The following is a 57,671-nucleotide window of genomic DNA, read 5'->3' on the forward strand; positions in this document are numbered from 1 at the left end:
CGCATATCCTCGGCATCTTCGAACACAAAACTGGAAGTTAAATATAATGGAGCCGAATGTTCCAAAAATTGCGAACGTTCTAACTGTGTTCTAATAGCTTCCGTTTCAAACTCATACTTTTTATTCATAATCACCCTTTTTCCGCGATTCTTAAAATATCCCCGAACACACCCCTTGCCGTTACCGCCGCACCTGCTCCTGCGCCTTGTATGACCAATGGATGTTCCCCATAGGATTCCGTGTATATTTCTATAATGGAATCCGAACCTTTTACCTGTCCTAAAGCACTTTCTTTTGGGACCGATATCAATTTCACTTCCAATGTACCTTTTTCCTTTGTTAAATCACCATGTAAATCACCAACATAGCGCAACACATGATCTGGTTTTTGATTTTTCTTCAACTCGTTGAAGGTTTCGTTCAACACGTTTAACTTACTTAAAAACGTATCAGCCGTTCCTGTTCGCAATTCCTCCGGAATAAGGTTTTGAATATGTATATCAGAAAACTCGTTCCTAAGATCCAACTCACGCGCAAGAATCAAAAGTTTACGACCTACATCATTACCAGAGAGATCCTCCCTAGGGTCGGGCTCAGTGAACCCTTTGTTCATGGCATCTTCAACTATGGTCGCAAATGAGGCGTCGGCTTCTGAGAAAGTATTGAAAATATAACTCAACGAGCCTGAAAAAACCCCTTTGATCCGTGTTATGTTCTCTCCCGATAAATGTAATAATTTAATGGTATCGATCAACGGTAGGCCAGCCCCTACATTCGTCTCATATAAATACTGTTTTTGGTTTTTATCCAATTCCTCTCTCAGCAATTGATAATAATCGAACCCAAGGGTATTTGCTATTTTGTTCGAGGAAACCAAATCGAATCCATTTTCCACCAAGTCAAAATAATGGGCGACAAAATCCTGGCTAGCGGTGTTGTCCACAGCAATTAAATTCTCTAAATGGTTCTTTTTGGCATACTCGAAAATATCCCCTATTTCATAGGGTACACCCTTGTCTTCCAAGGCCGCTAACCAATTCTTTGAAACGCCCTTTTTATTCAAAAGAACCTTTTTCGAATTTGCTACGGCAAAAACATTCAAATCGATGCCTTTACGTTTTTCTATGGTTTTCGAAGATTTAAGGATCTGATCTATTAACGTTCCACCAACATTACCATGCCCAAAAACAACGATGTTGACTTTTTTGCTAATTCCAAAAATCTGTCCGTGCATAACATTTAGCGCTTTGTTCAAATCAGTTTTTCGAACCACCAAACTTACGTTCTTACCCGATACCGTATTATTGAAAAGCAACGGCACTATTTGATTCTTTATTAAAGCGTTATACGGTTTATGGAAGGTACTTAGGTCTTGGCCCACAATTGAAATAACGGAAACATCTTCTGCAACTGTTATCTGATTAATGTCTTTCGACTGAAAGTCATGGGCAAACTCGTGCTGCAGGGCCAGCTTGGCCTTTTGTGCCTTATCCGCATTCACTACCAAACCGATCCCCCGTTCCGAAGAGCCTTGTGCCACAATGCTTACACTAATATTATTATCCCCCAAGGATCTGAATATTCGGGCATCTACACCTACTTTGCCCAATAAGCCCCTACCTTCAAGATTGATCAAAGCTACATTTTCTATGACCGATAAGGATTTTATTCCCTCTTTATTGGATTTGGCACTTATCAATGTTCCCTCATTATCGCTCTTGAACGTATTCAATATTCGTAAAGGAATATTTTTCTCAATCAAAGGGATAATGGTCTTTGCATGTAAAATGGTTGCCCCGAAATTTGCCAATTCATTGGCCTCACTATATGAAAGCTCCGAAATTCGTTTTGCCTCTGACACATAATCAGGGTTCGCTGTAAATATACCATCGACATGCGTATAGTTCTGAAGCTCTACCGCATCGAGGTAATTGGCCATCATGGCCGCGGAATAATTACTGCCGTTTCTTCCCAAGGTTGTTGTTTCATCATCTTCCGTAGATGCTATAAAACCAGTTATAATAGGAACAGTATCATGATCCAAACGTGAAAATTCGCGCAATACGTTTTCTTTGGAAAGAGCTTCGATTACGTGGGCATCGCCAAAAGTATTATCTGTTTTGATCAATCTACGCGAATCCATCAACTTTGCCTTAATCCCCCTTCCTATTAAAAGCTTGGTAACCAGTTTTGCGGAAATAAGCTCACCAAACGCCAAGACCTGATCCCTGATTTTAGGACTGTAATCCCCTAAAAGGGAAACACCTTCGAATAATTTGAACAATGCTTCATACTCCTTTTCCAGGTTCACGTTTTTAAAGGTATGCGTCTGGTAGTTTTCAAAAGCTGTGAAATCCTTTGAATAATCTTCTCCCCTTGCCGCTTTTTCCAGCATGGTCTCTAACTGGTCGGTAGCTTTCTCCCTGGCCGAAAGTACCACTGCAATGTTCTCCCCGTTTTCGACCTTATTGACAATAATATCCAAAACATGGCCCAAACCTTCCCCGTTGCTCAATGATTTTCCTCCGAATTTCAATATGGTAACCCGGTCGGTCTTTCCATCTGCATTAAAGATTCCGTTAAGGAGTTTTTGCATTTGTTCAAACTCGATCAGAAAGGCATCATGCCCATGTAACGATTGTACCTCACCATAGGTAACATTGCTTTTGGCCTGTGCCAATTGCTTAAACGTTTCCTTGTTTTCCTTTGCCGTGAAGAACAAATCGGAATCAACCCCGATGATGTGTATATTGGTATCACTGTTCTGAAGATCCACGAAGGCAGATTCCCCATTCCGAGTAATATCGATAGTTTTCAATAATTGGTTCATCAACTTATAAGCGGATAGTTGAAAACGGTCTTTCAACTTTTCCCCATGGTGCATTAACCAACTTTCCACATTAAAGACCTGTAACTCTTCATTGGTACTTCTCTTAAACCTTTCTTTGAAAGATTCTGGCGTTCTATAGCAAAGCATGGCATGCATACGGGCATCGTGTACCGGCTGTTTGGAGTTGACCAAGAACTGTTCTTGTATTTGGCAATTACCTATTAACCAATCGGTAGATTTCCAGTCAGAAGCAACCGGAATCAAATGGGTCGTTAAACTGGGGTCAATCGCAGCCATTTCCCAAGCAATACCCCCACCTAAGGAACCTCCCAATAAAGCAAAGAGTTTATCTATTTTCAATGCCTTCAATCCCGATAAAAAAATACGGGCAATATCACCTGCTACAAAATCCTTATAGTTTTCAATGACGAAACCGTCATAACCATTACCGGGTATATTGAAGGCCATTATCGTATACTTATTGGTATCGATACATTTTCCCTCCCCGATCAGGGCAGACCACCACCCGTCGGGCCCAGTTACATTGGAGTTTCCCGTAAGCGCATGATTGACCAAGACAATAGGTGCCTCATGAAGTGGTTTCCCAAAAAGCTGGTAAGACAGTGAAATATCCTGGGACACTCCGCTTATTGTCTTAAAATCTTTAATTTCTAATTGATGTAGCATTCTATAAGTTCTGTATTAATTTGAACACCTCCTAACCTAACTGTTGAAAAGTACTCTAAATTTAAGATAAATCCGATTATCCAATTGTCGAAAAAGCTTGTTCTAAATCAGCCTTAAGATCTTCTATATCTTCCAATCCCACAGATAAACGAATCAAATCCTGACCTACCCCTGCGGTTTCTTGTTGCTCTTCCGTCAATTGTTGGTGTGTTGTACTCGCAGGATGGATGATCAAAGATTTCGTATCACCGATATTGGCCAATAAAGAGAATATTTTAGTCGCATCGGTGACTTTTTTTGCAGCTTCGAACCCGCCTTTTACACCGAATGTCACCAAACCGCTTTGACCTTTTGGCAAATATTCCTGGGCCAAATCGTAGTACTTGCTACTTTTCAGACCTGGGTAATTTACCCACGCGACCTCTTCCCGTCCTTCTAACCATGTAGCCAACTCCAACGCATTCTCACTATGCTGCTTTATACGAACGGATAATGTTTCCAAACCTTGAATGATCTGAAAAGCGTTAAACGGACTAAGTGCACCTCCGAAATCGCGTAATCCTTCCAAAATCAATTTAAATGTAAATGCCGCTGCTCCTAAGGCTTCGCTATATACCAAACCGTGATAACCTGCAGAAGGTTCGGTGAATTCCGGATATTTGCCGTTTGCCCAATCAAATGTACCTGCATCGATTACAGCACCACCCAAAGAAGTTCCTTGGCCACCGATATATTTCGTCAGCGAATGGATCACAAGGTTCGCACCGTATTCAATAGGATTCAACAAAGCTGGCGATGCAACAGTATTATCGACAATGAAAGGCACTTGGGCTGTTTTGGCTTGTTCTGAAATAGATTTTAGATCCAACACATCTAATTTTGGATTTCCCAACGATTCCACAAAAATTGCCCTTGTATTATCTTGTACCGCTTTTCCGAAATTTGCAGGTTCTGAAGCATCGACGAACGTGGTCGTAATTCCCAACCTTGGTAAAGTAACGTTCAATAAATTAAAAGTACCCCCATATAAACTACTGGAAGCCACAATATGATCTCCCGCCTTTAACAATGTCAATAAAGTTGTGGAAATAGCGGAAGTCCCTGAAGCAAAGACCACAGCACCTACACCACCTTCTACAGCAGCCAACCTATTCTGTAAAATTTCATTGGTCGGGTTGTTCAACCTTGTATAGATAAAACCCAGCTCTGCCAACGAAAATAAGTTAGCGGCATGATCGGTATTATCGAATACATACGATGAAGTTTGATAAATAGGCACTGCTCGTGTTCCACCCGTTTTCGTGGTGTCATGACCGGCATGCAATGCGTTTGTTGTAAATTTTTGATTACCCATGATTTTAATTTGTTTATGTTGTTAATAAAATAAATCAAAACACTAGTACCTGTGCTGCGATTCGCAACTAGGAATAATCAAAAAGTTAAAAAGAAAGAGACAATTACAAAAATGTAATTCGTTTCGTTATCTATTCTTGCCTAAATTAAAGGATACTGAAAACATTCAGCCTCAAGATAGAATTTAGCACCTTCTTTGCACAGGAGGCAAAGGGTTGCTAAGGCTTCACAGGGTCTATTCCCTCCACCTTTCTTGATAACAATTCAATATGTGTTTGAACTTTTGAACGGCAAATATAAGGCCGTGTATTTGGTTTTTCCTAATCTTTTTAAAAAAAATCACATTTTAAATGCGGATTTTACCGCATCTACCATATCCAATTTTTCCCATGTGAACAACTCCACTTCTTTTTCAATCCTACCATTATAAGGGGATTCAAAAATCTTTGTTATTGTCTGGGGCTCTTTACCCATATGACCGTAAGCTGCGGTTTCCAAATAAATAGGGTTACGAAGCTTAAGTCTTTCTTCTATGGCAAAAGGACGCATATCGAACAATTGCGATACTATGGTCGCTATTTCCCCGTCTGAATATGAAATTTTAGACGTGCCGTAGGTGTTTACAAAAATCGATGTTGGCTCTACAACGCCTATGGCATAACTTACTTGTACCAATATTTCATCTGAAACGCCAGCAGCTACTAAATTTTTTGCAATATGGCGTGCCGCATAAGCTGCACTACGATCCACTTTACTAGGATCCTTACCACTGAAAGCACCACCACCATGTGCCCCTTTACCACCATAAGTATCCACAATGATCTTTCTTCCCGTAAGTCCCGTGTCACCGTGCGGACCTCCTATTACAAATTTCCCGGTCGGATTTATATGGTATTTTATTTGATCATCGAATAAAGCTTGGTCGCTTTCCGGTAATTGCTCAATTACCTTCGGCATTAAGATTGAAATAATATCTTCCTTGATCTTGGCAAGCATCTTATCATCATCAGCATCAAAAGCATCATGCTGTGTAGATACAACGATAGTATCGATACGCTGCGGAACATTATCGTCGGAGTACTCAATAGTTACTTGGGCCTTGGCATCTGGCCTTAAATATGAAATCTCGGTCCCTTCCCTTCTAATGGTTGCGAGGGTCTGCAATATCCTATGGGAAATATCCAAAGCCAAAGGCATATAATTTTCGGTTTCCTTGGTGGCATAACCGAACATCATTCCCTGATCCCCAGCTCCCTGCTCTTCTTTAGACCCACGGTCAACACCTTGGTTAATGTCTTGTGATTGTTCATGAATCAAAGAAATAACACCACATGAATCGCCACTGAATTGGTATTCCCCTTTCGTGTATCCTATTTTATTTACGACATCGCGTGCAATATTCTGAACATCTAAATACGTATCACTCCTAACTTCACCGGCCAGGACTACCTGCCCCGTAGTTACCAAGGTTTCACAAGCTACTTTACTTTCGGGATCGAAAGCCAAAAAACTATCCAATAATGCATCACTGATTTGATCGGCAACTTTGTCCGGATGCCCTTCACTAACAGATTCTGAGGTAAATAAATATGCCATTTTTATAAAAATAGATGGGAGGAAATAAAAAAAGATTGCGAAAAAGGCGAATAAACTGAATGAAATCAGTTATCACTGCTTTAGCATTTTTACAATACCGAACTTAGTCCAGTATCCAGTTCCCTTAAGAACCAGGCCCTAATTTAAATTTTAGGCTATGAGGTTGCAATCAGTCAAATCTTTCCTCTCAAGATTGGGGACAAAAGTATAAAAAATGTTTTTCTTATATAATATAAACCGATTGTATTTTATCAAAAAAACACCAAAATAATCAATTGTATTCGTAATCAATACCTCAGCGTACTATATATCATATTTAACCGTAAATAGCACATATCTCGGCTGCACAAAGTAAGATTGTGTGGTAAAGTACAAGTCGTTTGTACTATCCCTATTAAGGATACTGGTATTTAACAGGTTAGTCCCCTTAATTCCGAATTCCCATTTACTATCTTTCTGTTGGTAGGTTAAATCCGATTCCAAGAAGCTATACTTATTATCAATAGTACCTTCTTTATCGGTGTAATCGTAATAATCATAATCTACGGTCAAGATAAAGTTCTTAAGGAAAGCCGTATCGAACCTGGCATAAGGTCTTTTAGTGAAATAGGTTGTTTCCCGCCCGCCGTTGTCATAATTGTTCACACTATAGCGATACCCTACTTCAAGATTGGGTGCATTTTTAAAATTTGTAGACACAGCCCCCTGATAATTTTGGGTAAATGCATTGGAAGTGAGTTGTGCATTGTCTACCAGGTTATTGGTGGTCGACCATGCCAAACTACCTCGCACCGAACCCTTAATTTTACCAAAAGTACGCTCATAGCGCCCATTGGCCGAAAACGATTCATCTTCGAAGTTTGAATTGATCGTGGTACTGATACGGTTAATCCCCACAATTTCAGCACTGCTTTTCAGGGCGTCGATTCTTTTCGTATAAGTGACATTCCCGAAAATATTCGTGAAATTGAACATATTGAAACTGAAAAAATTCAATGAGAGATTATGGTTCAAGGCACTTTCCAGACCTCTATTCCCTTGATAAACAGAGTTGTAGTTATTAAGTACATACCCCTGTGCAAATTTATTGACATCAGTAAACGACCGGGTTACCCTATAATTAAACCTAAGGTTTTCCGATTTTTTCAATTGGGCATTAATATAAACATCTGGCAACAAGGAAGTAAGATCATCTTTTACCGTAGTTCCCAATTGTTCGTTCTTTACATTAAACTGATGCAAGGTAACCCCAGGGTTGAACGTGAAAATCCCGGATATAACCTTATAATGAAAACCTAAATAAAGATCAGAAACACTATAGGTCACATCGTTTTCATAGTCCGAGCCTTCAATATCCAAAATATTATCCCCGTCCAATATCTGATATATAGCGGAGTTGAAATTCTGATGGCTTTGTGTTGTCCCCAAAGTAAAGTTCAAATTACTTTTGTCTCCCAACACATAGTAATAGTCGACCTTCGCATCAACCTTATTGGTTACCGTATTCTTTATTTGATTCAAATTATAAATTTCTTGATCTTCATCTACCGGAAAAATTTCGGTAAAAGCGAATTCACTTCGAATAGCCTCATAAAATGGATCCTCATCTTGATACAGATACTGGGCCTCCACAGCAAAAATATTCCTGTCGTTCAAGGTGTAATACAAGTTGGCATTTTGGTTTATGGATAATGGTTTCTGCCGTTTTTCTTCTGAGATCTCATCTGTAATATCCGATATGGACAATACACCAACCACCTCATTATCATTGGATTGCTTTAATAACACATCATAATCTACCTGAAGATCGACACTAGGCTTATACCTTGCACTTAATTTCGCAAGCCCCAATTGCACCGTTTGATCGGTATTGGTTGTTGCATTCTCAATATCGTTACTGGCAATATAGGTAGTAGTGCTTTGTGACTTCATCAAGGTGCCTGTGTAAGAATAAATTCCAAAACCGCTTAAATCCAATGATTTGGTCGGGGCATAACTAAAATTAACCGCGGCAAATTTGGTATCAATATCGTTCGCCCTATTATTTTGGGCCGTAGTAAGACCCAGACCATCTGATCCAATATCAATTGAGCTACCTCCGCGTACATTTATACTCCGAAATCCTCCTGTGAAATTCCTATAATCACTACGGGTGAAGGGTACCTCACCCAAATTATTTAAATCGGTTATGATATTTATACTATATTCAGGACTATAGTAAAACAGTTTTGGATGTGCCAGATAACGATCATCAGGCCCATAACCCGCTGTTAGCTCCCCGAACCAAAATTTCTTTTTACCTTCTTTTAATCGAATATTCAAGGCTACATTGTCATCATCATTGGTGAGACCTTTCATTTGTGAAACCTCGTTGTAATTTTTAAGTACCTCTACCTTACTTAAAGCATTGGCGGGAATATTCTCAACGGCAATTTTGGAATCCCCATCGAAAAAGTCCTTTCCTTCGACCATTACCTTGGTCACGGTCTTCCCTTCAACTTCTATTTTTCCGTCGTCATCGATTTCTATTCCCGGAAGGTTTTCGAGCACATCCTTCAATTTTTTCTCTGTCCCCGAAACAAAGGAATCGGTATCATAAACGATCGTATCCCCCTTGACCGAAACGGGCATTTCATAGGTAACCTCAACCTCATCTAACTGATTGGCCTGTTCCTCCATTACAATATCCTTTACGGCATCCGTTTGCTGTGCGGTAAATGTAAAAGACTCGGTCTTTAGGCCTAAATAACTAACCTTGACCGTATATTGACTCCCGGTTTTTAAATTTAATTTGTATTGCCCGGAGTGATTGGTGATACCATAAGACTCCAAACCTTTTGTAGCCGTATTTATGGCAATCACATTGGCCATATCAACACCTGTTCCCGTGCTATCTTTAACCGTTCCCGTTAATGTAATCTCTTGGGCCGAAACAAAAAATCCCAAGGCCAAAAAGACCAGCATATTCAACGTAATTTTCATCTAAATATATTTTTTAGGGAAGAAATAATGGATTCTGTCAATTGTCTGCACTAAAATCTTGCACCTCCACGTCCGCCTCCGCCACTTCGATTGTTACGAAAGTTCTCCCTCATTTCTATCATTTTCTCGCGAGATATCTCATCGTATTCGGCTTGTGTGACCTTCTTTCCTTTTTTTGGAGCTTTGATTTCAATTTTATCCTTAGGGTTCAAGGTGATCTTGGAACAAATTATGGTAGTAACATCATCACTAACGGCCAAAATAAGTCCTGGTAATCCCCAATATTCAGAAGGACCATGATTTATAGGGACTTCCGGTGTATACCATGCTTCTACGACAACCTCCTTCTCTATAAATTCGGGCTCGTTATTTTCTTTTTCCTTATTATCGGCGTTATCATTATCCCTTCTTCTACCACGGAACAATGCCTGCATATTGGGGCGTTTAACCGTTTTAACCGCAGTAGCTTTATATGCCGTGTAATTACCTATTTGTTTAGTATCGCTACCCAATTGCCAATTTAATCTTTCAAGAGTATCGTCTATTAAAAAAATCTTGCCAAAAAGTTCATTCTTAATAAGGTACTTTTCTTCTTTAATATTTTTATATAAATCACCTCCTGCTGATCCCATAGCCCCAAAGCGCATTCTTCTTGGCCCTGAATTACCGGGTTGTTCCAATTTTTCAACTTCTTCATATATTGATTCCGTGGCATTGAAAGAAAGTTCAAATGTCTTTTCATTTGCCTTCTTCATCCGTTCCATGATTTCCTTCTTTCGGTCTTCGGGAATTTGCCTATTACCAAAATCTATATTCACTTGGGTCTTACTCTCATATGTGGCCTTTCCCTGAAAGTCCTGTGCAAAACCAGCATGCATACCAATGACCATTACAAGAATGAATAAAATATTATTCCTTATTTGTTGGACAATTGTATCTTTAAAAGAATTTCTGCATCCAGGTCGATGTACTGAACTATGGTTTATTTTGGTCATGGTGAAATGTAAATCGAATTATATAGTGTAGGACTATAGGATAGGCATAAGGTTTAATCTGTAATTCAAAAAAAAAACACCTTTCAACTATTTTTTTTTCGATATTAACATAAAGGTTTTTTCATCCTGTAGTTATCTTGTATATTGTACTCCCCTAAACTCAATTGAAAAACACAAATCTGAATACCCTATGCATATTGCCGTTGCAGGAAATATTGGCGCCGGAAAGACCACTTTAACTAGACTATTGGCAAAACACTATAAGTGGGAAGCCCATTTTGAAGACGTTGTTGACAACCCGTATTTGGATGATTTTTACAACCAAATGGAACGGTGGAGCTTTAACCTTCAAATCTATTTCTTAAACCATCGATATCGTCAAGTACTCAGCTTCAGGGAAAGCGGCAAAGACATTATTCAGGATAGGACCATTTATGAGGATGCTTATATCTTTGCACCTAACCTCCACGCTATGGGACTGATGACCAATAGGGATTTCAATAACTATTCGAGTCTTTTTGAACTAATGGAAAGCTTGGTGCAACCCCCGGATCTTTTGATCTATTTAAGAAGCACTATACCTAATCTGGTATCCCAAATACATAAACGTGGCCGGGATTATGAAAACACCATTTCCATTGACTACCTAAGTCGGTTGAACGAGCGTTACGAAGCTTGGATCTATGGATATGAAAAAGGCAAACTCCTGATTATTGATGTCGACAACCTGGATTTCGTGGATAATCCTGAGGACCTTGGTGAAATTCTGAACAAGATAGATGCAGAGATCAACGGTCTGTTCTAAAAAAGGTCGACTATGGTAAACTGCCTGCTTGCCAGTACATCTACAATATTCGGAAGTACTTATTTGGATTATTTGTTCGATAGCTTAGAACAATTATTTCAGAATACGGATGAAGTAGTTTTCATTCCGTATGCAAGACCGGGTGGCATATCACATGATGAATACACTAAAATCGCCAAAAAAGGATTCAAGAATATAAATAAGTCAATCGTTGGCCTTAACACTTTTGAAAACCCTATTGAAGCAATAAAAAAAGCCAAGGGTATATTTACAGGTGGCGGAAATTCGTTTGTACTGGTCAACGGTCTTTATCAAAACGGGGTCATTCCAATTTTAAAGGATAAAATTAATTCCGGAACGCCTTATTTGGGCACCAGTGCCGGAAGTAATATTGCCGGCCCTACCATTAAAACCACCAATGACATGCCCATTGTCTATCCACCAAGTTTTGATAGTTTGGGAATAATACCATTTAATATCAACCCACATTACCTTGACCCGGATCCAAATTCAACCCATAAAGGGGAAACGCGGGAAACACGTATCAAAGAATTTCATGAATTCAACAACACTCCGGTTATCGGTTTAAGAGAAGGCAGTTGGATCCGAGTTCAAAACGAAGAAACAACACTTCAAGGTAGTCAGCTTAATGCCCGGATTTTCGAGAAAGGAAAAGATGCTTACGAAATACCGGAAGGTACATCCCTGAAATTTCTAAGATAAAGGAGAAGTCCATTGGTTTTATTCCTACATAAAAGGAGGTAATACCACTTTTAACAAACACGTTACTCTTTCAAAGGTATATTTCACTCAATAGAATAGACCCTTCACTCAAAATTGATTTGGGGAACACCGAATAAGATGTAGATTCATTCAAAACATTCGTCAAGCCTAGAAACCGATTATATCAATTCCGGACACCGATATAGTAGACTTGTAACCATTGTATAACCGCTCCTTTCAATGGAAGGACCTAAAATTTTGAATGATGAAACCAAAAAAATATCCCCAGAGGGATTTAAACAAGAACAGCGGACTTTATTTTGTAATAGGACTAATCATGGTCATGGTACTGACCTATGTAGCTTTTGAATGGAAAACCTACGACAAACCCCATTACTTCACCGAAGCCATTAACAATCCTGATGAACTGCCTGGAGAATTACCGCCAATCATTACGTTGAATATACCGCCTCCACCTCCCGCTCCGGTAATTCCGGAAATAATCCAGGTTGCGGAAAACGATGACCCAGTAATTGAAACTGTAATAGAATCTTTGGAAAGCGACACGGAAAAAGAAATTCTGGATGTCAACGATATTGATGTCATCGACGACCCTGTTGATTTGCCTCCCGTTCCTTTTTCTGTAATAGAGGATGTGCCTGTTTTTCCAGGATGTGAAAATGCAACCGATAAACGGGCTTGCTTTCAAGAACAGATGAACAAACACATTCGAAAAAACTTTAAATATCCCGATATTCCTTTGGAAATGGGAATCCAGGGCAAGGTTTACATGCAATTTATTATTGAGATCGACGGTAGTATCGGACACATTCAAAAAAGGGGACCGGATAAATATCTAGAAGCTGAAGCCGTACGCATCATTGAACTATTACCAAAAATGCAGCCCGGCAAACAAAGGGGAACAGCCGTAAAGGTTCCTTTCAGTATTCCTATTAATTTTAAACTTCAATAAATCAATAAAAAAACAAACCCTGACAACTTTTATCAGGGTTTGTTTTTATTTATATAAAGAACTTGGGTTATTATTTATTTATAACCTCTTCAACTTCTTTCTTTACTTTGATACTTATATCGGAATCAGCTCCTTTATAAGCCTCTATTTTAGCTTTTACATCTTCCTCACTACCTGTGAACACTTCTTTAGAAACAGTCTTTTCACCGTTTAAGGTTTCAGCAGTAGTTACAGTTGCATTTACCGTTCCGTCATCATTCTTTTTCATTTCTACCCTGACCTCTTTCCGAACTTCCTGTGCCACCATTTCGGTAACCGCTTTCTGTTCATTATAGGCCGTCAAAGTATCTGCCGATATAGCTATACTAGGTGCGATCACCAATGCAACGACTGACATTAATTTCAAAAGAATGTTCAATGAAGGTCCTGAAGTATCTTTAAATGGATCACCAACGGTATCACCTACAACAGCCGCTTTATGTGCATCCGAACCTTTTCTACCATCCGATTCGATCATCTTTTTGGCATTATCCCATGCACCACCTGCATTGGATTGGAAAATTGCCATGAGCACCCCACAGGTAGTAACCCCGGCAAGTAGTCCTCCTAACATTTCCGCACCTCCTATAAAACCAACTGCTACAGGAACGGCAATTGCCAACAAGCCAGGCAATACCATCTCTTTAATCGATGCTTGTGTGGAGATGGCCACACATTTATCATACTCGGCCAAACCATCAGCTTCATCAAAAATAGCCCTTTGTTCTGGAGTTGCTTTTGTCATATCGGAATCAACGGCCCTCATGACTTCCAAAGCAGCTTTCAATTGTGGTATATCCCTAAATTGACGTCTTACTTCTTCTATCATTGCCATAGCGGCACGCCCAACGGCATTCATTGATAGGGCCGAAAATACGAATGGCAACATACCCCCAACCAAAAGTCCGGCCATCACAGTCGGTTTAGAAACATCGATAGCAGAAACATTTGCGACTTTCATAAATGCTGAGAATAAGGCTAAAGCTGTCAAAGCTGCCGAAGCAATTGCGAATCCTTTCCCAATTGCGGCGGTTGTATTACCTACAGCATCCAATTTATCGGTACGTTCACGAACTTCGCTTGGCAATTCGGCCATTTCCGCAATACCACCGGCATTATCGGATATAGGTCCGTAAGCATCTACGGCCAATTGAATTCCAGTATTGGCCAACATACCAACGGCGGCGATGGCGATACCATATAAACCGGCAAAATGGAACGAAACCACAATCGCGATCGCGATCAATAATATAGGAATCATTGTAGACATCATACCTACTCCTAAACCAGCGATAATATTAGTCGCTGCCCCAGTTTCTGATTGTCGCACAATAGAGTTTACGGGTTTTGTACCTGTACCAGTATAATATTCAGTTATTTTACCTACGCCCAAACCGGCTATCAATCCGGCCAAAGTAGCCCAGAAAATACCCATAGCCCCACTTGGCAAACCGTCAACTGATTCAGGAATCATTGTGGTAATAATAAAATAGGATGCCACGACCATTAAACCGGCCGAACCAAATTCCCCGATATTCAAAGCTGTTTGAGGGTTACCCCCATCTTTAACCCGAACGAAGAATGTTCCTATAATCGACATAACTATACCTACTGCAGCTAGTACCAATGGCAAATAAACCGCTCCTAAACCAGCGAAATCAGGAGTAATGATAAAAGCCCCCAAGACCATTGTACCAATGATAGAACCAACATAAGACTCGAATAAATCGGCCCCCATCCCGGCAACATCACCAACATTATCACCCACATTATCGGCAATAGTAGCTGGATTCAATGGGTGATCTTCAGGAATTCCCGCTTCTACCTTACCTACCAAATCAGCACCGACATCAGCAGCTTTGGTATAAATACCGCCACCAACTCTTGCGAACAAGGCGATGGAAGATGCCCCAAGTGAAAATCCTGATAGCACATTCAACACCAATCCCAGATTGTCTGCACCAGGCCAAATATTCTGATAAATTATAAATAAACCACTTAATCCTAATACCCCAAGGCCTACGACCCCAAGACCCATAACAGCACCCCCGGCAAAAGCAACTTCAAGGGCTTTGCCCAATGAGGTTCTAGCCGCCTGTGTAGTTCTAACATTTGCCTTTGTAGCCACTTTCATGCCTATAAAACCGGCTAATGCGGAGCAAATGGCCCCAACAACGAAAGAAATTGCCACCATTCCATGGGATCCGGTTTCATTACTTCCTTTAAAGTAGAGGAGAATCGCCACTGCGATTACGAAAATTGACAATATTTTGTATTCAGCTTTTAAAAATGACATTGCACCATCAGCAATATTCTTGGCAATTCTTGCCATTTTTGCATCACCAACTTCTTGTTTTGAAACCCACATGTTCTTGATAAACACGAACATAAGAGCCAAAACTCCAAAGGCCGGTAAAAATTTCACTATTAAATCCATTTTTCAGTTATTTAGGTTTTTAAAATACGCGCTAAAGTAAGAAAATCAAATAGATAAAAAAAGTGGCTTTTCAATATTGAAAAGCCACTTTTGATACCTTTAAATTCAGATTTAAATAGTGAACGTACGTTTTTTCTTATGCTCACTGTTCTCATAACGCTCAACGCATTCATGATAAATTTGAACAGCTTCTTTGGAATCTCCCCATCCGCCAACATCTACTTTCTTCTCTTCCAAATCTTTATATACTTGGAAAAAATGTTCTATTTCTTTTAATCTATGTGGGTTCACGTCCATTATATCATTTCTTTTACTCCATATAGGATCGGAGATGGGCACACATATTATTTTTTCATCCGGTCCCTTCTCATCTGTCATATGAAAAACCCCTATAGGTTTTACCTCTACCACCACCATAGGAAAGGTAGGTTCCGTACACAACACCAAAACATCCAAGGGATCTTTGTCCAAGGCCAAGGTTTCTGGAATAAACCCATAATCACCCGGGTACATCATTGACGAGAACAAGGTTCGGTCGAATCGGATCTTATTCAATGTAAAATCGTATTCATATTTATTTCTACTTCCCTTAGGTATTTCAATAAGTACATCAAAAGTGAGGCTTGGTTTTTTACTCATAATTTATTTTTTTTTGTATTACAAAGATATTGAAAAGATTGAATTAGCTTTTCCTGTTTCCCCAAAATCCCTTTAAAAATGGAATCCGAATTCCCCGGTAACGCTAAAACGTCTGGCATCGGGATTCTCAAAATAATTCCCCCTGAAATTAAAGTCAATCCTGAAAAACTTCAAGATATTACCCACACCTACCGAATATTCATAATAAATCTTCTTATTCGGGGCTTGTAATGGAATATTGGTCGGGGCACTCAATGCCATATTTTCTTGGGACAATTCTCCCCAAACACCTCTTAACCCAACAAATTCCCGTAAGTTCAATTTTCGAATCAATGGTATTCTGGAAAACAGCCTACCGTTAAAGTTGTGCTCTAAATGCAAGGAGGTATAGGTGTCCGTAACGAACTCATAAAAATCAAGATTAGGAAAAGTATTATAAATCGTGAACAAGGTCTGGTTTCCTGGAACCACATTCAAAAGACTTAAGGGCACTTCACCAAAGGTCTTACCTACCTCAACCGTACTCATTAATCGCCCAAAACCTCCCAATTGCCAGGGTTGACTATAGGAAAACTGTAGTTTACTATAATCAAAATCACTTTCAAGAAACCCCTCGAAACCCCTTGTATAGTTCAACAACAAGGTACTATAAGTATCGTTTATACTTCTTCTTTCGACTCCATACCCAATGGTTCTTTTACCGGGAGTATAAACGATCATAGTACTAACATCGAACTGTTTTACTTCTGAGGAAATACCTGTTGGGGATTCCGGATCAATGTAGTTAAGGTTAAATGCTTCCGGCAATGCAGAACTTAACGTTCGCAAAGAACTCCCCACCCGAACCCGGAAATTGGTCAAGGGCTCAACCTCCAAATTAAAGGTACTTAAATTAATATTCGTTAATCTATCATTGGAACCCACGGTCAATACCGAAGATGAGGCTATGCTACGACCAAGTACATCATTCGTCGAGGTTAAACTTAAGCCCAATTGCTCCACATCCCGTCGATTGCCACCGGAGATGATCAATCTACTTTTTTTATCTAACAGCCACTTAGCGGAAAAGCCGTGTTTCACTTTTTTATCCATGAAACCGTAGGCCATATAACCTTCCAAACGCCACGGGTCATTTTGGCCAAAATAAGTCCTCGCCCCTCCTCGAAGCCGAACACCCTCGGCATCATTATAGCCGAATACGCTATAGATATCCCCAAGATCAACGTTCCATTTGTCAATTTCAACATATCCTGAACCCAAAATACTGACAATATTATAGAACGATTTAAATTTAGGGACTGTTTTAAGGGTATCTAACAACTGATAAACACCCTTTTCGTCCTTATTCAATGCTTCCAACCTATTATTCTGCCAAAAAATGCTGTCCCTATTCAACACTAAAGGATCATATTCATTACTCTTGACCCTGTAAAACTCCTTGGGTTTAGGTATATTGAATCGATAATCATTATAAACCGTTGTTCGTTTACCGTAAACCCCTTTGGACTCCTCTTTTTTCCTCAAACTGAAGTCGGTCAACATATAATCTCTCTTCAGCAAGAAGACCGAATCGCTAACGACCTCAAAATCCTGTTCTATATATATTTCCTTGACCCAGTTGATATTGGCACTTTTGGTAACTTCAAGGTTTATGTTCTTAATGGCGTAGGTAGAATCGTTCACCCAAAAATCGCCCTTAAAGGTCAATTCATTTTTACGCCTTGGATAATAGGTAATATTATAACACCACTTATTATCTATAAAAGCACTGTCTCGAAGTACATAATTATAAGTATCTATCCCTGTTTTTGAAAGCGGACTTGTAAAACTTTTATCGAAGAATTTCAGGTAATTATCGTATACATCGTAATCTTGATACAAATCCTCAACAAAAGCAATAATCGCTTGATTGTTTTCAAAACCCGAATTCTTATTACCTAGTAAATCTTCCTTTTCAACATTTGTGGTATTGTCACCATAAACCTTTGAGAAAGTTTCGTTCAAGAAAATAGGGAGGTAGGTCTTACCCGTAATACGGGAAGTATCAAGATCTTGAAAAACAAATTCCAACCCTTTGAAAATCTTCTTTTTCATTAGGGCACTATCAATAGTATTAAGATCGAACTCTACTTTTTCGTATTTATCATATTGGTATTGTTTAAACTTACGTAAACCATTTTCCCTCTTCTTGGACCATATTTTTCGAAGAATATCTATCGCCGGATTGTTCTTTTTGGGTTGTTTTCCTCCAAAAACCACAACCTCACCCAATTGCTGGCTAGACTCTAGCAACTCTACCCGCATTTTATAGTTCACCCGGTTGGGCAATTCGATTTCTTTGGTTTCATATCCCATAAAGGAAACCACCAAAACTTCATACGTAGTATCCGATTCAAGATAAAAGCTACCGTTTTCATCTGTTATGGTTCCCTCGGTAGAATTCTTGAAGAGCACATCGGCAAACGGAACAGGCTCACCGAATTCATCCACAACAGCACCCCCGACCTTGGTTTGCGAAAGGGCCACAACACAGAAAAACATAAAAAAAAGAAATAGGAATCTATTCATTTGCAACCAATATTCTATCTACCCCTAAAGTAGGGTATTGCTCAATTAAAAAAGCTTCGCCAACACTTGGTCGGAGAAGCTAAATTTCCTTTACAATTATGTACTCCTTTATTTATAAAGAACCTTTTTAACAGCGTTGATAACATCGTCTTTATTCGGCAACCACTCAGCCAGTAAAACAGGTGAATATGGTGCTGGGGTATCGGCGGTGTTTATTTTTTGGATAGGAGCATCCAAATAATCAAATGCATTATTTTGAACATGGAAAGTAATTTCTGTTGCCACATTTCCAAAAGGCCAAGCTTCTTCCAAAATAACCAAGCGATTTGTTTTCTTTACTGAGTTCAAAATGGCATCATAATCCATAGGCCTAACCGTACGTAAATCTATGATTTCACAGCTAATACCTTCTTTAGCCAATTCATCTGCAGCTTTATCAGCTTCCTTTATGATCTTTCCAAACGATACAATAGTAACATCGGCACCTTCCCTTCTAATATCGGCAACACCCAAAGGAATGGTATAATCACCTTCTGGAACTTCACCTTTATCACCGTACATCTGCTCAGATTCCATAAATATTACAGGGTCGTTATCCCTGATAGCTGACTTTAACAAGCCTTTGGCGTCGGCCGGATTTGATGGAACAACTACCTTTAATCCGGGACAATTCGCAAACCAGCTCTCTAAAGCCTGGGAATGCGTGGCCCCCAATTGACCTGCAGAACCAGTAGGTCCACGAAAAACAATAGGACAACTAAATTGTCCGCCGGACATTTGCCTGATTTTCGCAGCGTTACTTATAATTTGATCAATCCCGACCAATGAAAAGTTAAAGGTCATGAATTCGATAATCGGCCGATTACCGGTTAACGTAGAACCTACGCCAATTCCGGAAAAGCCTAATTCAGAAATAGGGGTGTCGATAACACGATCAGGACCAAACTCGTCCAACATGCCTTTAGAAGCCTTATAAGCGCCATTGTACTCTGCGACTTCCTCACCCATTAAATATATGGACTCGTCTCTTCTCATTTCCTCTGACATAGCCTCTGCTATGGCTTGCCTAAACTGTAATGTCTTCATCTAATGCTTTTATATTAATGTTATCCGTTCGGATAAAAACGAAAGCAAAAATAGCAAATTATATATCAATTTAAAGACTCATGGAATTAAAAAAATAACAAATTTTACTATGCGTGCATAGTATTTTTGAAAAAGATTACCTATCTTAGCTCGATTCTTTTAAAGACTTGAAAACATTACATTTATGAAGATATTAGTTTGTATAAGCAACGTTCCGGACACAACCTCCAAGATAAATTTTACCGATGGAGATACTAAATTTGACACTAATGGTGTTCAATTTGTGATTAATCCAAACGATGAATTCGGGCTTACACGAGCCATGTGGTTCAAAGAAAAACAAGGGGCAACGGTTCATGTTGCATCCGTTGGGGGTCCCAGTGCCGAACCCACAATAAGGAAAGCCTTGGCAATCGGCGCAGACGAGGCCATTCGTGTGAATGCAGAACCGACCGATGGTTTCTTTGTAGCCCAACAGCTGGCCGAGGTCGTGAAAAATGGTAGTTACGACCTTATTATTGCAGGTAGGGAATCTATAGACTATAATGGTGGTATGGTTCCCGGCATGTTAGCTACCTTATTGAACATGAACTTCGTCAACACCTGCATAAACCTTGAAATTGACGGCAACGATGTTACTGCGGTACGAGAAATAGATGGTGGAAAAGAGAAAATCGGCACCACCCTACCTTTGGTCATCGGAGGCCAAAAAGGCCTCGTTGAAGAAAGTGACCTACGAATACCCAATATGCGGGGAATCATGATGGCCAGAAAAAAGGTATTGACCGTGGTAGAACCTATTGAGGCAACAATCGCTACCACTGATGTGAAATTTGAACAACCCGCACCTAAAGGAGCAGTAAAACTTGTAGATGCGGACAATGTAGGTGAGTTGGTAAACCTCTTACATAATGAAGCCAAAGTGATTTAGGCCTTTCTCAAATGCTTCGGGCCACAACACCCGAAAAACTAACCCAATAACAAATTCCCGAAAAAAATTCAGGAAAAAAATCAAAGATAAATTTATGTCAGTATTAGTATATACAGAATCAGATAATGGCAAATTCAAAAAGAACGCCTTTGAAGTTGCCTCATATGCCAGTGAAGTCGCAAGGCAGATGGGAACAACAGCCACAGCAATTTCCATTAATGCAAACGATAATGAAAGTTTAGGTCTATACGGCATTTCAAAAGTATTGAATGTCGCTAACGACCAACTGAATGTGTTCAACGCCAAAGCATATGCCCATACGATAGCGCAGGCCTCTAATAAGGAAGAAGCCAAGGTCATTATCATAAGCTCTAGCTCGGACACCAAGTTCCTTGCTCCTATCTTGGCGGCAAAATTGGAAGCGGGCTATATTGCCAATGTGGTCGCAGCACCCGAAAGCACAAGTCCTTTCATCGTTAAAAGAACGGTGTTCAGTAATAAAGGATTTGCCCATTCGCAAATCAATACAGAAATAAAGGTAATCGGAGTATCAAATAACTCATTCGGACTGGTCGAAAACAATACATCGGCCAATATCGAAGATTTTTCACCTTCCCTTGATGATACTGCATTCTCTATAAAATCACTTGAAATAGACAAAGTGGTCGGTAAAGCGACCATTGCGGACTCCGAAATAGTCGTATCCGGTGGGCGAGGTCTTAAAGGCCCGGAAAACTGGGGCATGATCGAGGAACTTGCCGAAGTACTCGGAGCTGCAACAGCATGCTCAAAACCCGTATCGGATATGGGGTGGAGACCACATAGTGAGCACGTTGGGCAAACTGGAAAGCCAGTAGCCAGTAATCTTTACATCGCCATTGGTATTTCCGGAGCCATACAGCATTTGGCAGGGGTCAGCTCCTCTAAAACCAAAGTGGTCATCAATACCGATCCTGAAGCACCCTTTTTCAAAGCCGCGGACTATGGAATTGTGGGCGACGCCTTTGAAGTAGTACCTAAACTCATCGAAAAATTAAAAGAATTTAAAGCGCAAAACGCTTAATTTTTGTTAATTTGCGCCTCTAAGGGCTGTTCAATCTATTGGCCATGCCTTTTGATTTGAACAGCCCGTTGTGGTTTATTACAGCCTATGAGTTTAGTACGATTAAAAATTAAGGGGATTTCCTATAGCCAAACCCAAAATGGTGCATATGCCCTTATATTGAACGAGGTTGACGGTGATCGCAAGCTTCCTATAGTCATTGGGGCCTTTGAGGCCCAATCTATCGCCATAGCCCTTGAAAAGGAAATAAAACCTCCTAGACCTTTAACGCATGACCTATTCAAGAATTTTGCGGACAGGTACGATATAGTCATCAAACAGGTTATCATTCATAAATTAGTCGATGGCGTGTTTTATTCCAGTATTATCTGTGAACGTGATAATATAGAAGAAATAATTGACGCCAGGACAAGCGATGCCATAGCGTTGGCACTTCGATTCAATGCTCCTATATTCACTTATAAGACCATACTTGACAAAGCCGGTATATTCCTGAAATTTACATCGAAAGAAACAGATGAAGATAAAAATGACGAAAGTATCATGGTAGATGAGATTTTGCAAGAGGGCGATACCGTGGAGATTGATCAAGGAGCGAGCGATGCCTTTACCGAATTGACCATTGATGAGCTGAACAAGGAATTGGAAAAAGCCGTTGCCAACGAAGACTACGAAAAAGCGGCCAAATTAAGAGATGAAATTTCAAAACGAAATTAAACTAAAAGAGCATTCTACCTATGAAAACTAATTACTGGATGCTTTTTTTGCTTCTGCTAATATCCTCTACATCATTCGCCCAAATAAATGCAGTACAAGACACTTTGGTCTCGGTCACCGAAACCATTGCATTACATTCAACCGATGCCAAACAAGTCACTGAGATAATCCCGAATGCAGGATTTTCGATCAATAGTCTATGGCGGGGCATATTAGGCATGATTTCCCTTATTCTGATTTCATTCCTTTTTAGTGCCAACAGAAAGGCTATTAATTGGAAGACCGTAGGTATGGGCCTAGGTATACAGGTTTTGTTGGCCATTGGAATTCTACAGGTTCCTTTTATTAGAAGGATCTTTGAATTCTTGGGAATGATTTTCAACGAATTATTGAATTTCACTTTGGCAGGTAGTGAGTTCATTCTAGGTAACCTTCTTAATCTTGACAATCCGAACATCGGCTATATTTTTGCCTTTCAAATTCTGCCAACCATAATATTCTTCTCGGCATTGACCTCGGTTTTATTCTATTTGGGAATTATCCAAAAAATAGTAAAAGGATTGGCATGGTTACTCACCAAATCCTTAGGCATCTCAGGGCCCGAAAGCCTCTCTGTTGCCGGCAATATATTCTTGGGCCAAACCGAATCACCACTCATGATCAAAGCTTATCTCGAAAAAATGAATAAGTCGGAAATTCTTTTGGTAATGATCGGAGGCATGGCTACGGTAGCTGGAGGGGTTTTAGCAGCATATATTGGTTTTTTAGGAGGAAATGACCAGCAATTAAGACTGGAATTCGCCAGACACCTTATTGCGGCTTCCGTTATGGCAGCACCCGGGGCAATCGTGATTTCAAAAATATTATACCCACAAACAGAAGAGGTAAATACCGATGTATCCGTTTCCTCGGAAAAAATCGGGGCAAATCTTCTTGATGCTATAGCCAATGGTACATCAGAAGGACTAAGATTGGCCGTTAACGTAGGCGCAATGTTATTGGTTTTCGTAGCTTTTATCGCCATGATAAACGGTATCTTGGGCTGGGTCGGGGACATGACCACACTGAATGACTGGATTGCCGCAAATTCTTCTTACCAAGCATTTTCCCTGGAATCTATTCTAGGGACCATCTTTGCACCACTAATGTGGTTAACGGGCGTACAATCAGAAGATATAATGCAGATGGGACAGTTACTGGGCATTAAATTGGCCGCAAGTGAATTTGTAGGATATATTCAATTGGCTGAATTAAAAGATGTTGCCAATGCCACCCACTTTACTTATAACAAATCAGTTATTATGGCTACCTATATGTTATGCGGATTTGCAAATTTCGCATCTATAGGTATTCAAATAGGCGGTATTGGATCGTTGGCACCCGGCCAACGGAAAACGCTGTCCGAATTTGGAATGCGAGCCGTTCTTGGAGGCTCCATTGCTTCTTTACTTTCTGCTACGATTGCAGGAATGATATTGGGCTAATCGTCTATCGTTGATAAAATTTCATAAGAATAACCCTTACGTTCGTAAAAGTAGATGGCCATTTCATTATTTTTAGCCGATTAACAAATAACTTTTGAAAACCCATATTCGGGTCAGCGGTTCATATGAAACAATATCACGATTTACTAAAGCAAGTTTTGGAAAATGGTTGCCAAAAAGGCGACCGAACAGGAACAGGGACCTTGAGTGTTTTCGGTCACCAAATGCGTTTTGACCTAAGTGAAGGTTTTCCCATGGTAACCACCAAAAAATTACATTTAAAATCGATTATTCACGAATTATTATGGTTCTTGAAAGGTGACACGAACATTGCATACCTTCAGGAAAACGGAGTGCGAATTTGGAACGAATGGGCAGATGACAACGGTGATTTAGGCCCTGTTTACGGACACCAGTGGCGTAATTGGAACAGTGAGGACATAGACCAGATAAAAGAGGTTGTCCACAGCCTTAAACACAATTCGAACAGTAGAAGGATGCTGGTATCCGCTTGGAATCCCAGTGTACTGCCGGACACTTCCAAATCATTCGCCGAGAATGTCGCCAATGGTAAGGCCGCACTTCCGCCATGCCACGCTTTCTTCCAATTTTATGTTGCAGATGGCAAATTATCATGTCAATTGTACCAACGTAGTGCAGATATCTTTTTAGGAGTCCCTTTCAATATTGCATCTTATGCCTTGTTCACTTTGATGATGGCACAAGTCTGTGGCTACCAACCCGGGGAATTCATCCACACCTTTGGGGATGCCCACATTTATAACAATCACATGGAACAGGTTGAACTTCAATTAAGCAGGGAACCTAGACCATTACCTAAAATGCTGATCAATCCTGACATCAAGGACATATTCGATTTCAAATTTGAAGATTTCACGTTGGTAGATTACAACCCCCACCCACATATAAAAGGGGTCGTGGCGATATGACCAAAAAAAGTAACCCAAAATAAAAAGGCCCAAAAGTGTATTCTTTTGGGCCTTTTTATTTTCTTTATTTTCTATTCTCAAACATCAAGAACCGCATTCTCAGCTCCTGCATAATCATTCCATTGGTAACGATCAGCTTCCGCCTCGTTCACATAATTTCCATCTACCAAATACCTGAATTCATAGGTGTTCTCTTTAGGAAGGTCTAACGTACCCTTGAAAGTCCCGTTCTTTAATTTTTTCAATGAGCTCCCTTTAGGGTTCCAATTGTTGAAATCACCAACAACGGCAACTTTCTTAGCTTCTTCAGCCGGAACTGTAAACGTAACTTTACAAACTGGCTTTGATTTTAAATATTTTTTTACAATTCCCATAACATGAACAATTTAAATTTAGTACAAAATTAAAGCATTAAACATCTCATTACCAATGATTAATGTCATTTTTATCATTTTAACAATATATAGGGTACATTTGGCATTGCTTCTTAAAAACCATACATCCAAATTCCTAACTAAGTAATAAGAACACGCTACTTTTAAAGCACTTACTATGTTATTTATAGCATTTATGGTTTCTTCGGCTTTATAAGGATGAAATCCCAACCGATTTGCTTCCCTCCTTTGCGAACAGATTATTGTATTGATCATTACATATTCAACCCATAAATCACCTCCTAATCAATTAGATATAAATATGATTATGGTCATTTCATAAAGCAATAGAACTTACGTATATCATCCCAGAAGAAGCTGCATTGGCATATAAAAATTCTTTATAATCCGCGAATATTTATGACAACCATTCATTCATCTAAATAATCAATAAAGGCCAAATAACGTATCTTTGTATCTTAAAGAAAGTCATTCGTATGTTTAATAAGGATAAAAAGCAAACGGAATTAAATTTAGAACAACACGACTTAATGGAGTCTGCCCAAACTCGTATAAAGCAAAAGAAAAGACTTTATGAGCATTTTGTCATATTCCTTGTCGGAAGTGTTTTTCTTGTGTTGATAAATAAAATATTGAAATTCGGCGAAGCGTATGATTGGTTTATTTGGGCCATTACTTTCTGGGCTTTTTTATTCGCAATACATGTTTTCAATGTTTTTATAACGCAAAAATTCATGGGAAAGGAATGGGAAAGGAATCAACGCGAGAAGTTGGTCATAAAACAAAAACAGCGAATAGCGGAAATACAAAAAGAAATTGAAACGGAATTTCCCCTTTCGAAAATCAACAAAAAAATCGATTGAGATCCTGCCTCCCAATTTCTTTCAAATTTTCGGCTTTATGATGATCGGTCTATTTTTTGTTACTATTTAACTAAAACAAAAATAAAACAACAGTGCAGACCATCACCATCATAGCGGCTGTAGGCGAAAACAACGCCTTAGGAAAAGATAATGACTTGCTTTGGCATTTACCCGATGACTTTAAACGATTTAAAAAATTAACGACCGGACATTTTATTATAATGGGAAGAAAAACCTTTGAGAGTTTTCCCAAACCTTTGCCCAATAGAACCCATATTATCGTAACCAGGGACAAAAACTACACGACCGATCATGACCAATGCTTGGTGGTACATTCCTTGGAAGATGCCATAAAACTAACACATAAAGATAACTCCCCTTTTATCATTGGAGGCGGGGAAATTTATAAGCAAGGTGAGAAATTTGCCGAAAAATTGGAAATCACCAGGGTTCATTCAGAATTCAAAGCCGATACTTTCTTTCCGGAAATCGATGAAACGATTTGGCAATTAACGGAATCCGAATTTCATCCCATCGACCAAAAACATAAATATGCGTTCACTTATTTAACGTATCACAGAAAATAGATTTTTAAAAATCTAGGCATGACAATTTAAGAGAAGGACCGTATCCTTGTAAAAAACTTTCGAGAATATTCACATTGGCATTTGATATAAATTGGAAAGTGGTTTTCTTACCGGCATTGCACAATAGATCATTCTTTTCCAAAACGGCTTTTGTTTGCCGAGCAACCGCCTCTCCAGAATCTATTATATTGATATGGGCCGGCAACATATCTTTTATGACAGGAAGCAAATACGGATAATGGGTACACCCCAGAACCAAATGATCTATTCCTGCAGCTACCATTGGATTCAGGTATTTTTCCAATAAAGCTTTTGTTTCCGGAGCGTTTATTTTATTACTCTCTATCAATGGTACCAAACCGGTCCCTACTTGTTCATAAATGTGTATTCCGGCAGCATGGTTCTCCGTTGTACTATGAAATAAAGAGCTGGATAACGTCCCTTGCGTGGCCAATACCCCGACCTTTTTCGATTTTGATCGTAATGCAGCTGGCTTAATGGCCGGTTCAATACCGATAAAAGGTACAGTATAATGTTTGCGTAAATAATCTATGGCATTGGTCGTTGCGGTATTACATGCTACCACGACAAGCTTACAACCTTTAGCCAATAACAATTCGGTGTTCTTAATGCACAACTGAATTATTTCATCCTTGGATTTCTCCCCATAAGGAGCATTTTTGCTATCGGCCAAATATATGGTACTCTCATTAGGAAGTAATGAATTTATTTCTTTCCATATAGATGTACCACCAATTCCTGAATCAAAAATACCTATAGGGTGATCATTCATACATTTCCTGTAATAGAATTACTCCAACACTTTTGATATCGGCATACCGATGTCCCCACTGGGAAAGGCAATACCCAATAATGCGGATATGGTCGGTGCCACATCCGAAATTTCGGTACGAGCAGTGGTGCTCCCCTTTTTAATGCCCTTACCGTAAAAAAGCAGCGGTACGTGCGTATCGTATATCTGGGGGGAACCGTGGGTAGAACCTGTCATGGAATAGCTTATTGTCCCTGGCTTCAAGACCATTAGAATATCACCGGAACGCTTTTGATTGTAACCATTCTGTAAAATATAAGGAATACCTTGGGTATAATCATTCTCCCACATTTGATGCGCCGTGTACACCCTATCGAAATCCTCATAGTTCAACAACTCCATCGCAATATCTTCCTGTACCTCTTTCAACTTCAAATCAAGGTTTTTAATAATGTCATGATCCAAAAACATTTGATTGTTCGAAATATTCTTTACTATATCGGTAGTACCGAACTTGTATTTTAGATATTCGTTAAACCTCGTTTTAAGATTATCCCCGTTCACATAACCTGCAGGTATTTTCAAGTCCCTCAAATACGCTGGTACATGTATGGCCGCATGGTCGGCCGTTAAAAAAACGGTATAATCATGTTCTCCGACTTTATTGTCCAATGCCTTGAATAAACGGGCCAAATCCTCGTCCAGTCGAATGTAAGTGTCCTCTATTTCTTTTGAATTTACACCGAATTTATGCCCTACATAGTCGGTACTTGAAAAACTGACTGCTAAAAAATCAGTAATTGTATCGCTTCCTAAATTCTCTCCTGCCAAAGCAGCAATGGCAAAATCAGCCGTTATACTGTTGCCAAATGGCGTGGCTTTTATCATATCGAATTCCCCATTAGTGTCCCACAATGAAGGTAAATCATGAGGGAAAACCGGAGCACTCTCCCCTTCGAACAAACCTTCATAACTATTATTGTCAGAACCACTCTCAAGATAAGTATTGATGTCTTTTATTGTCGACCATTGTTTTTTATAACTTTCTGCCACATTGGAGACATTGAAATCCATGACCCATTGTGGCAATTCATCCATATAAAATGAACTTGTTATCCATTTGCCCTCATTTTTGCCTTGAAACCAATAAGCTCCATTGGCCAAATGCCCTCCGGGCAGTACCGCACCCCTATCTTTCAAAGCAATTGCAATGGTCTTGCCCCTTAATTGGGTATGCAAGCGCAATTGATCGGTTACAGTGGTAACCAGCATACGGTGTGGCGACATTTTACCGGCGTCCGAGGTGGTTCCCACCGAATTATAAGAATCATCGGCCGCACAATAGACAGATTTATCCAATTCCTTATCATACCAATCATTTGCTATAATACCATGTGAAGCAGGTGTTGTACCGGTATAAACCGAAGCGTGTCCCGGGCCTGTATAGGTAGGTGCATAATTAAAATGATTGTTCTTGCAATTAAAGCCATCATTGACCAATCTTTTGAACCCACCGTCACCAAATTGCCCCCAAAAACGGGTAATATAATCGTATCGCATTTGATCCACGACTATACCTACGACCAATTTAGGCGTAGTTCGCAATTGGGCCGTATTTTCAATGTTAATTTTGTTCTTGGATTTTTTTTGACCCGATGCGTCAAAAGAGTTGAAGATTACTAAAAAAAAGAGTAAAACTAAGGGAAATCTATTCTTGCACATTTAATGAAAATTGATGCTACAAAAATATATAAATAAACCCTTAAAAGATTAAATCAAGGTTAAAAGACATTCTTAATTCCTATTTTTACAGTCATAAGTCTATACCATTCTATGAATTACCTAGCATCAATCGGAAGTTATGCAATAATGATTAAAGAGGTTTTTAGGAAACCTACAAAATGGCGCATAATGAAATCATTGATACTCAAAGAGATAGATGAACTCATTTATGGTTCATTGGGTATTTTAATTTTTATTTCCTTTTTTATCGGAGGCGTCGTAGCCATACAGACCGCACTGAATATCACCAGTGAACTTATACCCAAAAATTTAGTGGGCTTCGCAACACGGCAATCTATCATTTTGGAATTCGCCCCTACTTTCTGCTCTATCATCATGGCAGGAAAAGTAGGTTCTTACATTACCAGTAGTATCGGCACTATGAGGGTTACCGAACAGATTGATGCTTTGGAGGTGATGGGGGTCAACGCACTTAATTATTTGGTATTCCCCAAAATAATCGCACTATTATTATATCCTTTCATAATAGCGATATCAATGTACGTGGGAATTTTTGGAGGATGGGTCGCAGGTGTTTTTGGAGGCTTTAGTACAAGCGCGGATTTTATCGAAGGTGTTCAACTCGATTTTATCCCTTTTCATGTCACCTATGCATTTTTAAAAACACTGGTATTCGCCTTTGTTTTGGCCACCATACCTTCTTATCATGGTTTTTACATGAAAGGTGGGGCACTTGAAGTGGGCAAGGCCGCAACGACCTCTTTTGTTTGGACAAGTGTAGTGATCATTATTTTGAACTATATACTAACACAACTTTTATTGGGCTAATGATAGAGGTAAACGACATACATAAATCTTTTGGTGATACCCATATATTAAAGGGTATCAGCACCGTTCTTGAAAAAGGCAAGACCAACTTGATCATTGGACAGAGTGGCTCAGGAAAAACAGTGTTCATTAAATGCCTTTTGGGACTTTTTACGCCTGACAAAGGAACAATAAGTTTAGACGGTAAAATATATTCTCAATTATCGGCCCGTGAACAACGTAATCTAAGGCAGGACATGGGTATGGTATTTCAAGGAAGTGCCTTGTTCGATTCTATGACCGTGGAAGGTAATGTCATGTTTCCTTTGGAGATGTTCACCAATCAATCCCGATCGGAAATGCAAGATCGTGCCAATATCGTATTGGAAAGAGTGAATCTTGTCGATGCCCATAAGAAATACCCTTCTGAAATTTCCGGTGGTATGCAGAAACGAGTTGCGATTGCCAGGGCCATTGTCATGAACCCAAAATATCTCTTTTGCGATGAACCTAATTCGGGGTTAGACCCAAGAACCGCAATAATCATTGACAACCTTATTCAGGAAATCACCAAGGAATTCGATATCACTACGGTAATCAACACCCATGACATGAACTCGGTGATGGAGATCGGTGAAAAAATCGTTTTCCTTAAACATGGAATCAAAGAATGGGAAGGCACCAAGGACGAAATATTCAAGACCGACAATGAGGCGGTAACGAATTTCGTTTATTCTTCCGAATTATTTAAAAAAGTAAGACAAATGTATATTGAAGAACGTAATTAATCCTGAATCACTTCTTTCAATTGAATCGTTGTGTCCTTTAACCTGAGCTTTAACCAAGCATGTAGTTTCTTGGTATCCTCGATCGTTTGCGCCCTTTTGGCATCCCTTTTCCATTTAACCTCAAAAATGGGGATGGTATCCATCTTTTTAAAATCTGTCTGTATGGTCGGTGAAAAACCAAGGGATTCCAAGTTCGTATAATTGGTTTTCGCCTCAACACTAACATCTGCAAAAGGAATGGACATTTTTCCCAATTTACCCAACTCTTCTTCCAATAGTTTAATTCGGGTATCCTTATCCTCTATTTGCGTTTTTTGCGTTTCATATAATTGATCTACATATTTCAGCTGGTCTACTTGCTCATTTTTGGCTCCTTGTATTATATGTAGTTCCGTATTCTTCAATCGATCAAAACTTGCCTCATCTTCCTTTTGTTTGTTCCAAGTGGCAATCACATTATCCGGCACGGTCTCATTACCCATAAACACCAACTCTATATATGGATTTTCACCTTTATTGAATTCGATATCAGTAAAGTCATCCATAAACCTACCTGATCCCTCAAATTGATAAGGGGCTATTTTTTCTTCTACAAAACGTTGCGCTTGCTTTCTAAATAAGGATTCTTGAAGGGCATCCCAAAAGGTCATTCCTGCCGGAATCATGACCAAAATGGCAAAAAGTGAAGCTACCCTACCGATAAGCCTTCGCTTTTGCGAATTTACATATCGCACCATGGGAAAACGAAGCAATTTCAATACTAGAAAAGTTGCCAATGCAATAAATATGGTATTGATACTGAACAAGTACATAGCACCCGTTGCATAATCGTAATTACCTATGGCCAATCCAAAACCTACTGTACATAAAGGCGGCATCAATGCAGTGGCAATGGCCACACCAAAAATAACGGATGCTATGGTACCTTTTTTGGCCCTGGCTATCACGAGGGCGAGACCACCAAAAAATGCGATCAATACATCCCTGATATCAGGTGCAGTACGGGCCAATAGCTCCGAAGACTCATCCCGCAAAGGAAATATGGCAAAAAACAAATAGGCCGTTAAAACACTGAGTACGACCATTACCGTAAAGTTTTTTAAAGACCTACGCAAGGTATCCACATCATTCACAGCCAATGAGAGCCCAATACCTAAAATCGGGCCCATTAATGGGGAAATTAACATGGCGCCGATTACAACAGCAGTTGAATTGGCATTCAGTCCGATCGAAGCTATAAAGATAGAACAGATCAAAATCCATGACGTATGCCCCTTAAAAGGAATATCTGCGATAATCGCTTCCTTTGTGGCTTCTTGATCGGTATTACTTCGGATGTCCAAAAGCTCTAAAAGAAACTTTTTTGTGCTTCCGAGCAAACCTTGAATATCTTTCTTTACCTCTTCCCCACTATTGGAATTGTTAGGCGGAACCGCGTGATTATCGTTCTTATTCTCTTCCATATTTAAGCGTACTTATCACCATACTTGTCTTTTACCTTGGCCAACACTTGTTTTATATCCTGTTCTTTGGATTTTGGGTAAATCAAAAGCACTTCTTCCTTGTCTACAATGATATAATCCTCGAGGCTGTCAACAACCACGATTTTGCCTTTTGGGGATCTGATCATGTTGCCATGGGCATCTTGACTCAAAACCTTGCTATTGACCACCGCATTGTTATCCGAATCCTTTTCCAATTTATCGTACAAGGACCCCCAAGTTCCCAGATCGTTCCAATCAAAGGTGGCCGGACGCACATAAATGGATTTGGATTGTTCTAAGATAGCATAATCTATCGAAATATTTTCTGCCTTAGGGTAGTTCTCCTTAATGAATTTACTTTCACTGGAGGTATTATAATCATCCATACCGGAACAAAACAACTCGTATTGGGAAGGTTGATAATTCTTAAAAGCTTTGACTATAGTATTTACACTCCACATAAAGATTCCGGCATTCCAAAGAAAATTGCCTTGGGCCACAAACTCCTTAGCGGTTTCATAATCTGGCTTTTCCCTAAATTGGTTGACTTTCTTCAACGTTGAATCGTTCTCTTTCTCGAATTCAATATAGCCAAAACCTGTATTGGGAAATGTGGGTACAATACCCAAGGTACATAAAACCTCTTCTTTTTCACACTTATCAAAACACTCAATGACATCACTTGCAAAAGCATTCTCATCTTCGATCCAGTGGTCACTTGGAGCTACGATCATAACACCATTGGGATTCATTTTCTGGATTTTCAATGCTGCATACAGAATACATGGTGCCGTATTACGCATTGCAGGTTCCAAAACAACCTGTTCTTGCTTAACCAAAGGTAATTGCTCCAAGACCAAATCATTATAACGCTCATTGGTAAGGATCAATATATTCTCGGTAGGCACGAATTTGTTCAGACGTTGAAAAGTCTTCTGGATCAGGCTTTGCCCAGCACCTAACATATCGTGGAACTGCTTTGGGTTTTCTGTTGTACTGATCGGCCAAAAACGGGAACCTACCCCTCCGGCCATTAAGACTGCATAATAATTTTTATTCATTTTTTTAATCTTTTATTAATTCCACTTCGGCATTCGGTTGAAACAAATATAGTTTACCCGAAGATAGTTCTACACATTCGTAACGTTTTATACGTTTATTCCCTTTTTTAAATAGTTTACCATTATATATACGAAATACACTTCCTAAAGGTAATTCGAAAACGTAGGTTTTATCAAGATGTTGTGAATCATATTGTTTTAAAGCAAGCGATAATACAGCATCGGTATCACTGCTCGCCTTAGGATTTTTAAAATGTTTGGCAAGGACCGGAAGAAGTTTTGAAGGGAAAATTTCCGGTCTTATAAAGGGTAACATGAGGTATTGAAAAGTCTTCTTCCATTCCAACCCATGGGGCTTTATATGTCTACCATATTTTTCAAATGCCGCCAAATGGGCAATTTCATGAACTAAGGTTATTAAAAAACGATACTTGTTCAACGTCGCATTGATGGTAATTTGGTGCATCCCATTCGGCAATCGGCGATAATCGCCATGTCGTGTAACCCGCTTATTAACTATTTTTAAATTTACGCCCGTAGATTTTATAAGTTGTAAACAGGGTTCAACAGCCCTTTCCGGTAAATATTTTAGAAGAATGCCATCCATCTGGACAAAAATAGGATTTTTAGGAATCCATATTTATTAACTGTCCAGATTCTCCAAAAATTAATCCAAAATATACTAATTTGGTCTTTAAAAGTGAGTTATCACCCATTGAATAGACAAGAAGATGCCTAAAACCGTTTACCGAGTTTATGTTATTGAACTATCTAAAAGGGTTTTTACGGATAATTACAAGTTCAGGGCGGCCAACCCGCAATTCAATGGTGTGCTTCAATGCCTTTATGTTGGTATGAGCAGTAAATCTCCCAAAGAGCGTTTCGACCAGCATAAAAATGGGTTCGTAAATAAAAAAGGACATAAACTATCTTCCAGAATCGTCGAAAAATACGGCATGTACCTTAGACCTAGTCTTTATAACCATATTGCTCCTTTATATTCCCGTGCCGAAGCCCTTAAAATGGAAGAAACCCTTGCTTTGGAATTACGAAGACAACGGTATGCCGTATGGTTCAATTAGCTGAACATCAACGTTTTCATTTTGTTTTTTCGTTATTTTGATGTAATTTTAATCCTACACAACCTGTCAACCACTAATTCTTAGAACAATGATAAAAAACATGGGGCTTTCCGATAGAATGGTACGGCTCGTTTTAGCGATGATTATTACAGGGCTTTACTTTACAAACAATTTACCGCAATCCGAAGGGCTGGTATTTTTAGCAATAGCCGGTATTTTCATGTTCACCAGCTGCATTAGTTTTTGCCCTATTTATGGTCCCTTTGGGCTCGATACCACTAAAAAGAAGAACAAACAATCCCGGTAGGGAATTTAGTCGCTTTAACGAAAGGTCCCTGCCATTATCGTAACTTTTCCAAATAGCTGTTTTTTCGTAGGAACCCTGCTATTAAACTATGGTGTACTATTACTTACCTGTAGTAATTTGCCATTGAACATTTGATGTCCTTTAAGGGCAAAATCCTTTATATAATTTGCCATTTCAAAGGCAGTAATAGGTGCTTGATAACCTGGAAAAGCTTCTTCCAACATTTCGGTCTGAACAGCCCCCAATGCCAAAACATTGAATGACGGACCTGTTTCCTTGAACTCCTCGGCCCAAAGCTCGGTCAACGTAATCACGGCCCCTTTACTAGAACTATAAGCGGATAATCCCGGAAATTTCATACTCCCTTGAACCCCACCCATAGAACTTATAGTAACAACATGACCCTTTTCCGACATTTTAGGAACTACCAATTTCGTAAGGTTGGCAACACCAAAAACATTAACCTTATATACAGCCTCGAATTCCTGCGGTTCTATCTCCAAAAATGGTTTGTTCAATAACCGACCTGCATTATTGATCAATACATCAACCGTTTCCCAGTGCTCATCCAAATAGGCACCAACCTTTTCCAAATCATCTTTTTTAGTGATATCAAAAGGAATGGTCTTTATATTAACAATCTTCAAAGAATCTAAAGTTTCAGTATTCCGTGATAAGGCCAAAACCTTGTGACCCTCCTTGGCGAAGAGCTTCGCCAACTCAAAACCTATTCCACGACTGGTACCTGTTATGATTATATTTGCCATTAATTGTACTTGATTTCTTGAACTTCTGAATTGGTTATCCCTGTTATGACGGGTATGAATGAATTTATTAGTTTGGCCATATGCTCAAAATCCATTTCTGAAACTTCATCCCCTACTTTATGATAGTGATCAAAATTGGTGAAATCAAAAGTCGAGAATGTTTGGGACGGTACATTGAATTCTTGGTGAAACGGAAAATTATCAGAACGCATGAACAAATTGAATTCTTTTGCAGAAGGAAGGAACCCAACAAGCTTTTCCGTAGCATACCCATTACAGATGTCTGCCAAATTAGACTCTCCGAACCCTGTCAAATAAGCATCATAATCCTTAGCTATCATCGGCACACCGACCATTTCAAAATTCAACATAGTATATAGATTGAATTCTTCTTCTTTTAGTCGTTTGGCCAAATGTTTGGAACCGAGCAAACCTTTTTCCTCTGCTGTGAAAAAAGCAAAAACCAAACTTCGTTTATTAGCATGGGTCATTCCGAAATATCGAAGTAGCTCCAATACTACGGTTGTCCCTGAAGCATTATCATTGGCCCCATTGGCAATGGCATCACCGTTAACCGGTCTTTTGGTCCCAATATGATCATAATGGGCCCCTATCAAAACAAATTCATTCTTCAACTCAGGATCGGTACCTTCTAAAACTCCAACAATATTATAAGCTGGCTTTCCAAAGTCAGTAAGTGTATCCTTATAGGTTTTAAAATATGGACGAATCTTATTCTCCTCCAAAATATCTTCAATATATTGGGCGGCCTTTTCTATGCCCGGACTTCCCGTATCCCTTCCGTTTAAATCATCAGAAGCCAAAAAACCCATAAGTTGGGCAACTTTGTCACTCTTGGTAAACCCATAACCTAAAGTCCCGTTTAAAGAACCAACTACCTTAGCATCAACCTCCTCATTAGAAACCGTACTACCTTTTAACCCCTCAGGGCCACCCGGAACACCTGGATAATCAGTAGATTTTGATTGAGTTGCACCACAACCAAGTAGTAATAACAATAAAACGGATTGAATGATTTTTTTCATGGAGTTCGGATTACGATTTAAAGATAAAAAAACATCCGCCATAGGCGGATGCTTTAATTCAATAATATTTTACCGACAAACTTATGCCAGCATGGTTACAGGGTTTTCCAAATAAGCCCTTAGTGTCTGTAAAAATTGTGCTCCTGTTGCACCATCAACCGTTCTATGATCACAAGCCAAAGAAAGTTTCATGGTATTACCAACAACTATCTGACCATTTTTTACCACAGGTTTTTCTATGATCGCCCCTACGGATAAAATAGCCGAATTAGGTTGATTGATAATAGACGTGAATTCTTGAATACCGAACATACCCAAATTGGAAACCGTAAAGGTACTACCGTCCATTTCTGCAGGGGTCAATTTTTTGTTTTTGGCCCTACCTGCCAAGTCTTTTACCGATGCTCCTATTTGAGTTAGGCTCATTTGATCGGTGAACTTAAGCACTGGCACTACCAATCCGTCTTCAACGGCAACGGCAACACCAACATGAATATGGTGGTTATATTTCGTTGTATCGCCTTTCCAAGATGTATTAACTTGCGGATGTTTTTTAAGAGCCATCGCACAAGCCTTAACGACCATATCGTTAAACGACACCTTAATATCAGGCAAACTGTTAATCTGAACTCGTGAAGCGATCGCATTATCCATATCTACTTCTATACCCAAATAATAATGGGGAGCAGTGAATTTGGATTCTGATAGTCTTTTCGCAATAGTCTTACGCATTTGCGAATTTTTCGTTTCTTCAGAACTTTCCTCTCCTACAGGCAAATTAACCGGTGCTACAGGGGCACTGGAAGCAACTGCCGATGCAGTTGAGGCTGGTTGAGCTGCTTTTTGGGCGGGTACGAAATTCTCTATATCTTTCTTAACTATCCTACCGTGTTCTCCGGAACCTTTGACTTCATTCAAGGAAATTCCTTTTTCCTTGGCGATTTTCTTGGCCAATGGAGAAGCGAAGATTCGCTGACCATCATTACTTGTTGTACTAGCAGCTTCCTGAGTGGTTGCGGCAACCTTTTCTTCCTTAACCGGTTCTGGGGAAGCTTCTTGGGCTTTACCTGCAGTCGAACCTGCATTCAAAACAGCATCAACATCTGTGCCTTCTGGTCCTATAACGGCCAAAACAGCATCTACTGGTGATGACTCTCCCTCTTGGATACCTATATATAATAAAGTCCCGGAATAAAAAGACTCGAATTCCATAGTGGCCTTGTCAGTTTCTATCTCGGCAAGGATATCCCCTTCTTCGACAGTATCACCAACTTTCTTTAACCAAGAAGCAACGGTACCTTCCTCCATGGTATCGCTCAAACGCGGCATTTTCACGATTTCAACACCTTCTGGAATCTCTGCCATACCCGTATTGCTTGGGGCAGGGCCTTCAGTTGCTGCCTCTTCTACTGGTTCGGATGTGGCATCACTTGTTACAGTACCACCATTCAACAATCCTGAAATATCCTCACCCTCTTCACCTACAATGGCCAAAAGTGAGTCTACCGGCGCACCTTCTCCTTCAGGAATGCCTATATGCAACAAAGTACCTTCATGAAAGGACTCAAATTCCATCGTTGCCTTATCAGTTTCAATCTCGGCCAAAATATCTCCCTCTTCAACCTTGTCTCCAACTTGTTTAAGCCATTTTGCCACGGTACCTTCTTCCATGGTATCGCTCAAACGCGGCATATTAATCACTTCTGCCATCTAATTATTATTTATGTTGTACAAATGGGTAGTCTTCTTGATCATAGACTACATCATATAATTGATTTATTGGAGGATAATCAGATTCCTCAGCGAATTTCTCACACTCGGAAACCCGTTTTTTAACCCGACCATCTATTTCCTTTATTTCATCTTCAGATGCATATTTCTTATCCAAAATCACTTCTTTCACCTGTGTTATTGGATCGATTTTCTTATACTCTTCCACCTCATCCTTGGTTCTGTAGTGTTGCGCATCTGACATGGAATGACCTCTATAACGATACGTTTTCATTTCCAAGAAAGTTGGACCACCACCACTTCTGGCACGTTCGATAGCCTTACTCATTTCTTTGGCTACGGTCACAGGATCCATACCATCGACAGGACCACATGGCATTTCGTAGCCCAATCCCAATTTCCAGATATCAGTGGAATGTGATGTTCGTGCTACCGATGTTCCCATTGCATAACCATTGTTCTCACAAACGAAAACCACTGGTAATTGCCAAAGCATGGCTAAGTTGAAACTTTCGTGAAGGGAACCTTGACGAACGGCACCATCACCCATATAACACAAGGTTACAGAATCCCTTTTAAAATACTTATCGGCAAATGCCAAACCGGCACCCAAAGGAATTTGCCCCCCAACGATACCGTGACCACCATAAAAACGGTGTTCTTTAGAGAAAATATGCATAGAACCCCCCATACCTTTAGAGGTACCTGTGACCTTACCATATAGTTCGGCCATCACATTTTTCGGATCCACTCCCATACCTATAGGCTGAACGTGGTTCCTGTATGCGGTTATCATTCTATCTTTTGTAAGATCCATGGCATGTAATGCCCCTGCCAAAACGGCTTCCTGACCATTATACAAATGAAGGAATCCCCTAACTTTTTGCTGTATATAAACCGCAGCCAATTTGTCTTCGAACTTCCTCCAGAATAACATATCCTCGTACCACTTCAGATAGGTTTCTTTGGTGATTTTTTCCATTAATCGTTGTTTAATTAAAATTTATTTCTTCATGAAGCCACTAAAATCGGACTTTAAAGCTCCGAAAAACAGCGGAACAAAAATACACATATTAATCAATCAGTAAAAAAATAAAGATAAAAGCTTCTCACAAAAAATATAGCGTTAATCCAAAGAATAACAAAACCGACACATTTAATGATATTTGAAACCACTCATTTTAATACTCGCCTCCTATAAATAGGTGTTATTGAATCCTAACGGAAGAATATCTGCGAGAGACTTACATTTAATCACCTCCCCTTTTTCTCCCATCATAAGAATGGGAATAGGCGCTTTCTGCCTAAACTCATACTCTGAAATGGCCTGCCTACAATTGCCACAAGGAGCGGCCGGAGTATCTACCAAGTGATTTTTGGACATTGCGGTTATCGCAATTGCCTTTATGACGACACCGGGAAATTTTGCCCCGGCATGGAAAACGGCAACCCGTTCCGCACATAGACCCGAAGGATAGGACGCATTTTCCTGATTACTACCGATAACCACTTCCCCATTTTCGAGTAACACGGCTGCCCCCACCAAAAAATTGGAATAGGGTGCATAAGCATCTTTTCTTGCCTTTATGGCAGCTTGCATCAATTCTTGATCTTGTGAACCTAATTCCTCTACAGACCCATAAACTTGGTATTCAAAGGAAATCGTTTGTTTTTTCATAGCTAAAGACCATATGTAATCGTCTAAAATAACAAAACCTGCACAATGGCAGGTTTATTTTTCATTTTTAATTTTGTTTAATCATTATAAAACTCTTCCCCTAAACTGAAAGTCAAGGAAAAGCGGAGTGTATTTTCTAAAGGGTTCTTAACTTGGGATGTGGAGAATAGATAAGAAAGATCAATCTGTGCGGCCTTGAATTTGAATCCGGCCCCATGGTGAAAAACTTTCTAGAGCCCTTATCCTCACTTTCATTGAAATACCCCGTTCGGAGCATAAAGGCATCTTGATAGGTATATTCGGCTCCTAAGGCCCAAGTAAACTCTTTTAATTCTTCACCGAAACCATCGGGTGCATCACCGAAAGATTTAAAAACCCCACTAAGAAATCCTACCTGTTGGTACTCATCATTGTCTTCAGAGTCTATATCCCCATCTTCGTCGAAATCTTGAGGGGTCGGCACTAAAAGTTTATTTAATTCCGAAGTAATCCCTATCACATTATCTTGATCAAGAATAAAATCGAATCCGGCTCCGAACGACAGATTGGTCGGCAAAAAGTTTTCCTGCCCACCTTCATCATAGGTCATTTTTCCTCCGAGGTTAGATATATTGAATCCGGCCCTCCATCTTCCATCGAAATTGTCATATGCGATTTCCCTAGAACGGTAATACCCCGCGATATCTACCGCGAACGAACTTGCCGCCTGAGAATCCTCACTGCCATTTTGTGGCAATTTTAAATTTGATCGTATAAACCTACCCCCTACGGCCATGGAAAAGGTAGGGCTAAGCTTTAAAGAATACGACCCATCAAATGCCAATTCATTGGGCTTGGCCAATGTACCAGGGTCATTGGCGAACTGCCGAAGTTCTATTTCACCCAAAGTGAAATACCTTAGACTAAGGGCAAACGCACTACGCTCGTCTAATTTATTGTAAAAACTAGCGTTCAATAATGATATATCGGTAATTAAACTTTCTAAATAAGGGGTGTAACTAACCCCAATACCCATTTTTCGTTCCGCGAAAGCAAATTTGGCAGGATTCCATTGTTGTGAAAATGCATCGGTCGAGGTTGCAACCCCCATATCCCCCATACCGGCGGACCTAGCATCAGCCGCAATGGTCAAAAAGGGTACTGCCGTGGTAATAACCCTATCATCTTGGGCCGACATTTTCGCAACAAAGGCCAATAATAGCAAAAATGGAATCTTCTTCATCGGTATTGGTCTTATTTTCATTAGATTTAATGTATTAGTAATTCTCCGAAAAGAATTTAGGCTTATTGTATGGTAAACGGGCTTTTTAAAAATATCTTATACCGTTTATCGAAAATATTAAAAAGGTTATAAGTACCCTTACCTCTTTTTTCTTTCTAAATCTACATTCATATTTTCATCGACTATCCTTTAGTAACAAAAACAAATAGGACAAAAGAATTGTTCTGATCCATACTATAATGGCAAATACGCCGTTATCAATTTTAAAGAAACGCTTTTTGGCATCAATTAAAATGGCAAACACATAAAATTTTTTTAGCAATAAAATATTATGGCCAAAACATCGTTTAATATGCCGAAAGTGACACCAAATTAATCAGAATAAGAATTTCAAACTACGTAAAAGGTAGTTTAAATATTTGAACTCAAGTCCTAATTATGAAAAAACAGTTTATCAAAATTGTACTTTCTTGTGCAGTAATAGCGGGAGGTTGCAGTGTTACAAGTTGTAGCAAAAAAACCTCATCTTCCAAAAATGTATCAAGAGCTACAGGTTGGAAAATCAATGCTAAAGAAGGTGGTTTCCAATATAACACTGACTTTAAAGAGCAAGAAACGGCTCCAGGTCTTGTTTTTGTTGAAGGCGGAACGTTTACCAAAGGTAAAGTGCAAGATGATGTAATGCACGACTGGAACAACACTCCTACTTCACAACACGTTCAGTCATTCTATATGGATGAAACGGAAGTCACGAACGTAATGTACTTAGAATACTTGGATTATTTAAAGAGTGTTTATCCTCCCGAAAATCCTAAATACGCAAATATTTACAAAGGGGCTTTACCCGACACCTTGGTATGGAGAAACCGATTAGGCTTCAACGAGACCATGACCAACAACTATTTAAGACATCCTGCATATGCAGAATATCCGGTAGTTGGTGTTAACTGGATACAAGCTACGCAGTTTGCCGAGTGGAGGACAGACCGAGTAAACGAAGTAATGCTGGAAAGGGAAGGCTATTTGGCTAAAGATGCCAAATACCAAGCTGCTACGGGCGAAGTTGCAGGTACGTTCAGTACTGAAGCGTATCTAAATAGACCAGAATCAGTTTACAACGGACAAATAGATTCCCTACAAGGGAAAATGAAAAAGGACAGTGTCAGCACTTTCGCAAAAAGAAGTAGTGGTGTAATAATGCCAGAATATAGATTACCAACCGAGACCGAATGGGAATATGCTGCCCAGGCCCAAGTTGGCTCTAGGGAATACAATAACTATAGAGGTAGAAAAAAATATCCTTGGGAAGGTGATTACACAAGAAATGGCCAACGAGTTGGTCGTGGAGACCAATTAGCCAACTTTAAACAAGGTAAAGGTGACTATGGCGGAATCGCAGGTTGGTCAGATGACGGTGCCGATATCACTGCACAGGTAATGTCTTACAAACCAAACGATCTAGGTCTTTATGACATGGCTGGAAATGTTGCCGAATGGGTATCTGATGTTTATAGACCTATAGTTGATGACGAAATCAGTGACTTTAACTACTATAGAGGAAACATTTACTTAAAGACAGCTATTGGCGAGGACGGTAAAGTTAATATATTGAGAGATTCAGTTGTTTACGACACCCTTCCTAACGGTAAAGTTGTTGCAGTAAACCTACCAGGCGAAATTAAAATGGTACCTGTTGATGAAGAAGAAACATATTTAAGAACAAACTTCTCATCTAGTGATAATAGGGGCTATAGGGATGGAGAACCAAGTTCTTCTAGGTTCTTTGACAGGTTCTCTGATGAAGAAGACCAGGCAGATGCCAAGAAAATGTATGATTCTCCCAAACATAAAGTAGAAAGGGATTCATTAGGAAACTTGATTAGACAATATGACCATTCCAACAACAGAACCACTTTGATCAATGATGAAGTAAGGGTTTATAAAGGAGGGTCTTGGAAAGACAGAGCCTATTGGCTAGATCCCGCACAGCGTAGATACCTACCACAATATATGTCAACTGATTATATTGGATTCAGATGTGCAATGTCTAGGGTTGGTTCTAAATCCAAAACAAAGAACAAAACGGTAAGAGGCAAAAAAGCCAAATAAATTTACCTACGTAATAATTAAAGCCTCGACCATATGGTCGGGGCTTTTTTTTATCTTTGATTTATGAGTATAGCGAAATTGCACCAAATCTTTTTAGAGTTCCCCGTTGTTTGTACCGACACTCGCAAAATAACGGAAAACTGTATTTTTTTCGCCCTGAAAGGCGAGAATTTCAATGGTAACGATTATGCCGTGGCAGCCTTGAAAAAAGGGGCCTCTTATGCGGTTGTTGATGAAGATAAATACGCTGGAGTTCAAAATATCCTTGTAGTCGATGATGTTTTGACTACACTTCAAATGTTGGCCAATTACCACAGAAAACAATGCGACGCGAAGATAATTGCCTTAACAGGAAGCAATGGCAAGACCACTACCAAAGAACTTATAAACGCTGTACTCTCCCAAAAATACAAAACCGTTGCAACCATTGGCAACCTTAACAACCATATCGGGGTGCCCCTTACCCTATTGTCGATAAAACGGGAAACCGAAATTGCCATTATTGAGATGGGAGCCAACCATCTAAAGGAAATCGAGTTCCTCTGTTCCCTTGCCGAGCCCGATTATGGTTATATCACAAATTTCGGAAAGGCCCATTTAGAAGGATTTGGCGGTGTCGAAGGTGTAATAAAAGGAAAGAGTGAACTTTATGAGTACCTAACCAAACATAAAGCCATAATCTTTATAAATGCAGACGACCCCATTCAACTGGAAAAAACCGGGACGTACATTAAAAAATATGGCTTTACACAGGGTAAAAAAGAGTTTTATAAGATTGAATTTATAAAAGCTTCCCCTTATGTATCCTTGCAGTTTGAAGATACAACCGTACAATCAAACCTTATCGGAAGTTATAACTTTACCAATTGCTGTGCAGCGATACTCATGGGCAAGTATTTCAATGTCCCTGCAAACCTTATTAAGGAAGCCATCGAAAGTTATGTTCCACAAAATAACAGGTCACAGATTATTGAAAAAAATAGCAGACAGATTATCCTCGATGCCTATAATGCCAATCCTTCGAGTATGAAGGTCGCGTTGGAGAATTTCAGTAATTTAGAAGGAGGGCCTAAAATAGCATTTTTGGGTGATATGTTCGAACTGGGATCCTCTGCACCTGATGAGCATCAGAAAATAGCTGATTTGTCCGCCCAATTAAATATCCAAAAAGTTGTTTTATTGGGTGAGAATTTCATAAAGACAAATAGTTCTGTAACGAAGTTCAAAAACTTTGAGGACATTGCCCGGAATTTCAAGGACATTGAGTTGCCCACTACAGGTAAAATCTTGATAAAAGGATCTAGGGGCATGGCCTTGGAACGCCTGCTCGACTTACTTTAACTATTTATTTTGGTTTTGGAACGGAAAGAAGTGGGATATACTGGATTCGAACCAGTGACCTCTGCCCTGTCAAGGCAGCGCTCTAAACCAACTGAGCTAATATCCCAAAGAATTTTCAGGGCGCTAAGGTATGACTAATTTTTTATTCCCGAAACATCATTGTTAAGAATGATTATCGTTTTTGAAAATATGTTAATCGGTCTCGAATGGAAAAAAAGGTTACGTCTTTTATTGACTTTGCCCCTTTAAACTATCCATTTCCTTTCTGAACCTAAGAATCATAAGACTATCGAATTGTCGCTCTATGCTATCTCGCATATACCTCCAGTTCGAAGGATTCATCTTCAAATTATAATTTCTTATTTTATTGAAACGCTCAAGATTGAAACGATTTGCCTGCCACGCGGCCTCGGTACTCTCTTGATGTTTAAGATCTTGAAGGTATATACCTATACCAAAGCCCATGACCACAACAACCAATACAAGCATCCAAAATTTTGAATTTGTCTTCATAACATTTTGTGATTTAAAGCATTACATCGAACGGCATATTTGGAGGAATCTATCACAATTAGAAGAATAAAGTTACCTTTTTACTCCTTTACTTCAAAAAATATCTACCAATCTCTATATAATACGGACAAAATGCCACTTTGGTTCAGAGTTTTTTTTTAAAATAAAACGGCCCTTTGATAGTTACGCAATGCGAAAACATTTTAAAACAAACCAAATCCGTGTTTTTTATGAGATTAAACTGGTATATAACAATTTTAGCGGCTCAAATTTATCAATTCAATAAATAAATGTCCATTTACAACGAAAATTTACGAAAGGCCTTTCGAAAAAACAACGAAACACAATACATCAATTCAACTTGCTCTATATCTGATATTTACAATAAATATTTTATTCAAACACAATTCCGAGCAATAACGCCTAACCAGGTTGATTGTGTTAAAAAATAAGCTATAAAGCCGCTTAAGCATACATTTGATAGGTAGATTAATAAGATTAGTACCCTTAAATCATAAACCAAGCCTAACCACTAGTACAAATTACCCTTTTTATACCATTAAAAACAATTATCAAAAACCTAGAATATGAAATTTTTTATTGATACCGCGAACTTAGATCAAATTAAAGAAGCCCAAGCATTAGGTGTTTTGGATGGAGTAACAACAAATCCATCTTTAATGGCCAAAGAGGGCATTACCGGAAAAGCGAACATATTAAAACATTATGAAGCCATCTGCGAATGTGTAGATGGAGACGTTTCTGCCGAGGTTATAGCGACCGATTTCGAAGGAATGGTAAAAGAGGGAGAGGAATTAGCCGCTCTAAACCCACAGATTGTAGTAAAATTACCGATGATAGCCGATGGTGTCAAAGCGTGTAAATACTTTGCAGACAAAGGCATCAGAACCAACGTTACCTTGGTTTTTTCAGCAGGCCAGGCATTGCTTGCGGCAAAGGCGGGTGCCACATATGTATCCCCTTTCTTAGGAAGATTGGACGATATTTCAACTGACGGACTTAATCTTATTGAAGAAATAAGGCAGATTTATGACAATTACGATTTCAATACCCAAATTTTAGCTGCCTCAATTAGGCACACGATGCATGTGATCAATTGTGCCAAAATAGGATCCGATGTAATGACCGGTCCCCTTTCTTCCATTGAAGGTCTATTAAAGCACCCCTTGACCGACTCTGGATTGGCCAAGTTTCTTGAAGATGCAAAATCTTTTGATTTGTAAATTCACTGCCAAAAAAGCATAGATATAAATACATATTATACCTATAAGAACACTTTCCTTTTCATTCATAAATAAGGGAAGTGTTCTTTTTTTGTTTTGATGATTCTATTATTCCGGTAATTTACCCACCTTCTTTCTACTTAAAACCGTATTCCCCGAACGAAATAAGGTTATTTCACCAATCCCAAATACAAAGTTGCCCGATTGCCAAGTTTTACTTAAATCAGGATTCTTTTTTTAATATCAAGTCCACAATTTGGTAAATATTTAAAATGGAACAAAAGATCCATAAAATCGGTTATTCAATATTCAATCAGAATATCAGATTAAAATAACAAACGAACAGTCCAGTTCTATTCCTTCCTTACTCATTTGGGAAAAACACCTTCACAAAATCGTCCTAAAAGCCCTTAAAAAAGGAGAATGCAACAAATGTTTTACAGTTTGCTTCAATACTAATACCCTTTAATTGTAAGTAAAAATACCTTTAGAAATTCAAAACAACTACTAATAATAGCTGTTCATTACACTTTGTTTTTCCTATAAATTAATTGAGCCGAACTAAATAATTTTCAATTATGACCATGACATATAAAATTCGTTTATTACTTATCGTTTTCGTTTTTGGCATCAGCGCTTGCCAAACCAAGAACAAGGAAACTAAAAAAGATAATTCGAAATCCGAAATTTCTTTAAAGGATCATTTTAAAGGGAGCTTTTTAATAGGGGCCGCAATAAACGATGGCCATATTGACAGGTCAGATTCTCTTGGCATTCAACTCCTAGAAAAGGAGTTCAATTCCATAACCGCTGAAAATATAATGAAATGGATGTATGTTCATCCTGAAAAGGATTCTTATTTCTTTGACACTACAGATAAATTCGTTGCTCTCGGACAGGAGAATGGGATGTATATCGTAGGTCATAATTTGGTATGGCACAGTCAGCTGGCCGAATGGGTCAACCCTATCAAAGACAGCCTCGAAATGGCCACTCTACTAAAGAATCATATTAATACTATTGTTAGTAGATATAAAGGGAAAATCGATGCCTGGGACGTTGTCAACGAAGCCTTGAATGAGGATGGAACATTAAGGGAATCTGTTTTTTCCAATACAATGGGCGATAGTTTCTTGGAAGTGGCCTTTAAAGAAGCTGCCAAAACCGATCCGGATGCAGAACTTATATACAACGACTATAACCTTTGGAAACCCGAAAAAAGGGACGGGGTTGTTCGATTAGTGAAAAAATTACAGGAAAAGGGCGCTAAAATCGATGGTGTCGGTATACAGGCGCATTGGAGTCTCGAAGGCCCTTCCATAGAGGATATTGAAAATAGCATTATTGCTTTTTCAGAACTTGGGGTAAAGGTCTCGTTCACAGAATTGGACGTTACGGTTTTACCAAACCCATGGGACTTGGACGGTGCTGCGGTTAATCAGAACTACAACGAATTTGAAGGTGACCCAACAATGAACCCTTATCCTAACGGATTACCGGATTCAGTTAAACTTCAACTCAGTAATCGATACCAAGACATTTTCAATCTTTTCACTAAACACAAGGACAAGATAAACAGGGTTACCTTCTGGGGGGTTCAAGACGGACAATCATGGCTTAATAATTGGCCTATAAACGGCCGTACGAACTATCCGTTGTTTTTTGATAGGAATTATCAACCTAAGAAAGTGTACACGGATATTATCAGTGCTAAAAACAACTAATTGTTTAAATTTTATACGACCTACTAAATGGAAGATTTGAGTAATGAAAAATTATCGATTAAAGAAAAAATAGGGTATTCCTTAGGTGATCTTGCTGCCAACTTGGTATTTCAAACCTTAGTAACCTACCTATCTTACTTTTATACTGATATTTATGGGCTAAAACCCGAACATGCCGCCATGGTAACCCTAGTGGTAGGCTTAATCGCTGCATTTGCCTTTAACCCGATTGTTGGTGCCTTGGCAGATAGAACCAACTCTAAATGGGGGAAATTCAGGCCGTGGATACTATGGACCGCCATTCCTTTGGGTATTGCTTCCTTACTCGCCTTTAGCACTCCAAATTTTGATTATCAAGGCAAGGTAATTTATGCGGTTGTGACATATACCCTATTATTGCTACTCTATGCTTCCAACAATTTACCGTACTCTGCATTAAGCGGTGTGATAACCGGCAATATGAAAGAACGAAACAGCATTTCTGCCTATAGATTCGTTGCCGTTATGTTTGCTCAGTTCTTTGTACAGGTATTTATGTACGACCTTATCTTAAAAGCTGGTGGAGGTGACAAAGCCATGGGTATGGAAAAAGTCATGACGTTCCTCGCCGTAATCGGTACGGTTATGCTCTTGATCACCTTCTTTACCACTAAAGAAAGGGTAATCCCAAAAATTGAACAAAAATCCAGCTTAAAAGAAGATTTAAGCGATTTATTCAAAAACAAGCCTTGGATCATTATGCTGGTCACCACGACCTTAGTGTTCGTAACCCTGGCCCTGAAAGGTGGCGCATATGTATATTACTTTGAAAACTACGTGGACAATGCCCAATTAAAATTGTTTTTAGACCCATTAAGGCCTTATCTACCGACTTTCGAAAACGAAACTTCCTTTGGTTTAGGCATCTTCAACGGAGGTGGTATTCTCTTTGGTTTGATAGGTATTATGCTATCTAAAAGATTCGCCGACAAATACGGTAAGAGAACCGTTTTTTCGACCACGTTGTTCATCTCAACACTTTTCATTATCCTTTTCTACTTTTATCCTTCAAAATCCATTGGATTAATATTCGGGACTCAAATTTTACATGGATTCTTCTATGGCATATGTACCCCAATATTATGGACCATGATCGCCGATGTTGCCGATTACTCCGAATGGAAGAACAATAGAAGGGCAACCGCTATCATATTTTCGGCAATGATGGTTGGCCTAAAAGGCGGATTAAGTATAGGAAGTTCACTTTTAGCATGGATACTGAGTCTTTACGATTATATTCCGAACAGCACCGCTATAGGTCAGGAAGAACATACCATAAATGGAATAAAAATGTTGGTCAGTATTTATCCGGCCATTCCTTTTTTAATTGCTATCGGCCTTATGACCTTTTATGAAATAAACAAGAAAATGGAACTAAGGATAGAATCCGATCTACGCGAAAGAAGAAACCAATAATTCAAAAGAAATAAAAGTATGCCAGAAGAAAGTATTGAACATATAGATTTTGAAGAACTTAATAAAAAGGCGATTTCAAAACCTTTAGTACAACATATGTATACAGCGGATCCTTCCGCCCATGTTTTTGATGGAAAAATATATATTTACCCATCACACGATATTGATGCCGGTATCCCTTTTAATGACAACGGTGATCATTTTGCAATGGAAGACTACCATGTAATTTCAATGGATTCGGTCAATAGTGAAGCTAAAGACAATGGAGTAGCCCTACATGTTAGAGACGTTCCTTGGGCCGATAGACAAATGTGGGCACCGGACGCGGCCCATAAAGACGGAAAATACTATCTGTTCTTCCCTGCAAGAAACAAAAAAGGACTGTTCCAAATAGGTGTGGCCATATCTGACTCCCCCACAGGCCCCTTCAAAGCGGAACCAAAGGCCATAGAAGGCAGTTACAGTATTGATCCTGCCGTTTTTGAGGATGAAGATGGCAGTTATTACATGTATTTTGGTGGGATTTGGGGCGGACAGCTTCAAAAATACCGAAATAACATCTACGATGAAGCGAATGAACTCCCATTATCGAACCAAGAAGCCCTATTGCCCATAGTCGCTAAAATGACCGATGATCTATTAGGTTTCGCAGAGGAACCCAAGGGTATTGAAATCATAGATGAAAATGGAGACCTACTCCTAGAAGGTGATAACGATAGGCGATTTTTCGAAGCCTCATGGCTTCACAAGTACAACGGAAAATATTATTTTTCATATTCTACCGGAGATACACATTTTATCTGCTATGCCATAGGAGACAACCCGTACGGGCCATTTACTTATACCGGCAAAATATTGGAGCCTGTTGTTGGATGGACATCACACCACTCTATTTGCGAAGTAGCCGGCAAATGGTATTTATTCTACCACGATTCTAGCTTATCAAAAGGAATAACCCATTTGAGATCGGTTAAACTAGCAGAAATAACACATAATTCCGACGATACAATAACCACCTTAAAACCATATTTGGATTAGTTTAATTTTAGATTGAAAAAAGGGGCATTGAATGTATTCAATGCCCCTTTTTATTTATAATGGTACTTTCTCGCCCAAACTAACTAATCTTTGAGCTTTAACCACTCGTATGTAGCTCTATTGGCACTCTCATTACCCAATGACGTGGTGTACATAGCATAATAACACCCTACAAAACCACCAGCGGTTGTAGTGCTTAAAAACCTAGCATCGACATTTTCTGCTATTGGAATCCAATTTTTATTATCGTTTGAACAATAGAAATGATAAAATTGGTTATCCGCAATTATTTTCAAGTACACTTTTTTCGAGTCTATTTTTACGAAGTTCATCTCTTCTATTTCACTATCATTGGATTTGAGTAATTGAATTACATTTTCACCATCCTTAAAAGATTTACTTAAATAATAATAGTGTTCGGCATTCTGAAAAACCACCAAACCGGCTTTCTCATCCTTAATTATGGTTTCAAAGTCCATTGCTACTGAAACCTCTCCTCTTAAATGGGGTTGACGAATACCGATAAAGCTGGGATTCTCCTTATTGGAACAAGATTCTGGGCGTGTTTGCAATGTAAGTCCATCTTTTCCAAGTGCAAACCATTTTGTTCTGGGCGTTCGTAAAAAGTTATATTTGAAGTTTAAACGATTACCGGAAAAATCATCAAAAAAAGTAGAGTCTCCTTTTACTTCAACTATTCCTTTGGGAACTTGAATATCATAACTTTTCTTAACCACATCGCCCTTTAGGTCGAACACAGGCCAGTTATCTTTCCAAACAACAGGGGCCATAAACGTTTCCCTCCCTGTATTAAAGTGGTTTCCCGAATAAGGTCTACATCCTAAAAAAACACCCCACCAATCACCGTTCCCGTCTTCAAAAATATCGGCATGACCGGTTGAGGTTACCGGATTTTCCCTATCCACTGGTAATTGACGCTGGGTCAATATTGGGTTTTGGGGAGAACTCTCATACGGTCCGGTTACTGAACGGCTCCTGAATACAACTTCTGAATGATCCTCTGCAGTACCGCCCTCTGCGGCCATTAAATAATAATAACCGTTTTTCTTATAAATATGCGGACCTTCTATCCAAATTGGTTTTTTCTTAATATCGGTACCTCCATTTATTAAGATCATGGGTTCCCCAATCACCTTCAATCCCTTGATGTCAAATTCCACCATTTTAATCGTTCTATGTCCGTCGTACAAAGGGGTCTTGTCGGGAGCATCACTATTGTATATAATATAGGAACGGCCATCCCCATCAAAAAACAGGGAAGGGTCTATTCCTTCCACTTCAGGAATCCAAACAGGATCCGACCAAGGACCTGATGGATCGGTAGCGGTAACCACAAAATTATTCTTTCCACCAACAATGGTGCATGTAATATAATACACCCCATTGGCATAGCGTATGGCCGGTGCGAACACCCCTTGCGAAACCTCTAGACCATCTAAATTCAATTGTTCTGGCCTATCGAGTACATTACCGATCTGTTCCCAGTTGATTAAATCATCACTTTTAAAAATAGGGATGCCTGGAAAATATGCGAAGGTTGAATTAACCAGGTAATAAGAACCCTCTGCCTTACAAATACTGGGGTCCGGATAAAATCCCTTAAGAATAGGATTCGAGAAAGCCATAGTTTTCAAATCTGACTGTTTGGACTGTTCTTTTTTTTCAGAACAACTTAAGGCTACAAAACCAATTACTATCAGTAATACCAATGTCTTTTTCATTCTTTAAATTTTACTTTTAATCCTTCCAAAAAACCAAAATAAGCTGGCTTAGGCTGCAGATACTCGTCAAAAATAGTTGGCCAATCCTTTAGATTGAAAAAAGGGTTGATCCATGTATCCCTATCGGTAAAATCCCATAAGGTGATTCCAAACTGTTGTTCTTTTGGAACAATGGAACGATACATACGAACAAGGCTCCTGTATTTATCCGATTGGGTCAATTTCATTTCCTCGGTCAATTCATTGTACACCTGTTCGCCGCCATTTCTGGTATCGTCATGTGTATTGAAAATAATATCCACCTCTGAAAGATGTATCTGTAAACCGGTTTCAGAGGCCTTTTTCAGCGCATTGGCGATTACCTCATCGGGGATATCCATTCGTATGTGCATTTGAAAACCTATACCGGAAATAGGGACTCCCTTACTTCTCAAACTTTGGATTAAATCAAGGGTTGCCTTCAATTTTACGGTATCCCTTTCTATATTGAAATCATTATAAAAAAGAATGGCATCCGGGTCTGCCTCATGGGCATAAGTGAAGGCCTTCGCAATATAATCCTTACCTAGGGTTTTGTACCAGATGGTTTCTCGCATTGCACCACCTGAGGATTCCAATCCTTCATTGACAACATCCCATGCTTTTACTTTTCCCTTATACCTACCAACATAGGTCGCAATATAATCTTTCATGAATTCTGCCATCCATTCACTGTCTTTCAATGCTTTTTCCTTGACCCATTTGGGTGTTGAGCTATGCCAAACCAAATTATGCCCGAACAATCGTTGATTATTCTTTTGGGCGTAATCAAGGATACTATCTACCTTACCCCATTTATACTCCCCTTCTTTGGGAAGTATTCTATTCATTTTCATATCACTAGCAGAAGTGATACTATTAAAATTCCTTTTTTGCAACGCTTGTAATTCGGCATCCCTTGTCAATGTTTCTATTCGAATGGCCGTTCCTATGGGAAAATCGGCATGATCTTTTAAACCTGTATCAACATCTTGCCCCAAAAGAGCATTTGAAAATAAAGATATTGCCATAATCGTGAAAATATACTTGTATTTGAAATATTTGTTTTTCATAATCATAATTGATAAAAAAAGCCTAAATAGTAAAATTTAGGCTTTCCGAAGTTTATGTAATATTCATTTAAAGCTTACTGTAAACCTTCTACATACCCTTGATAGGCTTGCTTTTTATTGTAATTTTCATCAAATAACAAAGGCCAGTCTGGGTTGCCCCAGAATTCTATCAACCAAGATTCATTATCCCTCAGTCCCCAAACGGTCAATGCGAACTTATTGTCCAATGGAATAGAATTATAGATTTTTACAACTTCTTTATATTTAGCCTTCTGGGCGGTTGCCCTCTCGTTGGTCAATGTAGATTGATCACCATCTGGATTCGCCCTAATATCCAACTCGGAAAAATGGAGTTTCAATCCCCTGCTGACCGTTGCATCTGCAACACTTTGGATATCCGCGGCAGAAGGTCCGTTATAAGAAATATGCATTTGTGCACCTACACCATCAATGAGGTTTCCTAAATCATCGACTAAATCAAATATGGCTGCACGTTTGCTTGAACTTGCCGCAATATTATAGTCATTATAAAAAAGGAGTACATCAGGATCAGCATCCCTAGCCCACTGAAAACATTTTCTGATGTAGTCATCACCCATCCTATCCTTGAAAACCGAGCTTCTAAGTGGATTTCCTGAACCATCGTCAATAGCTTCGTTCACAACATCCCATGAACGTACTTTTCCTTTGTACCGAGTAACTACCGTGGTAATATAATCCTGTACCATAGTTTCGAACTCCGTATCAGTGCCGGAAAAGTTTGTGACCCAATCAGGAGTTGCATTATGCCAAATAAGGGCATGCCCGTGTACATTCATATCATTTGCTTGTGCGAAATTTACGATAGCGTCAGCAGCGGAAAAATCATAATTCCCTTCAGATGGATACATGACGTTCATTTTCATCTCATATTCAGAAGTCAGGTTATTGAATTCCTGTTTCAATAAATCCGTATGTTGACTACTGCCACTTACCCATGAAGAGCGAGTGATCATACCGACTGAAAAAGTTGTTGCCAACCCTTTCAACCCCTCTCCGGAAACCGAGCCACAAATGCCATTGGGGCAAATGCCGTTTTCATCAACTATGATCTTCTTGCTCTCTTCGGTTTTCCCAGCAATATTGGTAACGGTAAGTTTTATTGTATATTCACCTGGCTCGGAATAGGTGACTTCCTCTAAGCCTGCCGCATCATTCACTGTTCCGTTTCCTAATCCGAAATCCCATACACTTGTAAAATCGGTCTCCCCCTCTGAAGTATTATCCAGTAACAAGACATGTGCATCGGTTTCTGAAATGGTATATTCAAAAGAGGCCTGGACCTTGTTTACTGGAATTATTGGTTCTGGATCAGGTTCATATCCGTCGGATGAACAGGAAAATACCGTTAACACGACTGATAGTAGTAGAAAAAAATGATTTACTTTTATGATTATATGTTTCATATTTCCCTGTTTTATCTTTTAATTTTTCACAACCTTAATATTATCGATAACGAAACTACCACCGGTAGCGCCCATATCCATCGCTATTAAAGTTGTGGCGGAATTTGCGGTAAAACTCCATGAGTATTTTTGCCAGTCTTCTGTAATGGTATAATCACCCGCGTACTGTTCGCCACCAACCCCTGGGTTAGTAGAATAACGAATTACGGCCGGATCACCTTTCGCCCATAAAGATACGGTGTATTCCGCACCATCTTCTGTTTCAAAAGCATCACTTACAAACTGTGTATCCCAAGGATTTCCGTCGGCAGGATTATTGACCCTCATAGCCCTAGACCCGCTTAATACTTCTGTTACCTCAGCTATTACCCTATCAACTCCGTTGTACTTGTTCCAATTGGTAAAATCATCTCCTTCCCCTTCTTCAAGTCCACCATTCAACAATTCACTGTCATTTGAGGGTAAATCCAATGTAGTACTGCCTTTTACCATTTCTATGGCATCTATAATAAAGTTACCAGAAGTAGCCCCCATATCCAGAGCGATCAAAGTTGTTTCTGAATTTGCCGTGAACGTAAAGGAATATTGACCCCAGTCTTCGGTTATTGTATAGTCACCTGCATATTGATCACCGCCGACACCTGGATTCGTAGAAAAGCGTATCACAGCTGGGTCTCCTTTTGCCCAAAGTGAAACCGTATATTCCGCACCATTTTCGGTAGTAATACCATCGGTTACGAATTGAGTATCCCAGGGATTGCCATCTGCTGGGTTCATGACTTTAGCAGCCCTATAGCCCACCAAAACCTCTACAGCTTCAGAAGTAATCCTGTCGCCTCCATTGTTTTTGCTCCAATTGGTGAATTCATCCCCATCACCATCTACCAAATAAGCATTTGGGATAAGGTTCTCAGGGTTGGTTAAAAACCGAAGATCTGTTGGTGGTGGAAGAACTACGGTAAGGTTTTGCTCTGTCTTAGAATAGGAACCCGTACCCACCATTGTCAAGGTAACGGTCTTATCCCCAGAAGAACCGAACTGATGTTCCAAAATACCATCGTCGGCATATTTGGCAGCTTCATCTGAAAACTCCCAATAACTATAAAACAGCTCTTTGTCCGCTGTCGTATTCTCAAAATAATAAATTCCCGAATTCTCAGCTGATTGTGTCATCGTAAAGGTCGGCTGCCCAGTAAGGGCGACATAATCAGAGTCGTCATTATCATCACAGGACCATATTAAAAGTCCTAGAAAAAACAGATATAATATTTTATATGATTTCATAATTTTTAGTTGAATATGTTATTTGTGTTTTTATTTGAAGAGGTATGGAAAACAGTGCAATCACTTTTACACTGCTTTCCTATTTAAACCAACTCCAACAAAACTAATTTCTTAAATTAATAACCAGGATTCTGGTCAGCAGCACTAAGATTGGCGTTAGAACTGATTTCCCTGTCGGGAATAGGCCATAATTCATGCTTACCCGATTGAAAATTAGTGTCTGCCAATTCTGAAGCAACAATGCCCCAGCGAATCATATCATCAAAACGAACCTGTTCTCCGTTAAGTTCAACTTTACGTTCATGTACAATAGCATCGAAAACTTGCGCCTTTGACAAGGTAAGTGGTAGATTGGCCAAACCGGCCCTTGCCCTTACCCTGTTTATATACCCAATGGCATTAGCCTGTGTACCCACTTCATTTTCGCACTCGGCCATCATCAAAAGAACATCGGAATAGCGAATTATTTTCACGTTTATACCTGACTCGGATGCTTCATCGGTCTGTTTGTAATAATTTTGATATTTTTTCCATGCAACACTACGAACATTACCGCCATTTTCAGCAAAATCACTAGCTACAAAAGTATTCTGACCGTTGTTATAGGTATCTCCAGGAACATAAAAACTACCTTGAAACCTATTGTCGCCAGGCTCAAACTCGGCAACCAAATCATCTGATGGATATACGTTAAACCAGTTAAGGACACCATAATCCTGCCCCCTAAAAGTAGCATGGTTAGGTCCTGAACCACTAACGGAAGAGTCCCATTTAGCATCGGTACCCAAAGCGATATCATATTCAACTTCAAAAATGGATTCTATTCCATGCTCGGTCTCTTCTTTAAAATTATCGTAATAATCGGTTTCCAAATCATAACCGGACATCGCTTGAAAGGCATCTAAAGCCAAAGCGTATTCCTCTTCATATAATAAAACTTTTCCTAAAAATGCTTGAGCCGCTCCTTTGGTTGCCCTACCATTGTCCTCATTAGATTTACTTAATAGATTCTCTGATGCATAAGTCAAATCTTCGATTATCAGGTTAATTACCTCAGCCTTCGTACTACGTGGCGAACCTTCAGCAAGATCATCGGCCCCTCCTGTTCGTATTGGCACGCCACCGAACCTATTGACCAATAACCAGTAATAATATGCCCTTAAGAAACGTGCTTCACCAATAAACTTCTGCTTTCTTACAGTACTTAATGCACCTTCCGATATTTCATTGATCCTATCTGAATTAGCGATTACAAAATTGGCTTTATTGATTCCCCTATAGCAACCATCCCAATAATCGAATATTTGATTATTACTTGAATCAAATGTAAAATCCGCGAAGGTAACCTTATCACCTTCTTGCTGGGAATTTCCCGCATTTTCATGTGACATGTTGTCCATCATATAAAACATCAATCGCCCATAAAGACCAAAGGGCTGAAGGTTTGCGTATGCCGCATTAACCGCTGACTGAACCTGGGATTCATTAGAAAAA

The 57,671-nt window shown here is 39.4% G+C and carries 47 protein-coding genes, 1 tRNA gene, 1 pseudogene and 1 riboswitch (2 of these 50 only partly in view); of the genes and pseudogenes, 20 read left to right on the plus strand and 29 right to left on the minus strand.

The window, feature by feature from the left end; all coding sequences use genetic code 11:
- The 6 genes from GJ691_RS16845 to GJ691_RS16870 all read right to left on the minus strand — a co-directional run.
- On the minus strand, window positions 1-128 hold the 5' portion of the coding sequence (locus GJ691_RS16845) for a trans-sulfuration enzyme family protein (RefSeq protein WP_154369020.1). The gene continues 1,042 nt to the left of window position 1, outside the view; 128 of the gene's 1,170 nt are visible here — the first part of the coding sequence; it begins with the start codon at window positions 126-128; its stop codon lies off the left edge, out of view.
- Window positions 129-130: 2 nt separating this feature from the next.
- Window positions 131-3,517, minus strand: coding sequence for a bifunctional aspartate kinase/homoserine dehydrogenase I (gene thrA / locus GJ691_RS16850; protein ID WP_154369022.1), 3,387 nt, complete (start codon window positions 3,515-3,517; stop codon window positions 131-133).
- A gap of 76 nt (window positions 3,518-3,593) precedes the next feature.
- Window positions 3,594-4,871, minus strand: a complete 1,278-nt coding sequence (locus tag GJ691_RS16855; RefSeq protein ID WP_154369024.1) for an O-acetylhomoserine aminocarboxypropyltransferase/cysteine synthase family protein — start codon at window positions 4,869-4,871, stop codon at window positions 3,594-3,596.
- A 123-nt stretch (window positions 4,872-4,994) separates the two neighbouring features.
- A riboswitch (SAM riboswitch) is annotated at window positions 4,995-5,133 on the minus strand.
- A 76-nt stretch (window positions 5,134-5,209) separates the two neighbouring features.
- Window positions 5,210-6,466, minus strand: a complete 1,257-nt coding sequence (gene metK / locus GJ691_RS16860) for a methionine adenosyltransferase (RefSeq protein WP_154369026.1) — start codon at window positions 6,464-6,466, stop codon at window positions 5,210-5,212.
- A 303-nt stretch (window positions 6,467-6,769) separates the two neighbouring features.
- Window positions 6,770-9,448, minus strand: coding sequence for a TonB-dependent receptor (locus GJ691_RS16865; protein ID WP_154369028.1), 2,679 nt, complete (start codon window positions 9,446-9,448; stop codon window positions 6,770-6,772).
- Between the two features lie 50 nt (window positions 9,449-9,498).
- Window positions 9,499-10,443 carry a GLPGLI family protein gene (locus GJ691_RS16870; RefSeq protein ID WP_154369030.1) on the minus strand — a complete coding sequence of 315 codons (945 nt, stop codon included), beginning with the start codon at window positions 10,441-10,443 and terminating at the stop codon, window positions 9,499-9,501.
- Window positions 10,444-10,633: 190 nt separating this feature from the next.
- On the opposite strand from GJ691_RS16870, the gene GJ691_RS16875 reads away from it, so the two are divergent.
- The 3 genes from GJ691_RS16875 (at window position 10,634) to GJ691_RS16885 (ending at window position 12,944) form a co-directional block, all read left to right on the plus strand.
- A complete protein-coding gene (locus GJ691_RS16875) occupies window positions 10,634-11,248 on the plus strand; it encodes a deoxynucleoside kinase (protein ID WP_154369032.1) in 615 nt (204 codons plus the stop codon).
- 12 nt (window positions 11,249-11,260) lie between these two features.
- On the plus strand, window positions 11,261-11,971 hold the full coding sequence (gene pepE / locus GJ691_RS16880; protein WP_154369033.1) for a dipeptidase PepE: 711 nt from the start codon (window positions 11,261-11,263) through the stop codon (window positions 11,969-11,971).
- A gap of 262 nt (window positions 11,972-12,233) precedes the next feature.
- On the plus strand, window positions 12,234-12,944 hold the full coding sequence (locus tag GJ691_RS16885; protein WP_317665931.1) for an energy transducer TonB: 711 nt from the start codon (window positions 12,234-12,236) through the stop codon (window positions 12,942-12,944).
- Between the two features lie 70 nt (window positions 12,945-13,014).
- On the opposite strand, the gene GJ691_RS16890 is transcribed toward GJ691_RS16885, so the two are convergent.
- From GJ691_RS16890 to GJ691_RS16905, 4 genes are all read right to left on the minus strand, one after another.
- A complete protein-coding gene (locus GJ691_RS16890; RefSeq protein WP_154369035.1) occupies window positions 13,015-15,420 on the minus strand; it encodes a sodium-translocating pyrophosphatase in 2,406 nt (801 codons plus the stop codon).
- Window positions 15,421-15,531: 111 nt separating this feature from the next.
- The gene (locus tag GJ691_RS16895; protein WP_154369037.1) at window positions 15,532-16,059 is read right to left on the minus strand and encodes an inorganic diphosphatase; all 528 of its coding nucleotides are present in this window, start codon (window positions 16,057-16,059) and stop codon (window positions 15,532-15,534) included.
- Between the two features lie 72 nt (window positions 16,060-16,131).
- Entirely contained in the window at window positions 16,132-18,627 is a 2,496-nt protein-coding gene (locus tag GJ691_RS16900; RefSeq protein ID WP_154369039.1) for a DUF5686 family protein, read from the minus strand.
- Window positions 18,628-18,735: 108 nt separating this feature from the next.
- A complete protein-coding gene (locus GJ691_RS16905; RefSeq protein ID WP_154369041.1) occupies window positions 18,736-19,713 on the minus strand; it encodes a pyruvate dehydrogenase complex E1 component subunit beta in 978 nt (325 codons plus the stop codon).
- A 184-nt stretch (window positions 19,714-19,897) separates the two neighbouring features.
- Here GJ691_RS16905 and GJ691_RS16910 point away from each other — a divergent pair, with 184 nt between their 5' ends.
- The 5 genes from GJ691_RS16910 (at window position 19,898) to GJ691_RS16930 (ending at window position 24,858) form a co-directional block, all read left to right on the plus strand.
- Entirely contained in the window at window positions 19,898-20,644 is a 747-nt protein-coding gene (locus tag GJ691_RS16910) for an electron transfer flavoprotein subunit beta/FixA family protein (RefSeq protein WP_154369043.1), read from the plus strand.
- Between the two features lie 94 nt (window positions 20,645-20,738).
- The gene (locus GJ691_RS16915; protein WP_154369045.1) at window positions 20,739-21,707 is read left to right on the plus strand and encodes an electron transfer flavoprotein subunit alpha/FixB family protein; all 969 of its coding nucleotides are present in this window, start codon (window positions 20,739-20,741) and stop codon (window positions 21,705-21,707) included.
- 87 nt (window positions 21,708-21,794) lie between these two features.
- Complete coding sequence (locus GJ691_RS16920) at window positions 21,795-22,424, plus strand: bifunctional nuclease family protein (RefSeq protein ID WP_154369047.1); 630 nt, start codon at window positions 21,795-21,797, stop codon at window positions 22,422-22,424.
- Between the two features lie 20 nt (window positions 22,425-22,444).
- On the plus strand, window positions 22,445-23,908 hold the full coding sequence (locus GJ691_RS16925; RefSeq protein WP_154369049.1) for a NupC/NupG family nucleoside CNT transporter: 1,464 nt from the start codon (window positions 22,445-22,447) through the stop codon (window positions 23,906-23,908).
- Window positions 23,909-24,033: 125 nt separating this feature from the next.
- Window positions 24,034-24,858: a thymidylate synthase gene (locus GJ691_RS16930; protein ID WP_154369050.1), complete on the plus strand. Its 825-nt coding sequence runs from the start codon at window positions 24,034-24,036 to the stop codon at window positions 24,856-24,858.
- Between the two features lie 77 nt (window positions 24,859-24,935).
- Here GJ691_RS16930 and GJ691_RS16935 read toward each other — a convergent pair whose 3' ends face one another.
- A complete protein-coding gene (locus GJ691_RS16935; RefSeq protein WP_154369052.1) occupies window positions 24,936-25,232 on the minus strand; it encodes an isoamylase early set domain-containing protein in 297 nt (98 codons plus the stop codon).
- A gap of 497 nt (window positions 25,233-25,729) precedes the next feature.
- Between GJ691_RS16935 and GJ691_RS16940 the strand changes: the two genes are divergently transcribed.
- Window positions 25,730-26,116, plus strand: a complete 387-nt coding sequence (locus GJ691_RS16940; protein ID WP_154369054.1) for a 2TM domain-containing protein — start codon at window positions 25,730-25,732, stop codon at window positions 26,114-26,116.
- A 92-nt stretch (window positions 26,117-26,208) separates the two neighbouring features.
- On the plus strand, window positions 26,209-26,703 hold the full coding sequence (locus GJ691_RS16945; protein WP_179955162.1) for a dihydrofolate reductase: 495 nt from the start codon (window positions 26,209-26,211) through the stop codon (window positions 26,701-26,703).
- 4 nt (window positions 26,704-26,707) lie between these two features.
- On the opposite strand, the gene murI is transcribed toward GJ691_RS16945, so the two are convergent.
- Both murI and pafA read right to left on the minus strand, forming a co-directional pair.
- A complete protein-coding gene (gene murI, locus GJ691_RS16950; protein ID WP_154369056.1) occupies window positions 26,708-27,496 on the minus strand; it encodes a glutamate racemase in 789 nt (262 codons plus the stop codon).
- An 18-nt stretch (window positions 27,497-27,514) separates the two neighbouring features.
- Window positions 27,515-29,197, minus strand: coding sequence for an alkaline phosphatase PafA (gene pafA, locus GJ691_RS16955; protein WP_154369058.1), 1,683 nt, complete (start codon window positions 29,195-29,197; stop codon window positions 27,515-27,517).
- Window positions 29,198-29,308: 111 nt separating this feature from the next.
- Between pafA and GJ691_RS16960 the strand changes: the two genes are divergently transcribed.
- Window positions 29,309-30,046 (plus strand): MlaE family ABC transporter permease, encoded by a 738-nt coding sequence (locus GJ691_RS16960; RefSeq protein WP_154369060.1) that lies wholly within the window; start codon window positions 29,309-29,311, stop codon window positions 30,044-30,046.
- Window positions 30,046-30,813, plus strand: a complete 768-nt coding sequence (locus GJ691_RS16965) for an ABC transporter ATP-binding protein (RefSeq protein ID WP_154369062.1) — start codon at window positions 30,046-30,048, stop codon at window positions 30,811-30,813. The genes GJ691_RS16960 and GJ691_RS16965 overlap by 1 nt, the downstream gene beginning before the upstream one ends.
- On the opposite strand, the gene GJ691_RS16970 is transcribed toward GJ691_RS16965, so the two are convergent.
- Genes GJ691_RS16970 through GJ691_RS16980 form a run of 3 tightly spaced genes read right to left on the minus strand, consistent with a single transcriptional unit; the run spans window position 30,810 to window position 33,965 of the window.
- The gene (locus GJ691_RS16970; RefSeq protein ID WP_154369064.1) at window positions 30,810-32,276 is read right to left on the minus strand and encodes a DUF389 domain-containing protein; all 1,467 of its coding nucleotides are present in this window, start codon (window positions 32,274-32,276) and stop codon (window positions 30,810-30,812) included. The genes GJ691_RS16965 and GJ691_RS16970 overlap by 4 nt on opposite strands.
- Window positions 32,277-32,278: 2 nt before the next feature.
- Window positions 32,279-33,358 (minus strand): mannose-1-phosphate guanylyltransferase, encoded by a 1,080-nt coding sequence (locus GJ691_RS16975; protein WP_154369066.1) that lies wholly within the window; start codon window positions 33,356-33,358, stop codon window positions 32,279-32,281.
- Between the two features lie 4 nt (window positions 33,359-33,362).
- Window positions 33,363-33,965, minus strand: a complete 603-nt coding sequence (locus GJ691_RS16980) for a SprT-like domain-containing protein (RefSeq protein ID WP_154369068.1) — start codon at window positions 33,963-33,965, stop codon at window positions 33,363-33,365.
- A gap of 124 nt (window positions 33,966-34,089) precedes the next feature.
- Here GJ691_RS16980 and GJ691_RS16985 point away from each other — a divergent pair, with 124 nt between their 5' ends.
- On the plus strand, window positions 34,090-34,440 hold the full coding sequence (locus GJ691_RS16985; protein ID WP_154369069.1) for a ribose-5-phosphate isomerase: 351 nt from the start codon (window positions 34,090-34,092) through the stop codon (window positions 34,438-34,440).
- 100 nt (window positions 34,441-34,540) lie between these two features.
- Window positions 34,541-34,747 carry a YgaP family membrane protein gene (locus GJ691_RS16990; protein ID WP_281351275.1) on the plus strand — a complete coding sequence of 69 codons (207 nt, stop codon included), beginning with the start codon at window positions 34,541-34,543 and terminating at the stop codon, window positions 34,745-34,747.
- A gap of 86 nt (window positions 34,748-34,833) precedes the next feature.
- Here the strand turns inward: GJ691_RS16990 and GJ691_RS16995 are convergent, their stop codons facing one another.
- The 6 genes and pseudogenes from GJ691_RS16995 to porV form a co-directional block, all read right to left on the minus strand.
- Window positions 34,834-35,514, minus strand: coding sequence for an SDR family NAD(P)-dependent oxidoreductase (locus GJ691_RS16995; protein WP_154369073.1), 681 nt, complete (start codon window positions 35,512-35,514; stop codon window positions 34,834-34,836).
- On the minus strand, window positions 35,514-36,560 hold the full coding sequence (locus tag GJ691_RS17000) for a M28 family metallopeptidase (RefSeq protein ID WP_154369075.1): 1,047 nt from the start codon (window positions 36,558-36,560) through the stop codon (window positions 35,514-35,516). The genes GJ691_RS16995 and GJ691_RS17000 overlap by 1 nt, the downstream gene beginning before the upstream one ends.
- A gap of 81 nt (window positions 36,561-36,641) precedes the next feature.
- On the minus strand, window positions 36,642-38,270 hold the full coding sequence (locus tag GJ691_RS17005) for a pyruvate dehydrogenase complex dihydrolipoamide acetyltransferase (RefSeq protein ID WP_154369077.1): 1,629 nt from the start codon (window positions 38,268-38,270) through the stop codon (window positions 36,642-36,644).
- A gap of 7 nt (window positions 38,271-38,277) precedes the next feature.
- Window positions 38,278-39,273 carry a pyruvate dehydrogenase (acetyl-transferring) E1 component subunit alpha gene (gene pdhA, locus GJ691_RS17010; protein ID WP_154369079.1) on the minus strand — a complete coding sequence of 332 codons (996 nt, stop codon included), beginning with the start codon at window positions 39,271-39,273 and terminating at the stop codon, window positions 38,278-38,280.
- 213 nt (window positions 39,274-39,486) lie between these two features.
- The gene (gene cdd, locus GJ691_RS17015) at window positions 39,487-39,969 is read right to left on the minus strand and encodes a cytidine deaminase (protein ID WP_154369081.1); all 483 of its coding nucleotides are present in this window, start codon (window positions 39,967-39,969) and stop codon (window positions 39,487-39,489) included.
- A gap of 77 nt (window positions 39,970-40,046) precedes the next feature.
- Window positions 40,047-41,191, minus strand: a pseudogene (gene porV / locus GJ691_RS17020) (type IX secretion system outer membrane channel protein PorV).
- Between the two features lie 438 nt (window positions 41,192-41,629).
- On the opposite strand from porV, the gene gldJ reads away from it, so the two are divergent.
- Window positions 41,630-43,300 carry a gliding motility lipoprotein GldJ gene (gene gldJ, locus GJ691_RS17025; RefSeq protein ID WP_154369083.1) on the plus strand — a complete coding sequence of 557 codons (1,671 nt, stop codon included), beginning with the start codon at window positions 41,630-41,632 and terminating at the stop codon, window positions 43,298-43,300.
- 63 nt (window positions 43,301-43,363) lie between these two features.
- Window positions 43,364-44,641: a UDP-N-acetylmuramoyl-tripeptide--D-alanyl-D-alanine ligase gene (locus GJ691_RS17030; RefSeq protein WP_154369085.1), complete on the plus strand. Its 1,278-nt coding sequence runs from the start codon at window positions 43,364-43,366 to the stop codon at window positions 44,639-44,641.
- 31 nt (window positions 44,642-44,672) lie between these two features.
- Here GJ691_RS17030 and GJ691_RS17035 read toward each other — a convergent pair.
- Both GJ691_RS17035 and GJ691_RS17040 read right to left on the minus strand, forming a co-directional pair.
- Window positions 44,673-44,747, minus strand: a tRNA-Val gene (locus GJ691_RS17035).
- 122 nt (window positions 44,748-44,869) lie between these two features.
- Entirely contained in the window at window positions 44,870-45,154 is a 285-nt protein-coding gene (locus GJ691_RS17040; RefSeq protein WP_246200214.1) for a hypothetical protein, read from the minus strand.
- A 587-nt stretch (window positions 45,155-45,741) separates the two neighbouring features.
- On the opposite strand from GJ691_RS17040, the gene fsa reads away from it, so the two are divergent.
- The 4 genes from fsa (at window position 45,742) to GJ691_RS17060 (ending at window position 50,615) form a co-directional block, all read left to right on the plus strand.
- Window positions 45,742-46,398 (plus strand): fructose-6-phosphate aldolase, encoded by a 657-nt coding sequence (gene fsa / locus GJ691_RS17045; RefSeq protein WP_154369087.1) that lies wholly within the window; start codon window positions 45,742-45,744, stop codon window positions 46,396-46,398.
- Window positions 46,399-46,976: 578 nt separating this feature from the next.
- Window positions 46,977-48,122 carry an endo-1,4-beta-xylanase gene (locus GJ691_RS17050; protein WP_154369089.1) on the plus strand — a complete coding sequence of 382 codons (1,146 nt, stop codon included), beginning with the start codon at window positions 46,977-46,979 and terminating at the stop codon, window positions 48,120-48,122.
- A gap of 27 nt (window positions 48,123-48,149) precedes the next feature.
- Window positions 48,150-49,577 carry an MFS transporter gene (locus tag GJ691_RS17055; protein ID WP_154369091.1) on the plus strand — a complete coding sequence of 476 codons (1,428 nt, stop codon included), beginning with the start codon at window positions 48,150-48,152 and terminating at the stop codon, window positions 49,575-49,577.
- 18 nt (window positions 49,578-49,595) lie between these two features.
- Window positions 49,596-50,615 carry a glycoside hydrolase family 43 protein gene (locus GJ691_RS17060; protein WP_154369093.1) on the plus strand — a complete coding sequence of 340 codons (1,020 nt, stop codon included), beginning with the start codon at window positions 49,596-49,598 and terminating at the stop codon, window positions 50,613-50,615.
- Window positions 50,616-50,698: 83 nt separating this feature from the next.
- Here the strand turns inward: GJ691_RS17060 and GJ691_RS17065 are convergent, their stop codons facing one another.
- The 5 genes from GJ691_RS17065 to GJ691_RS17085 form a co-directional block, all read right to left on the minus strand.
- Window positions 50,699-52,357 (minus strand): glycoside hydrolase family 43 protein, encoded by a 1,659-nt coding sequence (locus tag GJ691_RS17065; RefSeq protein WP_218944469.1) that lies wholly within the window; start codon window positions 52,355-52,357, stop codon window positions 50,699-50,701.
- Complete coding sequence (locus tag GJ691_RS17070; protein ID WP_246200215.1) at window positions 52,354-53,406, minus strand: endo-1,4-beta-xylanase; 1,053 nt, start codon at window positions 53,404-53,406, stop codon at window positions 52,354-52,356. Before GJ691_RS17070 ends, GJ691_RS17065 begins: the two co-directional genes overlap by 4 nt.
- A gap of 116 nt (window positions 53,407-53,522) precedes the next feature.
- Window positions 53,523-54,893 carry an endo-1,4-beta-xylanase gene (locus GJ691_RS17075; protein WP_154369097.1) on the minus strand — a complete coding sequence of 457 codons (1,371 nt, stop codon included), beginning with the start codon at window positions 54,891-54,893 and terminating at the stop codon, window positions 53,523-53,525.
- A gap of 18 nt (window positions 54,894-54,911) precedes the next feature.
- Window positions 54,912-56,177 carry a carbohydrate binding domain-containing protein gene (locus GJ691_RS17080; RefSeq protein WP_154369099.1) on the minus strand — a complete coding sequence of 422 codons (1,266 nt, stop codon included), beginning with the start codon at window positions 56,175-56,177 and terminating at the stop codon, window positions 54,912-54,914.
- A 116-nt stretch (window positions 56,178-56,293) separates the two neighbouring features.
- Window positions 56,294-57,671 carry the 3' portion of a RagB/SusD family nutrient uptake outer membrane protein gene (locus tag GJ691_RS17085; RefSeq protein WP_154369101.1) on the minus strand. 113 nt of this gene lie beyond the right edge of the window, so 1,378 of the gene's 1,491 nt are visible here — the last part of the coding sequence; its start codon lies beyond the right edge, outside the window; its stop codon occupies window positions 56,294-56,296.

The organism is Maribacter luteus, assembly GCF_009674825.1.
GTDB classification, from domain to species: domain Bacteria; phylum Bacteroidota; class Bacteroidia; order Flavobacteriales; family Flavobacteriaceae; genus Maribacter_A; species Maribacter_A luteus.

Excerpts from the sequence above, each read along its gene's own strand:
- GJ691_RS16920 (WP_154369047.1), top strand. The coding sequence starts at position 21,795 with ATGAGTTTAGTACGATTAAAAATTAAGGGGATTTCCTATAGCCAAACC.
- GJ691_RS17065 (WP_218944469.1), bottom strand. The coding sequence starts at position 52,357 with ATGAAAAAGACATTGGTATTACTGATAGTAATTGGTTTTGTAGCCTTA.
- GJ691_RS16895 (WP_154369037.1), bottom strand. The coding sequence starts at position 16,059 with ATGAGTAAAAAACCAAGCCTCACTTTTGATGTACTTATTGAAATACCT.
- GJ691_RS16925 (WP_154369049.1), top strand. The coding sequence starts at position 22,445 with ATGAAAACTAATTACTGGATGCTTTTTTTGCTTCTGCTAATATCCTCT.
- metK (WP_154369026.1), bottom strand. The coding sequence starts at position 6,466 with ATGGCATATTTATTTACCTCAGAATCTGTTAGTGAAGGGCATCCGGAC.
- GJ691_RS16960 (WP_154369060.1), top strand. The coding sequence starts at position 29,309 with ATGAATTACCTAGCATCAATCGGAAGTTATGCAATAATGATTAAAGAG.
- GJ691_RS16865 (WP_154369028.1), bottom strand. The coding sequence starts at position 9,448 with ATGAAAATTACGTTGAATATGCTGGTCTTTTTGGCCTTGGGATTTTTT.
- murI (WP_154369056.1), bottom strand. The coding sequence starts at position 27,496 with ATGAATGATCACCCTATAGGTATTTTTGATTCAGGAATTGGTGGTACA.
- GJ691_RS16900 (WP_154369039.1), bottom strand. The coding sequence starts at position 18,627 with ATGAATAGATTCCTATTTCTTTTTTTTATGTTTTTCTGTGTTGTGGCC.
- GJ691_RS17030 (WP_154369085.1), top strand. The coding sequence starts at position 43,364 with ATGAGTATAGCGAAATTGCACCAAATCTTTTTAGAGTTCCCCGTTGTT.
- GJ691_RS16990 (WP_281351275.1), top strand. The coding sequence starts at position 34,541 with ATGGGGCTTTCCGATAGAATGGTACGGCTCGTTTTAGCGATGATTATT.
- GJ691_RS16970 (WP_154369064.1), bottom strand. The coding sequence starts at position 32,276 with ATGGAAGAGAATAAGAACGATAATCACGCGGTTCCGCCTAACAATTCC.
- GJ691_RS16985 (WP_154369069.1), top strand. The coding sequence starts at position 34,090 with ATGCCTAAAACCGTTTACCGAGTTTATGTTATTGAACTATCTAAAAGG.
- GJ691_RS16980 (WP_154369068.1), bottom strand. The coding sequence starts at position 33,965 with ATGGATGGCATTCTTCTAAAATATTTACCGGAAAGGGCTGTTGAACCC.
- pafA (WP_154369058.1), bottom strand. The coding sequence starts at position 29,197 with ATGTGCAAGAATAGATTTCCCTTAGTTTTACTCTTTTTTTTAGTAATC.
- GJ691_RS17000 (WP_154369075.1), bottom strand. The coding sequence starts at position 36,560 with ATGAAAAAAATCATTCAATCCGTTTTATTGTTATTACTACTTGGTTGT.
- GJ691_RS16875 (WP_154369032.1), top strand. The coding sequence starts at position 10,634 with ATGCATATTGCCGTTGCAGGAAATATTGGCGCCGGAAAGACCACTTTA.
- fsa (WP_154369087.1), top strand. The coding sequence starts at position 45,742 with ATGAAATTTTTTATTGATACCGCGAACTTAGATCAAATTAAAGAAGCC.
- GJ691_RS16975 (WP_154369066.1), bottom strand. The coding sequence starts at position 33,358 with ATGAATAAAAATTATTATGCAGTCTTAATGGCCGGAGGGGTAGGTTCC.
- GJ691_RS17050 (WP_154369089.1), top strand. The coding sequence starts at position 46,977 with ATGACCATGACATATAAAATTCGTTTATTACTTATCGTTTTCGTTTTT.
- GJ691_RS16910 (WP_154369043.1), top strand. The coding sequence starts at position 19,898 with ATGAAGATATTAGTTTGTATAAGCAACGTTCCGGACACAACCTCCAAG.
- thrA (WP_154369022.1), bottom strand. The coding sequence starts at position 3,517 with ATGCTACATCAATTAGAAATTAAAGATTTTAAGACAATAAGCGGAGTG.
- GJ691_RS17060 (WP_154369093.1), top strand. The coding sequence starts at position 49,596 with ATGCCAGAAGAAAGTATTGAACATATAGATTTTGAAGAACTTAATAAA.
- GJ691_RS16885 (WP_317665931.1), top strand. The coding sequence starts at position 12,234 with ATGATGAAACCAAAAAAATATCCCCAGAGGGATTTAAACAAGAACAGC.
- GJ691_RS17055 (WP_154369091.1), top strand. The coding sequence starts at position 48,150 with ATGGAAGATTTGAGTAATGAAAAATTATCGATTAAAGAAAAAATAGGG.
- gldJ (WP_154369083.1), top strand. The coding sequence starts at position 41,630 with ATGAAAAAACAGTTTATCAAAATTGTACTTTCTTGTGCAGTAATAGCG.
- GJ691_RS16930 (WP_154369050.1), top strand. The coding sequence starts at position 24,034 with ATGAAACAATATCACGATTTACTAAAGCAAGTTTTGGAAAATGGTTGC.
- GJ691_RS17005 (WP_154369077.1), bottom strand. The coding sequence starts at position 38,270 with ATGGCAGAAGTGATTAATATGCCGCGTTTGAGCGATACCATGGAAGAA.
- GJ691_RS16890 (WP_154369035.1), bottom strand. The coding sequence starts at position 15,420 with ATGGATTTAATAGTGAAATTTTTACCGGCCTTTGGAGTTTTGGCTCTT.
- GJ691_RS17075 (WP_154369097.1), bottom strand. The coding sequence starts at position 54,893 with ATGAAACATATAATCATAAAAGTAAATCATTTTTTTCTACTACTATCA.
- pepE (WP_154369033.1), top strand. The coding sequence starts at position 11,261 with ATGGTAAACTGCCTGCTTGCCAGTACATCTACAATATTCGGAAGTACT.
- cdd (WP_154369081.1), bottom strand. The coding sequence starts at position 39,969 with ATGAAAAAACAAACGATTTCCTTTGAATACCAAGTTTATGGGTCTGTA.
- GJ691_RS16965 (WP_154369062.1), top strand. The coding sequence starts at position 30,046 with ATGATAGAGGTAAACGACATACATAAATCTTTTGGTGATACCCATATA.
- GJ691_RS16905 (WP_154369041.1), bottom strand. The coding sequence starts at position 19,713 with ATGAAGACATTACAGTTTAGGCAAGCCATAGCAGAGGCTATGTCAGAG.
- GJ691_RS16855 (WP_154369024.1), bottom strand. The coding sequence starts at position 4,871 with ATGGGTAATCAAAAATTTACAACAAACGCATTGCATGCCGGTCATGAC.
- GJ691_RS16935 (WP_154369052.1), bottom strand. The coding sequence starts at position 25,232 with ATGGGAATTGTAAAAAAATATTTAAAATCAAAGCCAGTTTGTAAAGTT.
- GJ691_RS16995 (WP_154369073.1), bottom strand. The coding sequence starts at position 35,514 with ATGGCAAATATAATCATAACAGGTACCAGTCGTGGAATAGGTTTTGAG.
- pdhA (WP_154369079.1), bottom strand. The coding sequence starts at position 39,273 with ATGGAAAAAATCACCAAAGAAACCTATCTGAAGTGGTACGAGGATATG.
- GJ691_RS17070 (WP_246200215.1), bottom strand. The coding sequence starts at position 53,406 with ATGGCAATATCTTTATTTTCAAATGCTCTTTTGGGGCAAGATGTTGAT.
- GJ691_RS17080 (WP_154369099.1), bottom strand. The coding sequence starts at position 56,177 with ATGAAATCATATAAAATATTATATCTGTTTTTTCTAGGACTTTTAATA.
- GJ691_RS17040 (WP_246200214.1), bottom strand. The coding sequence starts at position 45,154 with ATGAAGACAAATTCAAAATTTTGGATGCTTGTATTGGTTGTTGTGGTC.
- GJ691_RS16940 (WP_154369054.1), top strand. The coding sequence starts at position 25,730 with ATGTTTAATAAGGATAAAAAGCAAACGGAATTAAATTTAGAACAACAC.
- GJ691_RS16915 (WP_154369045.1), top strand. The coding sequence starts at position 20,739 with ATGTCAGTATTAGTATATACAGAATCAGATAATGGCAAATTCAAAAAG.
- GJ691_RS16870 (WP_154369030.1), bottom strand. The coding sequence starts at position 10,443 with ATGACCAAAATAAACCATAGTTCAGTACATCGACCTGGATGCAGAAAT.